This is a genomic window from Mesorhizobium sp. M0496, assembly GCF_040321205.1.
Taxonomy (GTDB): Bacteria; Pseudomonadota; Alphaproteobacteria; order Rhizobiales; family Rhizobiaceae; genus Mesorhizobium.
The window spans coordinates 1-55,336 of sequence record NZ_JAMYRC010000003.1; the positions used below are offsets into that span (position 1 = coordinate 1).

General features: G+C 62.1%; 60 protein-coding genes (1 of these 60 cut by a window edge). 36 read left to right on the forward strand and 24 right to left on the reverse strand.

What is annotated here, in order from left to right:
* Positions 1-891 (forward strand): integrase core domain-containing protein (locus NKI73_RS04840; protein ID WP_352627722.1); only part of this gene is annotated, 891 nt, incomplete at its 5' end.
* Positions 892-1,225: 334 nt separating this feature from the next.
* Positions 1,226-1,708 (forward strand): hypothetical protein, encoded by a 483-nt coding sequence (locus tag NKI73_RS04845; protein WP_352627723.1) that lies wholly within the window; start codon positions 1,226-1,228, stop codon positions 1,706-1,708.
* Position 1,709: 1 nt separating this feature from the next.
* On the opposite strand, the gene NKI73_RS04850 is transcribed toward NKI73_RS04845, so the two are convergent.
* Together NKI73_RS04850 and NKI73_RS04855 are read right to left on the reverse strand one after the other, a co-directional pair.
* A complete protein-coding gene (locus NKI73_RS04850) occupies positions 1,710-3,593 on the reverse strand; it encodes a L,D-transpeptidase family protein (RefSeq protein WP_352627724.1) in 1,884 nt (627 codons plus the stop codon).
* A gap of 209 nt (positions 3,594-3,802) precedes the next feature.
* The gene (locus NKI73_RS04855) at positions 3,803-4,549 is read right to left on the reverse strand and encodes a 3-oxoacyl-ACP reductase family protein (protein WP_352627725.1); all 747 of its coding nucleotides are present in this window, start codon (positions 4,547-4,549) and stop codon (positions 3,803-3,805) included.
* 100 nt (positions 4,550-4,649) lie between these two features.
* Between NKI73_RS04855 and NKI73_RS04860 the strand changes: the two genes are divergently transcribed.
* Both NKI73_RS04860 and NKI73_RS04865 read left to right on the forward strand, forming a co-directional pair.
* Positions 4,650-5,264 carry a TetR/AcrR family transcriptional regulator gene (locus NKI73_RS04860; protein ID WP_352627726.1) on the forward strand — a complete coding sequence of 205 codons (615 nt, stop codon included), beginning with the start codon at positions 4,650-4,652 and terminating at the stop codon, positions 5,262-5,264.
* Positions 5,265-5,319: 55 nt separating this feature from the next.
* On the forward strand, positions 5,320-5,715 hold the full coding sequence (locus NKI73_RS04865; protein ID WP_352627727.1) for a rhodanese-like domain-containing protein: 396 nt from the start codon (positions 5,320-5,322) through the stop codon (positions 5,713-5,715).
* Between the two features lie 13 nt (positions 5,716-5,728).
* Here the strand turns inward: NKI73_RS04865 and NKI73_RS04870 are convergent, their stop codons facing one another.
* Complete coding sequence (locus tag NKI73_RS04870) at positions 5,729-6,637, reverse strand: alpha/beta hydrolase (RefSeq protein WP_352627728.1); 909 nt, start codon at positions 6,635-6,637, stop codon at positions 5,729-5,731.
* 47 nt (positions 6,638-6,684) lie between these two features.
* Here NKI73_RS04870 and NKI73_RS04875 point away from each other — a divergent pair, with 47 nt between their 5' ends.
* Positions 6,685-7,137: a MarR family winged helix-turn-helix transcriptional regulator gene (locus NKI73_RS04875; protein WP_023813960.1), complete on the forward strand. Its 453-nt coding sequence runs from the start codon at positions 6,685-6,687 to the stop codon at positions 7,135-7,137.
* Positions 7,138-7,155: 18 nt separating this feature from the next.
* Here the strand turns inward: NKI73_RS04875 and NKI73_RS04880 are convergent, their stop codons facing one another.
* Both NKI73_RS04880 and NKI73_RS04885 read right to left on the reverse strand, forming a co-directional pair.
* Positions 7,156-7,767 carry a pyridoxamine 5'-phosphate oxidase family protein gene (locus NKI73_RS04880; protein WP_352627729.1) on the reverse strand — a complete coding sequence of 204 codons (612 nt, stop codon included), beginning with the start codon at positions 7,765-7,767 and terminating at the stop codon, positions 7,156-7,158.
* 120 nt (positions 7,768-7,887) lie between these two features.
* A complete protein-coding gene (locus NKI73_RS04885) occupies positions 7,888-8,241 on the reverse strand; it encodes a gamma-butyrobetaine hydroxylase family protein (RefSeq protein ID WP_056587844.1) in 354 nt (117 codons plus the stop codon).
* Between the two features lie 199 nt (positions 8,242-8,440).
* Here NKI73_RS04885 and moaA point away from each other — a divergent pair, with 199 nt between their 5' ends.
* The 11 genes from moaA to NKI73_RS04940 all read left to right on the forward strand — a co-directional run bounded on the left by moaA (position 8,441) and on the right by NKI73_RS04940 (position 16,931).
* Positions 8,441-9,436, forward strand: coding sequence for a GTP 3',8-cyclase MoaA (moaA, locus tag NKI73_RS04890; RefSeq protein WP_352627730.1), 996 nt, complete (start codon positions 8,441-8,443; stop codon positions 9,434-9,436).
* Between the two features lie 56 nt (positions 9,437-9,492).
* Entirely contained in the window at positions 9,493-9,966 is a 474-nt protein-coding gene (locus tag NKI73_RS04895) for a hypothetical protein (protein WP_352627731.1), read from the forward strand.
* Positions 9,967-10,086: 120 nt separating this feature from the next.
* Positions 10,087-10,446 (forward strand): hypothetical protein, encoded by a 360-nt coding sequence (locus NKI73_RS04900; protein ID WP_352627732.1) that lies wholly within the window; start codon positions 10,087-10,089, stop codon positions 10,444-10,446.
* A gap of 121 nt (positions 10,447-10,567) precedes the next feature.
* Positions 10,568-11,488: a DMT family transporter gene (locus NKI73_RS04905; protein WP_352627733.1), complete on the forward strand. Its 921-nt coding sequence runs from the start codon at positions 10,568-10,570 to the stop codon at positions 11,486-11,488.
* Positions 11,489-11,544: 56 nt separating this feature from the next.
* Entirely contained in the window at positions 11,545-12,171 is a 627-nt protein-coding gene (gene mobA, locus NKI73_RS04910) for a molybdenum cofactor guanylyltransferase MobA (protein ID WP_352627734.1), read from the forward strand.
* The gene (mobB, locus tag NKI73_RS04915) at positions 12,168-12,677 is read left to right on the forward strand and encodes a molybdopterin-guanine dinucleotide biosynthesis protein B (protein ID WP_352627735.1); all 510 of its coding nucleotides are present in this window, start codon (positions 12,168-12,170) and stop codon (positions 12,675-12,677) included. The genes mobA and mobB overlap by 4 nt, the downstream gene beginning before the upstream one ends.
* 157 nt (positions 12,678-12,834) lie before the next feature.
* Entirely contained in the window at positions 12,835-13,620 is a 786-nt protein-coding gene (locus NKI73_RS04920) for an ABC transporter substrate-binding protein (protein ID WP_352627736.1), read from the forward strand.
* Between the two features lie 79 nt (positions 13,621-13,699).
* On the forward strand, positions 13,700-14,419 hold the full coding sequence (locus NKI73_RS04925) for an ABC transporter permease (RefSeq protein ID WP_352627737.1): 720 nt from the start codon (positions 13,700-13,702) through the stop codon (positions 14,417-14,419).
* On the forward strand, positions 14,416-15,237 hold the full coding sequence (locus tag NKI73_RS04930; protein WP_352627738.1) for an ABC transporter permease: 822 nt from the start codon (positions 14,416-14,418) through the stop codon (positions 15,235-15,237). Before NKI73_RS04925 ends, NKI73_RS04930 begins: the two co-directional genes overlap by 4 nt.
* A 112-nt stretch (positions 15,238-15,349) precedes the next feature.
* Positions 15,350-16,219, forward strand: a complete 870-nt coding sequence (locus NKI73_RS04935) for an NAD(P)-dependent oxidoreductase (protein WP_352627739.1) — start codon at positions 15,350-15,352, stop codon at positions 16,217-16,219.
* Positions 16,220-16,229: 10 nt separating this feature from the next.
* Positions 16,230-16,931: a DNA alkylation repair protein gene (locus NKI73_RS04940; protein WP_352627740.1), complete on the forward strand. Its 702-nt coding sequence runs from the start codon at positions 16,230-16,232 to the stop codon at positions 16,929-16,931.
* Positions 16,932-16,990: 59 nt separating this feature from the next.
* Here the strand turns inward: NKI73_RS04940 and NKI73_RS04945 are convergent, their stop codons facing one another.
* Positions 16,991-18,346, reverse strand: coding sequence for a DUF7986 domain-containing protein (locus NKI73_RS04945; protein WP_352627741.1), 1,356 nt, complete (start codon positions 18,344-18,346; stop codon positions 16,991-16,993).
* 308 nt (positions 18,347-18,654) lie between these two features.
* Between NKI73_RS04945 and NKI73_RS04950 the strand changes: the two genes are divergently transcribed.
* The gene (locus NKI73_RS04950) at positions 18,655-19,221 is read left to right on the forward strand and encodes a DUF3299 domain-containing protein (RefSeq protein WP_352627742.1); all 567 of its coding nucleotides are present in this window, start codon (positions 18,655-18,657) and stop codon (positions 19,219-19,221) included.
* A gap of 28 nt (positions 19,222-19,249) precedes the next feature.
* Here the strand turns inward: NKI73_RS04950 and NKI73_RS04955 are convergent, their stop codons facing one another.
* From NKI73_RS04955 to NKI73_RS04970, 4 genes are all read right to left on the reverse strand, one after another.
* Positions 19,250-19,741: an Lrp/AsnC family transcriptional regulator gene (locus tag NKI73_RS04955; RefSeq protein WP_006205209.1), complete on the reverse strand. Its 492-nt coding sequence runs from the start codon at positions 19,739-19,741 to the stop codon at positions 19,250-19,252.
* Positions 19,742-19,848: 107 nt separating this feature from the next.
* The gene (locus NKI73_RS04960) at positions 19,849-20,466 is read right to left on the reverse strand and encodes a uracil-DNA glycosylase family protein (protein WP_352627743.1); all 618 of its coding nucleotides are present in this window, start codon (positions 20,464-20,466) and stop codon (positions 19,849-19,851) included.
* A gap of 1 nt (position 20,467) precedes the next feature.
* Positions 20,468-21,079, reverse strand: coding sequence for a glutathione S-transferase (locus tag NKI73_RS04965; protein ID WP_352627744.1), 612 nt, complete (start codon positions 21,077-21,079; stop codon positions 20,468-20,470).
* Positions 21,080-21,122: 43 nt separating this feature from the next.
* Complete coding sequence (locus NKI73_RS04970; protein WP_352627745.1) at positions 21,123-21,743, reverse strand: thermonuclease family protein; 621 nt, start codon at positions 21,741-21,743, stop codon at positions 21,123-21,125.
* Positions 21,744-21,818: 75 nt separating this feature from the next.
* Between NKI73_RS04970 and NKI73_RS04975 the strand changes: the two genes are divergently transcribed.
* Positions 21,819-23,339, forward strand: coding sequence for a sensor histidine kinase (locus NKI73_RS04975; protein WP_352627746.1), 1,521 nt, complete (start codon positions 21,819-21,821; stop codon positions 23,337-23,339).
* Positions 23,340-23,389: 50 nt separating this feature from the next.
* The gene (locus NKI73_RS04980) at positions 23,390-23,920 is read left to right on the forward strand and encodes a GNAT family N-acetyltransferase (protein ID WP_352627747.1); all 531 of its coding nucleotides are present in this window, start codon (positions 23,390-23,392) and stop codon (positions 23,918-23,920) included.
* Between the two features lie 11 nt (positions 23,921-23,931).
* Here NKI73_RS04980 and NKI73_RS04985 read toward each other — a convergent pair whose 3' ends face one another.
* Entirely contained in the window at positions 23,932-24,930 is a 999-nt protein-coding gene (locus NKI73_RS04985; RefSeq protein ID WP_352627932.1) for a nicotinate-nucleotide--dimethylbenzimidazole phosphoribosyltransferase, read from the reverse strand.
* A 197-nt stretch (positions 24,931-25,127) separates the two neighbouring features.
* Between NKI73_RS04985 and NKI73_RS04990 the strand changes: the two genes are divergently transcribed.
* The gene (locus tag NKI73_RS04990) at positions 25,128-25,361 is read left to right on the forward strand and encodes a DUF1289 domain-containing protein (protein WP_352627748.1); all 234 of its coding nucleotides are present in this window, start codon (positions 25,128-25,130) and stop codon (positions 25,359-25,361) included.
* 7 nt (positions 25,362-25,368) lie between these two features.
* Positions 25,369-26,073 carry a TIGR02281 family clan AA aspartic protease gene (locus NKI73_RS04995; RefSeq protein ID WP_352627749.1) on the forward strand — a complete coding sequence of 235 codons (705 nt, stop codon included), beginning with the start codon at positions 25,369-25,371 and terminating at the stop codon, positions 26,071-26,073.
* A 16-nt stretch (positions 26,074-26,089) separates the two neighbouring features.
* On the opposite strand, the gene dusA is transcribed toward NKI73_RS04995, so the two are convergent.
* The 6 genes from dusA to NKI73_RS05025 form a co-directional block, all read right to left on the reverse strand.
* Positions 26,090-27,079: a tRNA dihydrouridine(20/20a) synthase DusA gene (dusA, locus tag NKI73_RS05000; protein WP_352627750.1), complete on the reverse strand. Its 990-nt coding sequence runs from the start codon at positions 27,077-27,079 to the stop codon at positions 26,090-26,092.
* Between the two features lie 181 nt (positions 27,080-27,260).
* Positions 27,261-28,457, reverse strand: coding sequence for a mandelate racemase/muconate lactonizing enzyme family protein (locus tag NKI73_RS05005; protein ID WP_352627751.1), 1,197 nt, complete (start codon positions 28,455-28,457; stop codon positions 27,261-27,263).
* Positions 28,458-28,465: 8 nt separating this feature from the next.
* A complete protein-coding gene (locus NKI73_RS05010) occupies positions 28,466-28,792 on the reverse strand; it encodes an NIPSNAP family protein (protein WP_352627752.1) in 327 nt (108 codons plus the stop codon).
* A gap of 46 nt (positions 28,793-28,838) precedes the next feature.
* The gene (locus tag NKI73_RS05015; protein WP_352627753.1) at positions 28,839-30,197 is read right to left on the reverse strand and encodes a mandelate racemase/muconate lactonizing enzyme family protein; all 1,359 of its coding nucleotides are present in this window, start codon (positions 30,195-30,197) and stop codon (positions 28,839-28,841) included.
* Positions 30,198-30,270: 73 nt separating this feature from the next.
* On the reverse strand, positions 30,271-31,437 hold the full coding sequence (locus tag NKI73_RS05020; protein WP_352627754.1) for a mandelate racemase/muconate lactonizing enzyme family protein: 1,167 nt from the start codon (positions 31,435-31,437) through the stop codon (positions 30,271-30,273).
* A 56-nt stretch (positions 31,438-31,493) separates the two neighbouring features.
* Positions 31,494-32,204 (reverse strand): GntR family transcriptional regulator, encoded by a 711-nt coding sequence (locus NKI73_RS05025; protein ID WP_352627755.1) that lies wholly within the window; start codon positions 32,202-32,204, stop codon positions 31,494-31,496.
* A gap of 210 nt (positions 32,205-32,414) precedes the next feature.
* On the opposite strand from NKI73_RS05025, the gene NKI73_RS05030 reads away from it, so the two are divergent.
* From NKI73_RS05030 to NKI73_RS05060, 7 genes are all read left to right on the forward strand, one after another.
* Positions 32,415-33,893 carry an ABC transporter substrate-binding protein gene (locus NKI73_RS05030; protein WP_352627756.1) on the forward strand — a complete coding sequence of 493 codons (1,479 nt, stop codon included), beginning with the start codon at positions 32,415-32,417 and terminating at the stop codon, positions 33,891-33,893.
* A 77-nt stretch (positions 33,894-33,970) separates the two neighbouring features.
* Positions 33,971-34,930, forward strand: a complete 960-nt coding sequence (locus NKI73_RS05035) for a carbohydrate ABC transporter permease (RefSeq protein ID WP_352627757.1) — start codon at positions 33,971-33,973, stop codon at positions 34,928-34,930.
* Positions 34,927-35,817, forward strand: a complete 891-nt coding sequence (locus NKI73_RS05040) for a carbohydrate ABC transporter permease (RefSeq protein ID WP_352627758.1) — start codon at positions 34,927-34,929, stop codon at positions 35,815-35,817. Before NKI73_RS05035 ends, NKI73_RS05040 begins: the two co-directional genes overlap by 4 nt.
* Positions 35,818-35,827: 10 nt before the next feature.
* Positions 35,828-36,925 carry an ABC transporter ATP-binding protein gene (locus NKI73_RS05045; protein WP_352627759.1) on the forward strand — a complete coding sequence of 366 codons (1,098 nt, stop codon included), beginning with the start codon at positions 35,828-35,830 and terminating at the stop codon, positions 36,923-36,925.
* A 29-nt stretch (positions 36,926-36,954) separates the two neighbouring features.
* Positions 36,955-38,118 carry a mandelate racemase/muconate lactonizing enzyme family protein gene (locus tag NKI73_RS05050; protein ID WP_352627760.1) on the forward strand — a complete coding sequence of 388 codons (1,164 nt, stop codon included), beginning with the start codon at positions 36,955-36,957 and terminating at the stop codon, positions 38,116-38,118.
* A 23-nt stretch (positions 38,119-38,141) separates the two neighbouring features.
* On the forward strand, positions 38,142-38,885 hold the full coding sequence (locus tag NKI73_RS05055; protein WP_352627761.1) for a ribonuclease activity regulator RraA: 744 nt from the start codon (positions 38,142-38,144) through the stop codon (positions 38,883-38,885).
* 71 nt (positions 38,886-38,956) lie between these two features.
* On the forward strand, positions 38,957-39,310 hold the full coding sequence (locus tag NKI73_RS05060; protein WP_352627762.1) for a YybH family protein: 354 nt from the start codon (positions 38,957-38,959) through the stop codon (positions 39,308-39,310).
* Positions 39,311-39,421: 111 nt separating this feature from the next.
* Here NKI73_RS05060 and NKI73_RS05065 read toward each other — a convergent pair whose 3' ends face one another.
* On the reverse strand, positions 39,422-39,724 hold the full coding sequence (locus NKI73_RS05065; protein ID WP_352627763.1) for a DUF982 domain-containing protein: 303 nt from the start codon (positions 39,722-39,724) through the stop codon (positions 39,422-39,424).
* Between the two features lie 332 nt (positions 39,725-40,056).
* Between NKI73_RS05065 and NKI73_RS05070 the strand changes: the two genes are divergently transcribed.
* Positions 40,057-41,514, forward strand: coding sequence for an NCS1 family nucleobase:cation symporter-1 (locus NKI73_RS05070; protein ID WP_352627764.1), 1,458 nt, complete (start codon positions 40,057-40,059; stop codon positions 41,512-41,514).
* A 68-nt stretch (positions 41,515-41,582) separates the two neighbouring features.
* Here NKI73_RS05070 and NKI73_RS05075 read toward each other — a convergent pair whose 3' ends face one another.
* From NKI73_RS05075 to tpiA, 5 genes are all read right to left on the reverse strand, one after another.
* Positions 41,583-42,128, reverse strand: a complete 546-nt coding sequence (locus NKI73_RS05075; protein ID WP_352627933.1) for a DUF1697 domain-containing protein — start codon at positions 42,126-42,128, stop codon at positions 41,583-41,585.
* A gap of 19 nt (positions 42,129-42,147) precedes the next feature.
* Positions 42,148-43,785 (reverse strand): CTP synthase, encoded by a 1,638-nt coding sequence (gene pyrG / locus NKI73_RS05080; protein WP_352627765.1) that lies wholly within the window; start codon positions 43,783-43,785, stop codon positions 42,148-42,150.
* A gap of 216 nt (positions 43,786-44,001) precedes the next feature.
* Positions 44,002-45,123, reverse strand: a complete 1,122-nt coding sequence (locus NKI73_RS05085; protein WP_352627766.1) for a L,D-transpeptidase — start codon at positions 45,121-45,123, stop codon at positions 44,002-44,004.
* A 211-nt stretch (positions 45,124-45,334) separates the two neighbouring features.
* Complete coding sequence (secG, locus tag NKI73_RS05090; RefSeq protein WP_352627767.1) at positions 45,335-45,802, reverse strand: preprotein translocase subunit SecG; 468 nt, start codon at positions 45,800-45,802, stop codon at positions 45,335-45,337.
* A 170-nt stretch (positions 45,803-45,972) separates the two neighbouring features.
* A complete protein-coding gene (tpiA, locus tag NKI73_RS05095) occupies positions 45,973-46,740 on the reverse strand; it encodes a triose-phosphate isomerase (protein ID WP_352627768.1) in 768 nt (255 codons plus the stop codon).
* A gap of 144 nt (positions 46,741-46,884) precedes the next feature.
* On the opposite strand from tpiA, the gene NKI73_RS05100 reads away from it, so the two are divergent.
* From NKI73_RS05100 to NKI73_RS05120, 5 genes are read left to right on the forward strand one after another with little or no spacing between them, the layout of a single operon-like run.
* Complete coding sequence (locus NKI73_RS05100) at positions 46,885-48,777, forward strand: SurA N-terminal domain-containing protein (RefSeq protein ID WP_352627769.1); 1,893 nt, start codon at positions 46,885-46,887, stop codon at positions 48,775-48,777.
* A complete protein-coding gene (trpD, locus tag NKI73_RS05105; RefSeq protein ID WP_352627770.1) occupies positions 48,774-49,784 on the forward strand; it encodes an anthranilate phosphoribosyltransferase in 1,011 nt (336 codons plus the stop codon). The genes NKI73_RS05100 and trpD overlap by 4 nt, the downstream gene beginning before the upstream one ends.
* Before the next feature lie 3 nt (positions 49,785-49,787).
* Positions 49,788-50,600, forward strand: coding sequence for an indole-3-glycerol phosphate synthase TrpC (gene trpC, locus NKI73_RS05110; protein ID WP_352627771.1), 813 nt, complete (start codon positions 49,788-49,790; stop codon positions 50,598-50,600).
* Positions 50,601-50,602: 2 nt separating this feature from the next.
* Positions 50,603-51,085, forward strand: a complete 483-nt coding sequence (gene moaC, locus NKI73_RS05115) for a cyclic pyranopterin monophosphate synthase MoaC (protein WP_352627772.1) — start codon at positions 50,603-50,605, stop codon at positions 51,083-51,085.
* A complete protein-coding gene (locus tag NKI73_RS05120; RefSeq protein ID WP_352627773.1) occupies positions 51,085-52,290 on the forward strand; it encodes a molybdopterin molybdotransferase MoeA in 1,206 nt (401 codons plus the stop codon). The genes moaC and NKI73_RS05120 overlap by 1 nt, the downstream gene beginning before the upstream one ends.
* A 46-nt stretch (positions 52,291-52,336) precedes the next feature.
* Here NKI73_RS05120 and NKI73_RS05125 read toward each other — a convergent pair whose 3' ends face one another.
* The gene (locus tag NKI73_RS05125; protein ID WP_352627774.1) at positions 52,337-53,167 is read right to left on the reverse strand and encodes a hormone-sensitive lipase; all 831 of its coding nucleotides are present in this window, start codon (positions 53,165-53,167) and stop codon (positions 52,337-52,339) included.
* Positions 53,168-53,482: 315 nt separating this feature from the next.
* On the opposite strand from NKI73_RS05125, the gene NKI73_RS05130 reads away from it, so the two are divergent.
* The gene (locus NKI73_RS05130; RefSeq protein WP_352627775.1) at positions 53,483-55,108 is read left to right on the forward strand and encodes an AMP-binding protein; all 1,626 of its coding nucleotides are present in this window, start codon (positions 53,483-53,485) and stop codon (positions 55,106-55,108) included.
* A protein-coding gene (kynA, locus tag NKI73_RS05135) for a tryptophan 2,3-dioxygenase (protein ID WP_027036649.1) crosses the window boundary here: on the forward strand, positions 55,105-55,336 show its 5' end (the start). The gene runs 605 nt beyond the window's last position; the window shows 232 of its 837 coding nt (coding positions 1-232); it begins with the start codon at positions 55,105-55,107; its stop codon lies beyond the right edge, outside the window. The genes NKI73_RS05130 and kynA overlap by 4 nt, the downstream gene beginning before the upstream one ends.

Consider the following 55,336-nt stretch of genomic DNA (forward strand, 5'->3'; position numbering starts at 1 on the left):
CCCTGCGGCGGCTGGCCAGCGGTCTCGACGGCTGGTGAGATACTGAAGCGGCATGGACTTGTGGGGCGCAGGCGCAAACGCTGGAAGGCGGCAGGCAATGGCCCATGGCCGGAAGCTTCGGAGCCGAACGCGGTGTGGACCGGGGACCACAAGGGCTGGTTCCGGACCCGCGACGGGTGGCGCTGCGAACCGCTGACGGTGATGGATGTGTCGAGCCGCTACCTGTTGGGGCTCGAGGCAACGAGTTCGACGGCGGATGAGGAGGCTTGGCCGGTGTTTGAGCGGTTGTTTGAGGAGAACGGCCTGCCCGATCGCTTCAGAAGCGACAATGGCTCACCATTTGCGTCGACCGGCGTCACCGGGCTGGCGCCGCTTGCGGCGCGCTTCATCAAGCTCGGCATCGCCCTTGAGCGCATCCAACCGGGCAAGCCGCAGCAAAACGGGCGCCATGAGCGTTTCCACCTGACCATGCTGCCGATGGCCAAGGCACCGGAGGCCGACAGGGCGGCTCAAGCCCAGGCGTTCGAGGCCTTCCGGCGCAGCTACAATGAGGAGCGCCCGCACGAGGCGCTTGGCATGGACACCCCAGCACAGCATTACCGTCCCTCGACCCGCCCCATGCCCAAGACGACCCCCGAGCCGGATTATCCGGCCGAGGCGGCAGTGCGCAGCGTGCGCCAGAACGGCGCCGTCAAATGGCAGGGCGCCGAGATCTACGTCTCGGCCACGCTGGCAGGCGAGCCGATTGCCATCGAAGAAACCGAGAACGGCGAATGGGCGATGCGCTTCTATGCCCATCCGCTCGGCTTCATCGACCACAAGCACAAGAAACTGGTTCGCCGCAGCGCAGCGCCAACCCAACCGCTTGGCGCTGCGACGAACCTATCATAAGGGGGAAAACTGTTACCTATGTATCCGGTTCAAAGTGTTACCCATCTATCGGCTGGACACCGGCAGGACAATGAGGGGCGGCGCCGACCTCGACAAATTGGCGCTCCCCGCTATGAGTTGGAAAGGTCGCTGGCTTGAGGCGATTGCCTTCCCCTTGCGTCGGTCTCGCTTTGATGGCTGACTACAGCGCCAGAGCATTTCACCTTTCACGGAAACGGCGAACCGTTCTAACTCTTTGTTTTGACGCAATTCCCAAGGGAAAGCGCTATGCGCTTTTCCCGGGAAAGCTGCTTCACACCTTTTCTGGAATTGCTCCTAGGCGCCGCATTGGGGGATGGGCATGGCGACGGCGAAACATGTACTAAAGCGCATATTGATGATGCTTGCCGGCTACTTCGTGTCGGTGCTGGTTGGCCTGATCGCCATCGCGGCGATCTATGCCGCGCTCAGTTCCTTGCCCAACGCGCCCGACTATTTCGACGTCATGGGCGTCTCGCCGATCGCGGTCCTGCTGGTGCCGCCACTCGGCATGTTCGTTTATTTCCTGACGATCGTCGTGACCGCGCTGCAGACGCTCATCTTCGCGCTGATCGCCGAGTTCTTCTCGCTGCGCAATGTCCTGCTGCACATGCTCTTCGGCGCCGCTGCCGCGGTTGGCGGTTTCGCCCTGATCTGGCCGAGTGCGCCGGAGGACATGGACCCGCAGCGCTGGGTCGACATCGGCATCATCGCCGCCGCCGGCCTTGTCGCCGGGTTGCTCTATTGGCTGATCGCCGGGCGGGACGCCGGTTTCCGGCGGCCGCTGCTGGAGCGTTAAATCAACTCGACGGCGAACGCACCGCCTCGGTGGCGTCCAGGGCCTGCTTGAGCCGCGAGTCGCGGTCGTAGACGTCGCCGAAATATTCGACCTTGCCGGACAGGTCAGGCCACGCGGTGAAGTAAGCGACGTACACTGGGATCGTGCGTGTCACGTTCTCGGTCGCGTGGCCGTGCTTCAGCTTCTCGGCGATATAGTCTACCGAGGTACCAAGCACCGCCGCCGCCATGCCGCGCGGATCCTGCAGCCGCACGCAGCCATGGCTGAGCGCGCGCATGTCGCGCTCGAAGAAGGATTTCTGGGGCGTGTCGTGCATGTAGATCGCGTGCTTGTTGGGGAACAGGATCTTCAGCTCGCCCAGCGCATTGGCCTCGCTCGGCTGCTGGCGCACGCTGTAGGGGATGTTCGAGCCATAGGCGCCCCAGTTGACGGCCGACGAAGGAATGCGCTTGCCGCGCGAATCCGTCACCTCGTAGCCGGCCCGGTCGAGATAGCCAGGATCGTTGCGCAATCTCGGCAGCATTTCGTTGACGATGATCGACTGCGGCACGCCCCAATAGGGGTGGAAATCGACCTGCTTGATCTGGTCGTAGAAGAAGGTGGTCTGGTTGGTGGTCCTGCCGACGACGACACGCGTCTTCAGCTTTTCCTCGCCATTGTCGATATAGCTCGCGGTGAAGGCCGGCTGATTGATGAAGACACGCGGGCTGCCGAGATCGGAAGGCAGCCAGCGCAGTTCCTCCAGCGCCACTTCCACCTTCAGCAGCTTGTCGGCCTTGGAAGTTCCAGCCAGCGACGACACGGTGCGCGGACCGATGACGCCATCGCCCTTCATGCCGGCCTTTTGCTGCACGGCCTTGATGACCGGAATCAGTTCCGGATCATAGACTTCGCTGGTCGCCAGCCTGGACAGGATCTCGCCATAGGCGCCGCCCATCTCGTCATCGAGATTGCGCGCGATCAGGGTCAGCAGCTTCGGCAGTTCGGGGCTGATTTCGCCCGGCTTCAGCAACAGCTTGGGGTCGACGACGATTTCGTTCTCGGCGCTGGCCTGCAGGGATTCCAGTTCGACGCGCAGTGCCTGGTATTCCGCATTCTGCGGGTGCCGCGATTCAAGATAGGTGCGCACTTGTTGGGTATGGGCCAGCGTTTTCAACACGCCTTGCAAGTCGAGCGGCTTGGCCGGGAAATCATAGTAGCCGGTCATGCGGTTGGGCTCGACGCGGCCGTTCTGGGCGTCATGGGCATAGCGCAGCACGCGCGCCGACAGCGCCATCTCGAAACGGACGAGTTCTTTCAGTTGTGCATTGGCGTCGGCCGTCGATGTGCCGGCAGCGGGCACTTCGACCGTATAGTCGGCGGGCTCAAGACCGTAGCTCGCGGCCTCGCCGAGCACGCGCACCGCATCCTGCGCACGGCTGTTCAGGCTGGTTCCTGTCACCCAGATGAATTCCGGATTGGCCGAGTAATAGGCGATCAGCGCCTTGGCGATGTCGGGCTCGGCATAGAGTTCATAGTCACCCAAGCTGGCAATGGCATCACGGAAGGCGGCGCCCGTGGCTGACGGAACGAAGGCGGCGTCCTGTGGGGTTGCCGGCTGCGGTGCTGCCGTCAGCGCCGAGAAGTCGATACGGATCAGCCGATCGGCCTTGTAGGTGTAATAGGATGGGCTGCTGATTTTGACACCACTGCCGCCCGGCACGTTCGGCTTTGGCTTGTGCTTCGGTGGCGGGGGCGGGAATTCACCTTGCGGAGCCTGCCTGACGCCGCCCCCGAAAAGCATGTCGAAAAGCCCCTGCGCGCCTGCCTGCGGCACACCGAAGGCCAACGTTGCCGTGATCGCCATAAGCGGCATCACGGTTGCCCTGTTTCCGAGGAATTTCATGGATCACCCGCTCCGGCCGCAACCGGTTCCCGTTCCGCACGTCAGACCGTCTCGCTCACCGCATGGCGGATGTAAGGCGCGACTATACTGATTCATACCGATTTCGTTAAGCTTTCATAAATTTTGGAACGTCTGTTGCAGAACAGTTTCACAACATCGTGACGGCTGGAGCGGAGGTGCTTGCGCTCCAGCCGGGAATCCGTTGCGGATCAGGCGTTGGCGCCGCCATCGATGGTCAACGCGGCGCCGGTGACGAAACGGCCTTCCGGGCCCGCCAGCCAGGAAACCATGCCGGCAATGTCCTCGGCCTTGCCGAATCGCGGCGTCGCCATCTTCCGGCGCTGGTGTTCGGCGTGCGGGCCGTCGGCCGGGTTCATGTCGGTGTCGGTCGAACCGGGGTGAACGACATTGGCGGTGATGCCGCGTGGGCCAAGGTCGCGCGCCAGCGCCTTGGTCAGACCGACCAGCGCTGCCTTGCTGGCCGAGTAGGCTGTGAGGCTGCTGTCAGTCGCCCGCTCGGCAAGATTGCTGCCGATCGAGATGATGCTGCCGCCCTCGCCCATATGCGCGGCTGCTGCCTTGGACGCGATGAACGGAGCCCTGAGATTGACCTCCATCGTTTCATCGAAATCGGCGAGCGACAGCGTGTCGATCGGTGCGGTGCGCCAGATACCGGCGCTGTTGACCAGGATGTCCAGCCGGCCGAATGCGGTCACGGCTTCATCGACGGCCTTGTCTATGGCCACGGCATCGCGATTGTCGGCCTTTATCGCGATGGCGCGGCCACCCTCGGCCTCTATCTCGGCGACAACAACGCGGGCCTGCTCCTCGCCATGCACATAGGTCAGCGCGACGCTGGCGCCGTCGGCCGCGAGCCGCCGCGCAATCGCCGCACCGATGCCGCGACTGCCGCCGGTGACGAGCGCGGCCTTGCCGCCCAGTTGGTTGGATGACATCGATTTCTCCTTTTTTGTAATGATCGATACATAAATATCTGTCAGCCTTGCCCGCCTGCGTCAACTGAATTATGTATCGATCAACACAGAAAAGAGCACGATGTCGGAACGAGGCCGTCCCCGCACCTTCGATCGAACCTCGGCATTGCGCTGCGCGATGGAGGTTTTTTGGGCCCGTGGCTACGAAGGCGCATCGATGAGCGAGCTGACCGCCGCCATGGGCATCAACTCGCCAAGCCTCTATGCCGCTTTCGGCAGCAAGGAGGCGCTATTCCTTGAGGCGACTGACCTCTATTCGCGCACCGAGGGTGCCGATATCTGGCTGGCGCTGGAGGAGGCGCCGTCCGCGCGGCTGGCGATCGAACAGTTTCTGTGCCGGACGGCGAAAGCCTATGCACAGACCGATCGTCCGCAGGGCTGCCTGATCGCGCTCGGCGCGCTGCATCAGGACTCGAGCCGCGGCGCCATCTGCGATGATCTGCGCCGTCGCCGCGCCGAAAACCATACCGCTCTGCAGAAGCGTCTCGAGCGCGGCGTTGCCGAAGGCGAGCTGCCGGCGGACTTCGACTGCCATGCTGCCGCGACCTTCTTCGCCACGGTTCAGCACGGCATGTCGATCCAGGCGCGAGACGGTGCATCGCACGATGCGCTGCTGGAGACCGTGGCCGGGGCCATGGCTGCCTGGAAGACAATGGCCGGCACCGACGCGGCGTGACAAACGCCGGCTGGTGTGCTCGAAATCCGCCAGCAACGCCGGGAGGGACGAGAGCGTGAAAAAGGGTTATCGCGAACTGCTGGACGAGGCGAACGCCGAGATCGAGGTGGTTTCGCCGGAGGAAGCAGCCGGGCTGCTCGATGACGAAGACACCATCTTCGTTGATCTGCGCGACCCTCGCGAGGTGGAACGCGACGGCAAGATTCCCGGCGCCAAACATGTCACGCGCGGCATGCTGGAATTCTGGATCGATCCCGAAAGCCCCTACCACAAGCCGTTCTTCGCCTCGGGAAAGAGCTTTGTCTTTTTCTGCGCCGGCGGCTGGCGCTCGGCGCTGGCCACCAAGACAGCACAGGACATGGGGCTTTCGCCGGTCAAGCACATCCTTGGCGGCTACACCGCCTGGAAGGCTGCCGGACTGCCGGTCGAACCCGGCGAAAAGAAGAAATAATCTCGACCGCCGTTCAGTGCAGCAGCAATGGCTCGCGATGCGTCACGAAGCCGACGGCGCGTTCGACCACACCCTTGTCCGCGAGAATGCGGCGGTGGCCCAGCCCGTCGGCCCAGTAGAGCCGCACATGGCCGCCGGCGCCGGCATAGCGCCTTGCATGATCAGCCGAAACTTCGCGATCGTCCGGTGCGTGGATGACCAGGGTCGGCACCGGCGCATGGGCAAGCTGGCGGTCGCCGGTGAACTCGTGCAGCGGCCGGCCGGAAAGATGTTCGACTCGGTCCGCCATGGCGGCTTGCGAGCGCGGTCCGACATTGAGCATGCGGCTGAAGTCGGCAAAGATCGCCGGCAGGGAACTTGGCGCTGCGATCAGAACTAGGCGTCCGGCTGCCAGCGGCGGGATGTTCTTGACCGAACCGGCGATGGCATTGGCGGCGACGGCGCCGCCGAAAGAATGGCCGACCGCTGCGACGAACGGGCCGAACCACTCGCCGGCAACCCGCACCGCATCAACGGCATTGACCATGTTCAGGCGCCGGCCCTGCGACTGGCCGTGGCCAGGCAGGTCAAGCGAAACGACCCTGTAGCCGGCGGCGCGATAGCCTTCGATCAACGCGCGCATATATTCGGTGCGTGAGCGCCAGCCATGGACGACCAGCACCGTGCCTATGGCTACCCTGCCCGGCTCCGGCCGGAACTCGTGCACCATGACGCAGCCGGTTGCGGTCTTCAGCCGGTGATGGCGCGCCTCAGTCATGAACTCGGCAGCGCGATCGATAGCGCGGCGTTCGCCATCGCTGAGCGCCTTGACGCTCGGCGTGCGGCAGAACAATTCGAACGCCGCGCGTCCGGTGAGCCGCGGCGCGACATGCTCGGCCGCACTAAACACGCCCCGGATGACCTTCAGCCAGAATGATGCCATAGTGAGAATCCATCCATACGTTCAAGCATGAACATAATAGTTCAAAGATGAACAATAAACAAGAGCTACCTTGGGACAACCCGCGTTTTCGCAACTGGGTCGCGGTGGCGCGCGCCTGCCATGTGCTGGAGCGCACGCTGGCGGTGAAGCTGGCGCCGCTCGACCTGAAGCCGGCGCAGCTCGACGTGCTGATGAACCTCTATCGCCACCCTGGCATGTCGCAGCACGACCTTGCCCGCAAGCTGCTCGTTGGCCGCTCCAACATCACCATGCTGTTGCCGCAGCTGGAGGCGCGCGGCCTGTTGCGCCGCGAAGGCGACGAGAAGGACAAGCGCATCTTGCGTCTCGCCCTGACCGAAGCCGGCGAGGCGCTGCTGATGCAGGCGCTGAAAGTGCATATGGCGCTGATCGAGAAGGCGATGAGCCAGTCGACGCCGGAGCAGTGCGACATGATCGGCGAGCAGATGCGCAAGATTTATGATGTGCTGAAAGAGGCGTAACGGCCCTTTCAGCCGAACCTACCACATCGACTTCTTCGCCCGCTCCGGCCATTCCTTGTCGTAGGCTTCGCCGTCGATGTTCTTGCGGCTGGTGATTTCCAGGATCTGTCCGGGCGTCGGCAACGACTTCGGGTCGACATGCCTCGCCGGATTCCAGAGTTCGGAGCGGACGATGGCGCGGGCGCATTGGAAATAGACCGTATCGATATCGATAACGGTCACCGAGCGTGCCGCCTTGCCGTCCACCATGAATGACGCGCACAGCGCTGTATCCGTGGTGATATGAGCGCGGCCATTGACGCGCAGCGTCGTGCCGGAGCCCGGCACCAGGAACAGCAGGCCGACGCGTGGGTCGCGGATGATGTTTCGAAGCGAATCGGCACGGTTGTTGCCGCGCCGGTCCGGCATCATCAGGGTTTTCGGATCGTGGATGCGCACGAAACCGGCGAGATCGCCGCGCGGCGAGCAATCAAGCCCCTCCGGCCCGCTGGTCGCCAGCGCGACGAAGGGCGAGGCTTCGATGAAAGCGGCATACTCTGGAATGACGTGGTCGAGTTCCTTGACCAGGGAGGCCTCGCCTGGAACGCCATAGAGTGCCTCGAGCTGCTCGACCGTGGTGATGACGGACATCTTCTTCGTCTCCAAACCTTCGCCGGCGCTACTCCACATCGATGACGTTTTGACGACAGCGACGGGAGCATGATGCCGAAAAGTGTGAGCGGTTTTCGGACGACATCATGCTCTTTGCCTCTAGCGGTCCCGGCTCAAGCCCTTTTCCGCAAGCTCGGCCAGATAGGCGTCCCAGCGTGCATCCTTCTCGTGGCCGAGTGTGTGCAGGTAGTTCCAGGTGAAGATGCCTGTGTCGTGGAAATCATCGAAGGTGATGCGCACGGCATAGTTGCCGACCGGTTCGATCTTCAGGATCGCCACATTGCGCTTGCCGGGAACCGTCACCCGCTGTTCGGGCGAATGGCCCTGCACCTCGGCCGATGGCGAGGCGACGCGCAACAACTCCGCCGGCAGTTCGAAGGGCTGATGATCGGGGAATGTGACGGACAGCAGTTTGCGGTCCTTCGAGACCCTGAGTTCTTTCGGTGCGGTCATGCTGTGCGATCCGTATTATCCACCCCTTCCCTACGCCGCTTCGTCAAACGGGAAAAGGTCTGATAAAACCGACCGACATGCTATGTCGGCGCAGGGATGTTACCAAAGATCGACAGCCGCTATCTTGAATGAACGGCTGGATCGTATCACATAGCGGTATATAACGAAGCCGTTCACGGCCACGGAAAGCGCTTGAAGCATGGACATGATCGATCCTTTCGGCCGCACGATCAGTTATCTCCGGGTGTCGGTCACCGACCGCTGCGATTTCCGCTGCACCTATTGCATGGCCGAGGACATGGCCTTCCTGCCGAAGAAGGACCTGCTGTCGCTGGAAGAACTCGACCGGCTCTGCAGCGTCTTCATCGAAAAGGGCGTCAGGAAATTGCGGCTGACCGGCGGTGAGCCGCTGGTGCGCAAGAACATCATGCATCTGGTGCGCCAGCTGTCGCGGCATCTCGAGAGTGGCGCGCTGGAAGAACTGACGCTGACCACCAACGGCTCGCAACTGTCGCGCTTTGCCGCCGAACTCGCCGATTGCGGCGTCAAGCGCATCAACGTCTCGCTCGATACGCTCGACGCCGACAAGTTCCACAAGATCACCCGCTGGGGCCATCTCGACAAGGTCATGCAAGGCATCGATGCCGCGCAGGCGGCCGGGCTGAAGGTCAAGCTCAACGCGGTGGCGCTGAAGGATTTCAACGACGCCGAGTTGCCCGGGATGATGCGCTGGGCGCATGGCCGCGGCATGGACCTGACGGTCATCGAAACCATGCCGATGGGCGAGATCGATGCCGACCGCACGGACCAATACCTGCCGCTGTCACTGCTGCGTGCTTCGCTGGAGCGCCAGTTCACGCTGACCGACATCCCCTTCAAGACGGGCGGCCCGGCCCGCTACGTCCATGTCGCCGAGACTGGCGGCCGCCTCGGCTTCATCACGCCGATGACGCATAATTTCTGCGAAAGCTGCAACCGCGTCCGGCTGACCTGCACCGGCACGCTCTATATGTGCCTCGGTCAGGAAGACGCCGCCGACCTGCGCGCGCCCTTGCGGGCCTCCGAAGGCAACGAACTGGTCGCCGAGGCCATCGACGAAGCGATCGGCCGCAAGCCGAAAGGTCATGACTTCATCATCGACCGCCGCACCAGCCGCCCATCGGTGTCGCGCCATATGAGTGTGACTGGCGGCTGATCTTTTCGTGAAATTCGTGCAAGATCGCCCCGAGGTCATTTGCTTCGAGGCGCGATATGCAACGGCGTTCTTCATTCCTGGCGTTTGTTACAGCAATTGCGGCGACCAGTGCGGTCGCCGCGCCGTTCACCTATGTGAACGAGCGCTTCGGCACGGTCTGCACCTTTCCAGATGATGTCTTCACCGATCGCCAGCCTGAACCGGACAATGGCGACGGACAGGTATGGCTGACCGCCGATGGCGCCAGCCTGATCTGCTCGGGCATCCTCAACATCGACGACGAGACGCCGAAGGGTTTTGTGGCTGCCGAGAAAGCCAGCGGTGAAGCCGGCTACAAGATCACCTACAGCAAGGCCGGCAAGGACTGGGCGGTGCTGTCGGGCTTGAAGGACGGAAAGGTCTTCTACGAGCGGCGCCTGTTCGGCGGGGATGGCGTCATCCGCACGGTGAGGGTCGACTATCCGCCAACCCTCAAGTCGAAATACGACCCGCTGGTCGGCGCCATCGCCGGCAGTCTCAAGGGGCCATGACGGTTTCGGACCACACCCCAGAAAAAGTCTTGTTCGCGAACCGCAGCCGGATTTACGGTCAGCTTGTTCCAGCCTAGCCTTCCCCTGGAAGCGGCTCTTCGCTCACAGGGGGAATACATCATGCGCAAACTCGTTCTTTCTCTTGCATTGCTTGGTCTCGCTTCCGTGCCCGCGGCCGCCCAGTCGATCGGCGGCGCCTACACGGTCGCCGGCACCAACTTCGACGGCTCCGCCTATGGCGGCGAGGCAACCATCACACTGACCAGCGGAACGACCTGCACCATCCACTGGGAGACCGGCGGCTCATCTTCCGACGGTATCTGCATGCGCAACGATGACGCCTTCTCCGCCGGCTATGTCATGGAAAAGGATATCGGCCTTGTCGTCTGCAAGGTGATGGACGACGGCTCGCTGCACGGCCTGTGGACCATCGCCGGCAAGGAAGGCAATGGCACCGAGGTGCTGACGCCGAAGAAGTAAGTTCTGCCGTCATTGCAGGCACTCTTCCGGGCCACAAACAAGGCTGTGGCCCAGCCCTTTGCTATTGCTGTTTCATGCCCGGCTGTTACAGGCTTGCTGCAAAGCATAACCGGTAGTCGCCTTGCCCCTGTCTCCAAATCTACGCGGCGCGTTGTTCATGGTGGTGGCGATGGCCGGCTTCACCCTCAACGACGCCATCACCAAATACTCGTCGCAATCGATGAACATGGCGCAAGTCATGTTGATCCGTGGTGCGTTCGCTTCGCTTTTCGTCGGCTTGCTCGCCTGGCAGCGCGGCGCGCTCGCCCGCCCGGGCTCGATGCTGCAGCCGCTGGTGGCCATGCGCGTGATCAGCGAGGCCGGCGCGACGGTGAGTTTTCTCGTCGCCCTCGCCCATTTGCCGATCGCCAATGTTTCGGCGGTGCTGCAGGCGCTGCCGCTGGCGGTGACGATGGGGGCAGCTCTTGTCTTCGGCGAGGCTGTCGGCTGGCGACGCTGGCTGGCCATCGCCATCGGATTTGCTGGCGTGCTGATCATAGTGCGGCCTGGCTTCGAAGGGTTCAGCATCTACTCGCTGTCGGCACTGGCCAGCGTCGCTTGTTGTGCGGTGCGCGATCTCGCCACCAAGCGGATTCCCAAGGCCATTCCGACATTGCTGGTGTCGGCCGCGACCGCGCTTGCCATGACCATTGTCGGTGCGGCGCTGTTGTCGCCGATGGGGGGCTGGACACCGATGACAGGCAACAGCACAGCCTTGTTGGCCCTGGCTGCTGTCCTGGTGCTCATCGGCTACCAGTTCATCATCATGGCGATGCGCTCGGGCGACATCTCCTTCATCGCGCCGTTCCGCTACACGGCCCTGATCTGGTCGATCCTGCTTGGCCTGTTCATCTTCGCCGATATTCCCGACCTGCCGATGATCGTCGGCGCCACGATCATCATCGGCTCCGGCCTCTATGCGCTTTACCGCGAGCGAGTGGTCGGCAGGCGAAAGATCGTCGCCGAAAGCACCGGACCAACCATGGTGCCGGATGGAATCTAGCCTGTTCATTTGAAGGTTCTTGTGATTTTCGGCGGCAGGCGTACAGGCTCGATGGCATGAAGCGAGATGTTGCGGGGATCATTCTGGCCGGCGGCCAGTCGAGACGGATGGGCGGTGGCGACAAGACCCTGTTGCCGCTTGGCAGCGGTCGCGTGCTCGACCAGGTCATCTCGCGCTTTGGCCCGCAGATTGGGGCTCTCGCGCTTAGCGCCAACGGCGATCCGGCGCGGTTCTCGCGCTTTGGGCTGCCGGTGCTTGCCGACACGGTGACCGGCTTTGCCGGGCCGCTTGCCGGTATCCTGACCGGCCTCGAATGGGCCGCGGCCAACACGACTTGCAAGGCGATCGTCACCGCTGCCGGCGACACGCCCTTCCTGCCGCTGGATCTTGTCGAGCGACTGGCGGCCGCCACCGACCGACATCCCGGTTCGATTGCCGTTGCTTGTTCGGCCGGCAAGCGGCACCCGACCTTCGCGCTCTGGCCAACGGATTGTCGCGACGCCCTGCGGCACTTTCTGGTCGATGAGGATATCAGGCGGGTTTCGGCTTTCATCGACCGGCACGGCTTTGTCGAAGTGGAATTCCCGGTTCTGCAGTCGGCGAGGGTCGACCCTTTCTTCAACATCAACGAGCCTGACGATCTTGCCTCCGCCGAACAGCTGTTGCAGAGCATGAAGCCATGAACAGACGCGTCTTCGGCATCACCGGGTGGAAGAATTCCGGAAAGACGACTTTGACCGAAAAGCTGGTCGCCGAACTTGTCCGGCGCGGCTGGAAAGTGTCGACGGTGAAACATGCCCATCATGCTTTCGACATCGACAAACCAGGCGCCGACAGCTTCCGCCATCGGCAGGCCGGCGCCACGGAAGTCGCGATCGTGTCGGGAACCCGCTGGGCGCTGATGCATGAGCTGCGCGGTGAAGATGAGCCGACGCTGGAGGTGATTCTATCACGGCTCGCGCCTTGCGATCTTGTGCTGGTCGAAGGCTACAAGCGCGAGGCTCACCGCAAGATCGAAACCCGCCGGCTGGACGCGAAGGACCGCACGCCGCTTTCGGCAGGTGATCCCAACGTCGTTGCTGTCGCCGCCGATTTCACAGCTGAAGGCGAGCGCCTGCCGGTGTTCGATCTCGACGATGCAAAGTCGATAGCCGACTTCATCGAGCGCACCACTGGGCTCGTTGCTTGAGCGCTGACGCAGCGGCAGAATAGCCTTGCCCATTTTTGTGGTTTTGCAGTTGCTTTTTTCTTTGAAAGAGTGGGAGTATCGCGCCAGCGGGCGGTCAAAAGCACCGCCCCACAGAGCCGTTTGGAACGACGGCCGGGACCATAAAGAGAGGACTATCATGCGTATTGCACTGCGTATCGCGCTCGCCGCTTCGGCCGCGCTGCTGACGCTCGGCGTAGCCCAGGCCCAGGAAAAGACCCTGCGGATCGGCACCGAAGGCGCCTACCCGCCATTCAACAACCTCACCGCCGACGGTAAGCTCGTCGGCTTCGACATCGACATCGCCAACGCGCTTTGTGATGAGATGAAGGTCAAGTGCACCTTCGTCGCCCAGGATTGGGACGGCATCATTCCCGCCCTTCAGGCCGGCAAGTTCGACGCCATCGTCGCCTCGATGTCGATCACACCCGAGCGGAAAGAGAAGGTCGACTTCTCGAACAAATACTACAACACGCCATCGGCGCTCGCAGTGCCGAAGGACAGCACGCTGAAGGGCGTGACCAAGGAAGATCTCGCCGGCAAGACCATCGGCGTCGCCACCACCACGACGCATTTCAACTATGCCTCGAAGACCTACACCGACAGCACCGTCAAGGGTTATCCGAGCAGCCCCGAGGAGCAGGCAGATCTCGCCAATGGTCGTCTCGACGCCATCCAGGACGATATCGTCGTGCTGCAGCAGTGGCTGGATTCGCCCGATGGCGCCTGCTGCAAGATTCTCGGCCAGCCGTCGCCGCAGCCGGTCGAGACATTCGGGCCGGGCGCCGGCATTGCCGTACGCAAGGGCGAGACTGACCTCGTCAACAAGCTCAATGCGGCCATCGACGCCATCCGCGCCAATGGAAAATACAAGGAAATCAACGACAAGTACTTCAAGTTCGACGTCTACGGCGCCGAGTCCTGATAAATTGGGTCAAGACGGCGGGGAATTTCCCCGCCGTCTTTCATTCGTCTCGGGAGCGCCGTGGAGATAAGACCTGTCAATGCCAGCCCAAAGCATATGGACACTTCTCAGTTGGGGACCCGATGGCTGGCTTGATGATATCGCCTATGGCGCACTGATCACCATTGCGCTCGCGCTTGCCACGCTGCCCATCGGACTGACGATCGGCTTTTTCATTGCACTCGCCAAGCAGTCCGAAGAGCCTTCGCTGCGCCTTGCCGCCAACATTTACACCACGGTGTTTCGCGGCCTGCCGGAGCTGGTGACGCTTTTCCTGTTCTTCTTCGGCATGCCGATCCTGCTGCAGCATCTCGTCAGGTATTTCCGGCCGGACGCCACCATCGACGTCAACAGCTTCGTTGCCGGCATGATCGTGCTTGCACTGATCTTCTCGTCCTATGCCAGCGAGGTTTTCCTGTCGGCCTTCCGCGCCATTCCCAAAGGCCAGTATGAGGGCGGCTACGCCATCGGTCTTTCGAATTGGCTGACCATGCGCAAGGTGATCGTGCCGCAGCTGCTGCGCATCGCGTTTCCCGGACTGGAGAACTGCTGGCTCAGCCTGCTCAAGGACACGTCCCTGGTGTCGGTCGTCGGTCTCGCGGAGACGCTGCGTAACGCCAGCATTGCCGCCCGCGTCACCAAGCACGCTTTCCTGTTCTTCGGCGTCGCCTCCTTGGTCTTTCTTGGCCTGGCCGTCGTGTCGTCCTTCGCCACCAGCGCCATTCTGCGCTCGCTTGGCCGGCGGGAGGCGCAGCGATGAGCGCCACAGCCGCCATGGTCGAACGGCCCCCGCCACGGGCGCGCGGCTGGCCGCGCAGGCGTATTGTCGGTTATGCGCTGGTTTGCTTGTGGATCGCTTTCGGCCTCGGCATCGTCAGCTATCTCTTCCTAGCCTGGAATCCCGATTTCTTCGCCAGATATGCGCCGGCCTATTTGCGAGGGCTTGGGGTAACGCTCTCGCTGGTTTCCATATCGATGGTGCTCGGCGCGATCCTGTCGGTGCCTGTCGCTTACGGGCGCATGTCCAGCAACCGGATCCTGTCCGCCCTCGCCTATTGCTACGTCTATTTCTTCCGCGGCACACCGCTCTTGGTTCAAACCTATCTGGTCTACTATGGATTGGGCTCGTTCCGGGTCGAACTCCAGTCGGTCGGCCTCTGGGTTTTTTTCAAGGACGCGTTCAATTGCGGCGTCTTTGCCTTTGCGCTCAACACCGCCGCCTATCAGGCCGAAATTCTGCGCGGCGCCATCGAGAGCGTGCCTCGTGGGCAATGGGAGGGGGCGGCTTCGCTTGGCCTGCACAAATTGCAGACGTTGCGCAAGATCATCCTGCCCCAAGCGTTGATCGTTGCCTTGCGGCCCTATGGCAACGAATTGATCCTGATGGTCAAGGCGTCCGCCATCGTCGCCATCATCACGGTCTATGATCTGATGGGCAATGCGAAGCTCGCCTTCGCCAACTCGTTCGACATTCAGGCCTATATCTGGGTCGCTCTCGTCTATCTGGTGATGGTCGAGATCCTGCGCCATGGCGTTGAATGGATCGAACGCCGGATCACCGTTCACCTGAAACGCTGACCATTTTCAATTCGGCTGCACCAGTCGATCCGGCCATACGCGTCTTGACGAATTGAGCGCAGAGCCTAGAGCTTTCGCAGCAAATTCCGTTTCCATTCTGAAGGGCAGGCTCATGGCATCTGTTGCATTTCTCGGTCTTGGCGTGATGGGCTATCCGATGGCCGGGCATTTGAGGAACAAGGGTGGCCACGACGTCACCGTCTACAACCGCACCAAGGCCAAGGCCGAGCACTGGGTTGGCCAGCATGGCGGCAGCCTTGCGGCGACGCCGGCGCAGGCCGCCGAAGGCAAGGATTTTGTCTTTTCCTGCGTCGGCAACGACGACGATTTGCGTTCGGTGACGACGGGTCCCGAAGGCGCCTTCAAATCGATGAAGAAGGGTTCGGTCTTCATCGACAACACCACCGCCTCGGCCGAGGTCGCACGCGAATTGGCGGCGGCGGCGCAAGCCGGCGGCTTTTCGTTTCTCGACGCGCCGGTCTCCGGTGGCCAGGCCGGCGCCGAGAACGGCGTACTGACCGTCATGGTCGGTGGCGAGCAGGACGCTTTCGACAGGGCCAGGCCTGTCATCGACGCTTTTGCTCGCATGGTCGGTCTGATGGGATCGACCGGTGCTGGTCAGCTCACCAAGATGATCAACCAGATCACCATCGCTGGCCTCGTCCAGGGCCTGGCCGAAGGCATCCATTTCGGCAAGCAGGCCGGGCTCGACATCGAGAAGGTGATCGAGGTCATCTCGAAAGGCGCGGCCGGTTCCTGGCAGATGGAGAACCGCCACAAGACGATGAATGCCGGCAAGTATGATTTCGGCTTCGCCGTCGACTGGATGCGCAAGGACCTTGGCATCTGCCTGGCTGAAGCCGACCGCAACGGCGCCAGATTGCCGGTGACAGCACTTGTCGACCAGTTCTACAAGGATGTGCAGGCAATGGGCGGCAAACGCTGGGACACGTCCTCGCTGCTGGCGCGTCTGGAGAAATAGGTTTCTGGCGGTGGCAGAACTCTCGCCTCAATCCAGTGCCGCAGAGATTGTCGCACATCTGCGCGTCATCGGCTCGGAGGAGAACCGCGTCGGCATGTTGCGCTACGGCATCAAGATCGAGCGCGCACTTGGCATTTCGCACGGCGTGCAGCGGCAGATCGCCAGGAAGATCAAACGCAACCACGAGCGCGCCTTCGATCTGTGGGAGACGGGTATCGTGGAGGCGCAGTTCATCGCTTCCGTCACGGCTGATCCGAAACGATTTTCTGCTGCAGATGCAAGAAGATGGGCGGCGTCTTTTGATTCCTGGGATATCGTCGACGGCGTCTCCGACCTCTTCGTCGACACCGACGCCTGGAAGGAACTGATCGAGGAGTTCGCGGCGGACGAACGCGAGTTCGTTCGACGCACGGCCTTTGCCATGATGGCCTGGTCTGTCGTTCACCGGAAGAAAGAACCGGAGACAAGCTTCCTCGACTTCCTGCCGATCATCGAAGCGCATGCCACCGACAGCCGCAATTTCGTGAAGAAAGCCGTGAACTGGGCGCTTCGATCGATCGGCAAACGATCGATGGCTATGCATGGCGCCGCGCTTGCCGTCGCCGAACGACTGGCGCAGTCGACCGATAGGACCGCGCGCTGGATCGGCAAGGACGCTGTCAACGAACTTTCCAATGCCAAGACGCTCGAGCGGATCGCCAAGAAAGGCTGACGCGTGGCGCGATCGACTCGCGCCAACGGTGCATCGATGGATGAGCACATAGCAGCGCACTATTGACGCAGGTCCTGAAGGCCGAGCTCTTTCCAAATCCATTCAAAACTATAGGTGGCCATCGGATTGACAGGGTCTGGTTGTTTGGCTGTCTGGTTTTCGAGATACTTCAGCCAATCGGCGACCTTCAGGCGGCCGGCCGGGGTTTTGGCGGCCTGACGCGGTGTTTTGTTCCCCAACATTGCGACGGGCTGATCAAGAGTTTCCAGATAATGCCGATCCAAGAACTCGTGAACACCCTGTTCGGCGATTTCAGGTGGCGCACTCGATGACGGCGTTTCGACATGCTTGCCAGATCGTTCGGCCAACATCTGCTCGACAGTGCGGATTTCAGTGAGGGGGGTCCGCGCTAGATCGCCGAGGGCTTGGCGAACCAAGGCCGTCCCTCTTGCAGCTCGCTCTGCGGAATTGGTGGACAGATGGAGGAAGGGCCCCTTCAGTTCGGCATTGCCCAGCACACACGAACCGCTATCCGCCGTGGTGTCGATTGTAGGCGCCTTCGCCGCTTTTGGCTTGTCTCTGCCTTGTGGTGTCTCTTCCAGCCAGTTCCAGAAGTTCGCGTTTTCCTGTGACATGCCCCGAATGGTGTTCAATCGAGAAGCAATCTCTTCCGGCGCCACGCCCGATGCCAAGGGAAAGCGGACATCATGGAATACGATGTCGTCGCCATCGCTATTTCGCAGCGTCGGCCTCTCCATCATCCTATTGAGGGTGTCAAACAACCATGACAGTGTGAACATGGATGCCGCCGCCTGCAGCTCTTCATTCCTCAACGCGGGCAGCTTCTTTGCATTTCTTTTCCCGAACGCGCCGCGCAGTCCGTCGAACAGTGCTTCCGTAGCCTGCGGCGTGAACGGCAAGACACCGCCCGCAAGGACGTTTTTGCCCATGACCGGCACGACCCGTGCAGCGATCTTATCCCACTGTTTCAACATCTTCGTGGCGGTGCCCTCGCTAACGTTGATAGGTTCACCTCCGCGGATAAGGTCACGCGCCGCAAGTGATTGTCCAGGCACGACGTTGCTTACTTCATACAGGCTCATGACGGAGGTCCGTAACGCCATCATATAAGCTTTGGATTGTGCATTTTCCTTCCAGCCTCTACGCTTGACATAGTCATCGACGATGTTGCCGGGTTCACCCTCGAAGTCCAGGCTCAGAAAGTCCTCGAAGGCGCAGCCCCAAACGGTCATCGCCCAAACCTCGCCGAGGATTTCGGTGAGGTCTTCGAAATCCATGTCGTAGGCTTCGAGAACTGGGCCGAAATGATCGTCAAGCACCTCTTCGAAACATTCGCGCCATTGCTCACGGGTAAGGAATTTCATCAGCCCCTTGAGATCATCGCTGGCTGGCATGATACTTCTCCATGTTCTGGCGAGGTCCGTGGACACGGACGCGGCCGGTTTGCATCCTATGGCCGATCGATTTTCTGCTCCACAGTCGCGACCGGGCAAGCCATTTTCGGCTCTTTCCCAAGCATTTATTCGTGTCCAGTTTCACGCGAGGTCGCTGACAAGCGCGCTACCCCACAACGGCGATCGAATTGCGCGCAAGAGCGAAAGTGTGGATTGATGGCACAGCCGGATCTGGCATCTGCAAATATGCGCTCGAATCACGACGGTTTGACTCGATCCGGGCAGCAGCTTGGCGAAGAATGGAGCCCATGAACAATCGCCTCAAATCAGTTGCGGTCCTGGCTGCGGCATTTGCTGTTTCCATCGGTGATGCCTCGGCGGAGACCGCGCACATATTCTGGAAGGATCTGCGCCCCGCTGCGCAAGCGGCCGCTGAAAACGTCGGGTTGCCGATGATCGCCGCAAAATTGCCGGATCACGGCGAGACGCTATCCCTCGATCTGCAGGACAAAAGCATTCAGTTGGCCGGCTACGCATTGCCCGTCGATCGCGACGGCGACCTTGTCTATCAGTTCCTGCTGGTGCCGTGGACGGGTGCGTGCAGCCACATGCCGACGCCGCCGCCCAACCAAATCGTTCTGGTCACGCCTTCTCGCCCCTACAAGATGTCGGAGGCCTATCAGCCGGTCGCTGTCACCGGCGCGATGAAGCCGGACATGGAGAAGAGCCAGCTGTTCATCCTCGATGGCGTCAGCGTCATCCAGTCGGGATACAGCGTCCGCAAGGCAGAGGTGATGGCCGTCGACAGCGTGCCGGACGCCGTCACGCTGCCAGTAAACTCGCCCTGGAGTTTCCTCAACAAAAAGAAGAACTAAGCGGGACAACCTTGCGCGATGATCAAGCTCAAGCTGCGTTGGCGCCCGACTCCTTGTCCAGCACCATGTAGTCAAGCGGGATTTCGGTGGTGTACTTGATCTGCTCCATGGCGAATGACGACGACACGTCGCGAATCTCGATCTTGGCGATCAGTCGCTTGTAGAAGGCGTCATAGGCGGCAATGTCGGGCACCACGACGCGCAGGAGATAATCGACGTCGCCGCTCATGCGGTAGAACTCGACCACCTCGGGAAACTCCTGGATGACTTCCGAGAAGCGCCTCAGCCACTCATGGCTATGCGAATTGGTGCGGATCGACACGAAGACGGTGACGCGCACATTGACCTTTTCATGGTCGAGAATGGCGACGCGCCGCTTGATGACGCCCTCCTCCTCGAGCTTCTGGATGCGCCGCCAGCAAGGCGTCGTCGACAGCCCGACTTTCTTGGCGACGTCGGCGACCGCGAGTGTCGCGTCCTCCTGCAAAAGGCGGAGAATTTTTCTATCAAGGCGGTCCATTTTTGTCCCTCGGGGAATAGATTGGCTATAGTCCCCCTTATTTCGACCTTTCACAAGAAAGAAATTCTGCCAATTGATGGAAAAGCGAGTGATTTCTTGCTGAAAGATCAACCGAGGCGATAGCGGATTTCCGATCTCAGGAATGGCAGCAAATCCATTTCAAACCATGGATTCTTCTTCAGCCAGCCGCTGTTGCGCCACGACGGATGCGGCAGCGGCAGCACCTTGCGGCCAACGGAATTCTCCCAGATGGCGCGCCAATCCATCACCGTTTCCGTCAACGAGGGCCGGCGCGCGGCACCCATGTGCCAGGACTGCGCATAGCTGCCAATCGTCAGCACCAGATCGATCCGTGGCATTAGAGCCATCAAAGGCGTGCGCCAGGCCGGCGCGCATTCGCGCCTCGGCGGCAGGTCTCCACCCTTGGCGTCCTGACCGGGAAAGCAAAAGCCCATCGGCACGATAGCGAATTTTTCGATGTCGTAGAATTCGTCGCTCGTCACGCCCAGCCAGCTGCGCAGGCGGTCGCCGGAGGCATCGGTGAACGGCATACCCGACAGATGCACCTTGGTCCCCGGCGCCTGGCTGGCGATCAGGATACGGGCGCTGGACGATGGCCGCAGCACCGGCCGCGGTTCATGCGGCAATGGCTTGCCGACGGGGTTTTCCACGCAGATGCGGCAAGCGCGAACCGTGGCGGTGAAGCTGTCGAGTTCGGCGGTCATGTCAGGCTGATGCGCTCGGTCGGCTGGAGACGGCCTGGTGCCAGCGCAACACATTTGCGCATTCATCCGGCACCTTGATGCGTGCCGGCTTCATGAAGTCGACGGCGATCAGGCCGGTGATGTCGGCGATCGAATAGCTGTCGCCGGCGATAAACTCCCGGCTGCCCAGTTCGCCGTCCAGCAGCCTGAGGAACTGCACAGCCTTCGGCTTGTTGGCCTCGCCCCATTCGGGGATCTGCGGGATTTCCCATTCCTTCATGGCCGGATGGATGTGGCGAAACGCCTGCGTGACGCAGCTGAGCAAGTTGAACTCCATTCGTCGCTGCCACATCTCGACCTGCGCCTTGCCGAGTGCGCCACGGCCGAACAGGGCTGGTTCGGGATGCAGTTCCTCGAAATAGCGGCAGATGGCGACGGATTCGGTGATGATGGTGCCGTCGTCCAGCTCCAGCACCGGCAGGCGTTGCAAAGGATTGCGAGAGCTGATCGCCTGTTGCCTGTGCTCGAGAGCACCCATGTCGACGGCTACCTGCGGAACCGTGATGCCTTTTTCGGCGAGGAAAACGCGGACCCGTCGTGGATTGGGCGCCCGGCCACCGTCGAAGAGCTTCATCTCCATCCTCCCATTCGTTCGCGGTCCAATTACACGATGCGGATCACCAGAAGCGAAAAATCTCGCGCGCGGCATCGCCGATCGACGCCAGTGTGCCATGTTTTCTCTCGACGACTTCGCCGTGGTGGCTGTCGCGCCATTCCTGCGGCTGGTCGAACGTACCTGCCCAGATACCGGTTTTTCCCGCATGGGCAGTGGCTTCCTCGTTCTCGAAGTCGCCATAGGCAACCGCCCATCCCGCTTCGACCTGCGCCCGATTGAGATCCTTGCCGCCGGCGGTGCAATTGCCGAGAAGCCGGCCATAGCGGTCACGCTGCCAGCCGGTACAGGAGACGGGCTGGCCGCCGATCAGGCGCACCAGCGACTGGCGCGCAAGCGTGCCGCAGGGATAATCGGCGCCGTTCCTGCGGCAGGTCTGCGTATATTCCGGAGCATCGATGCCGCGCAAGCGGATGCGCTCGGCACCAAGCGTGATCGAATCGCCGTCGTTGATGATTGCCACGCCTTGCGTCTTGCGTGTCTCCACCCGGTCGAGGCGGGCCGCCAGCAGGATCAGCAACCCGAGAATGATGACGGTAAGTCCGTAATCCACCAGCCTGCGCCACAGACTTCTGGGTGGCGCGACGTATCGCCGGCGCGGCCTCGGCGACCAGGATCGGCTCATATGGCAAACGGTTGGTTAATCATTCGAACGTAGCTTAACACTTGGAAACCGCTGCTCGCATAAATTGAAGTTTTGATGCCCTTGCAACGCTCGAACACAGCGGACAAGTTCATTGTGGACCGCAGGAAACCTCATCGCAACAACGATGTGGCGCGCGCGGTGCGCAAGACGCGTGACCGTCTTTCGCAGCAGGCCGGCAATCCCGATTTCGATCGCGAATTGCTGAAGCTCCATGCCCGCGCAATGACAAGCGGCGCCATCGCCATCCCGCTTCTCATCCTGGTGATCGCGGCTGCCGGCCGGCTAGCCGGCGTCGGCAACGAGGTCGGGCTCTGGGCGCTGTTCACGCTGACCTGCTACACCATCGTCGCCTTCATGGCGCGGCGCATCGAGCGAACGGAAGCTTCCGAGCTTAACCCTTTGCAAACACGACGGGAATTCCTGATCGGACACTTCCTTTGCGGCCTCGGCTGGGCTTGGTTCGTCTGGCTTGGCTGCGGCGCCTGCGAGGTCGACCAATTCCAGTTGGTCAAGGCGGTGGTGCTGCTGTTCGCCATGGCGGCGACCGCGGTGATGACTTCGTCCCTGCGCGGAGCGCTGTTGGCGACGTTTGCAGCTCCCGCGGCGCTCTACGCCTATGTTGGGTTCAAGCTATGGATGCCGGTTGAGGCGATCATGGCCGGGCTGCTTGTCGTGTCGCTGCCCTTCTTCGCCTATGTAGCCCGCCATCTCAACCGCTCGTCCCTCATGATGCTGTCGTTCCGCTCCGAAAAGGATGCGTTGGTCGCCGAACTGGAGACGGCGAAATCGATGTCGGACGAGGCGCGGCGCCGGGCGGAAGATGCCAATCTGGCGAAGTCGCGGTTCCTCGCCTCGATGAGCCACGAACTGCGCACGCCGCTCAACGCCATTCTCGGTTTTTCCGAGGTGATGTCGAACGAGGTGCTCGGGCCGATGAGCAATCCCACCTACCGCGACTACGCCCACGACGTGCACGAATCTGGCCAGCATCTTCTCGACCTGATCAACGAGATCCTCGACCTGTCGCGCATCGAGGCCGGCCGCTACCAGCTCAATGAAGAGCCGGTTATGCTGCTGAGCATCGTCGAGGATTGCTGTCACATGATGGAGCTGAGGGCGCGCAACAAGGATATCCGCGTCGTCCAGGATTTCGAGCATCAATTACCGCGCATGTTCGCCGATGAGCGGGCGGTGCGGCAGATCACGCTCAACCTTCTGTCGAATGCCATCAAGTTCACCGCCACCGGAGGCGAAATCCGTGTCCGCGTCGGCTGGACGGCGGGGGGCGGACAGTACATTTCGATCAAGGACAATGGACCGGGCATACCGGAAGACGAGATCCCTATCGTGCTTTCCGCCTTCGGCCAGGGCTCGATCGCCATCAAGAGCGCCGAGCAAGGCACCGGACTTGGCCTGCCGATCGTGCAAGGGCTGCTCGCCATGCATGGCGGCGAGTTCGAACTTCATTCCAAGCTGCGCGAAGGGACAGAGGCGATCGCCATCTTCCCGCTGAGCCGGGTGATGGAGGAACTGCCCGCGCTGCCGACCGCGGCGGTAGCAGCTCGGCGGCGATAAGCGCCCCGTCGACCTGGGTCGATGGTCAATAAGAAGGACGGCACTCCACAATGGCGGCAGATGACTGGCATGCCGGTGGTGTCGAGATCAACTCAGAGCGCCTTCGCTTAAAGCCGTTTACAGCCGACGATGCCGAAGACCTCTTTGTCGCCATCACTCCCGCCATCACCCGTTTCATGCAGTGGGAACCACCTCAATCACTTGCGGCCTTTGCCGAGGTATGGCGATCCTGGCTGGCGCCAATCCATGACGGTTCGGACTTGCACTTTGTTGTGCGTGCATTGGCAGACGATCGCTGCCTGGGGCTTGTCGGCCTTCATGCGGCGAAGACCGTGTGTCCCGAGCTCGGGATCTGGATTAGAGAAGACGCTCAAGGAAACGGCATTGGTAGGGAGGCAATTGCTGCTGTTGCTGAGTGGGCCGCCGAGACACTCGAACCGGACTGCTTCGAATATCCGGTTGCCGAAAGGAACGTGGCCAGTAGAAGAATAGCGGAACGCCTCGGCGGCGTCATAATCGGCAGCCGCTCCAACCCAAAATATACCGCTGTCGTCTACCGCATTCCCAATCTCCGGCGCTGATCGTCAAGACTCTAGCCGCGCACCGCAGCAGCCATGCCCGAACTGGTCAGCGCGGCGGCTTTGACCAGACCCGCGGCAAGGGCCGCCCCTGCCCCTTCGCCATGGCTGATGCCCAAATCAAGCAATGGGCGCAGGGCGAGGCGTTCGGCGGTGCGGGCGTGTGCGGGCTCTGGCGACAGGCTGGCGAGCAGGCAATGGTCGAGCGCGGCGGGGTTGGCGGCATGCAGCACCGCTGCGGCGGCCGTTGCGGCGAGCCCGTCGAGCAGCACTGGGATCTTCTGCATCCGCGCGGCAAGGATGGCGCCAGCAATCGCCGCGAACTCACGGCCACCGACCCGGCGCAGCGCCTCGAGCGGGTCGCCGAGGTGGCCGGCGTGAAAGGCCAGCGCCGCATCGACCACGTCTGCCTTGCGTGCCTGCATCGCCGCATCGGCGCCCGACCCAGTGCCGACCCAGTCGACGCCCCTGCCCCCGAACAGCGCCGCAAACAGGGCTGCAGCAACGGTGGAGTTGCCGACGCCGAGATCGCCGAGGCACAGCAGATCGGTACCACCAGCGATCGCTTCCATGCCGAAGGCCATGGTGGCGGCACAGCCGCGCTCGTCGAATGCGGCATGACAGGTGATGTCGGCGGTCGGAATGTGCAGGGCAAGATCGAAAACCTTCAGCCCGAGATCGTTGGCAATGCAGATCTGGTTGATCGCAGCACCTCCGGCCGCGCAAAGCTCGACCGCATTGGCGGTCGCCGCTACCGGCCGTGGCGAAATGCCGTGCCTGACAACACCGTGATTACCGGCAAAGACCGCCATCAGCGGTCTTGTCACTGCGGGAGGAGCTCGCCCGCTCCAAGCGGCCAGCCACGCGGCGATGTCCTCGATGCGGCCAAGCGAATTGCCTGATTTGTCGGCCTTGGCAAACAGCGTGCGCACACGGGCCTCGGCTGTCGTGTCGGCCGCCGGCAGATTGGCCAGCAGGTTGCGAAAATCGTCAAAAGGCAGCGCGCTGGTCATCTCGTTGGCTATCATTCCCTGGAGTAGGTGAGCGGCATAGCCGCCTTGCGTCGTGGGCACAACCTCTTGGATCATGGTCCTGCATTTGGCGCAAAGCTGGCCGCGAACGGCGCAATCGCGAGGGCTTGCATTGGCTTTGCCGTTGCACCATGTGGAGATGGAACAAGGGGTTCCGGCTGGAAACCCAAGAGAAAGTCATGACGGCCATCGAATCCCCGTGCATCCTGGTCTGTTCGATCGACATGAAAACCGGCTTCTGTTTCGGGTGCGGTCGCACGCGCGAGGAAATCGGTACATGGATCGGAATGACGCCGGAAACGCGCCGCAGCGTCATGGCCGAATTGCCGGCTCGGCTGGAAACGGTCGAACGCCGGCCGCGCCGGGAAACGCGTCGCACCCGCATGGCGCGCGAACGCGACGCGCTTTCGTGAGGCGCAGATGAGCCGGTTGTTCTGGATATTGATGGCCGCGATCGGGGTGGGAGCAGTCCTGCTCATGCTCAACGATTCCGCCGGCAGCACGCTCGGCGTCGAGAACTACGATTTCAGCCGGCTGATCTGGCTCGGCGCCTTCGGCGCCCTCATCGGCGCCGGTCTGCTTCGCTCGGGCCGCCCTCTGGGCGCCATGGCTCGCAACCTCGGCGCCTGGGCGGCCATCGTGCTCGCGCTGATCGCCGGCTATCAATATCGCTATGAGCTGCAGGATGTCGCCAGCCGCGTGACCGCGGGCCTTGTTCCCGGCAGCCCGCTTGCGCTCGGCGTCGAAGACGGTCACGCCACGGTGACGCTCGACAAGGCGGACAACGGCCACTTCGAAGCGCGCATCCTGATCAACGGCAACCCGGTCCGAGCCGTGGTGGATACCGGCGCGACCAGCACCGTGCTGACGTCCGAAGACGCGCAAGCCGCCGGATTCAATCCAGCGGCGCTCAACTACACCATACCGGTTTCGACCGCCAACGGCGTGGCGCGCGCCGCGGCCGTGAAAACCGATCAGCTGGCTATCGGCGGTATCGTCCGCAGGAACATGCCGGTGATGATCGCTGCACCCGGCATGCTCAGCCAGAGCCTGCTCGGCATGAACTTCATCGGCTCGCTCTCGGGTTTCGACGTGCGCGGCGACCGCATGATCCTCAGAGACTGAACTCCGGCTCCTAGACTCAGGCCGCTTCGGCCGCCACTCCACTGAACTCGACTGCAGCGAAAGCCGTCTTCAGCACGTCTGGTCCGGCGCCGGGCCGGGTCGCGTCGGTGGACAGGATCTGGCGGTAGCGGCGCGCGCCGGGCAAGCCATGGAACAGGCCGACCATATGACGGGTGACATGGCCAAGCCGCCCGCCCTGCTCGATATGGCGTGCCGCATAGTCCGCCATGACATCGATCAGCGCGGCGAAATCGAACGCTTCGGACTTGGCGCCGTAGAAGGCGGCATCGACGCCGGCCAGAATGCCGGGCGTATGATAGGCGGCGCGGCCAAGCATGGCGCCGTCGACATGATCGAGATGCGCCCGCGCCTCCTCAACGGACTGAATGCCGCCGTTGATACCAATGAATTCATTGTGTTTTTTGGCCTTGAGCCGATAGACCCTGTCATAGTCGAGCGGCGGGATGTCGCGGTTTTCCTTGGGACTGAGCCCTTCGAGCCACGCTTTGCGCGCATGCACCCAAAGCGCGTCGGCGCCGGCATCGAAAACACCATCCGCCAGCGCATCGAGGGCCGGCTCCGGATCCTGCTCGTCGACGCCGATGCGGCATTTGACGGTGACAGGGATATTCACCGCCGCTTTCATCGCCGCGACGCAGCCGGCGACGAGGTCAGGCACCTTCATCAGGCAGGCGCCGAACGTACCCGACTGAACACGGTCCGATGGACAGCCGACATTGAGGTTGATCTCGTCGTAGCCAAAGGCCTCGCCGACGCGCGCCGCTTCGGCAAGCTTTTGCGGATCGGAGCCGCCGAGCTGCAGGGCAACCGGATGTTCCGCCACATCGAAGCCAAGCAGCCGCTCGCGCGCACCATGGATGACGGCGTCGGCCACCACCATTTCGGTGTAGAGCAGCGCATGGCTCGTCAACTGGCGATGGAAGAACCGGCAATGCCGGTCCGTCCAGTCCATCATGGGGGCTATGGCAAGTTTGTTGTCTATCATCTCAATTTCATTGTCTTTTTTGATCTCAGTCGACCCAATACCCAATTGGAAAGACTGACCAATTTGGCAAAAGGCTCCCGTCCAAACGAGGCCCAATTTACGATTACGCCACCGCGACGGAAAGCCAGTTGGCTATATCGAAATTCTCACTGCACACATAGTGCACACGAAGACAGTTTATTCAGTCGAAGAAACCGGCATCCTCTTCCCTGAGATACTTCTTCGCGCCTGCGGCATCGATGTCGAGGCCCAATCCTGGAGCTTCGAGCAAGTCGATCATCGAATCCTTCACGATCCGCGTCGGCAGGCCAATAACGATATCCTCCCACCAAGGGTCGGAAGCGCTGGGATATTCGAAGGCGATGTAATTGGCGGGCAAGGTTGCGCAGACATTGATCAGTGCGCCGAGGCCCAGCAGCCCATTCGCTGTGCCGTGCGGCGCCATCATGATCGAGTGCATGTAGGCATGCTCGGCCACCCATTTGAGCTCGGCGATGCCGCCGATATCGGCGGGGTCTGGACCGATGATGCGGACCGCCTGTGTTTCGATCAGTTCCTTGAAGTTATGACGCAGGTAGATCTGCTCTCCCGTGTGGATGGGGGTGGACGTGGATGTCGTGAGTTCGCGGTAAGCCTGCGGATTGACCCATGGCACGTAGTCGCCCGTCAGCATGTCCTCGAGCCACATCAAATTGTATTTCTCGACTGCCTGCGCGAAGCGGATCGCGTCCGGCAGAAACCAGCCAGGGCCGCAATCCAGGGCCAGGGAGACTTGGTCGCCGAGCACCTCCTTCATGGCGATGACGCATTCGATCATATGCGCCATGCCGCGCTCGCTGATCTGCCCTTGGTCCATCGCCCCGTGATAGGTCGGCGGCTGGCGAACGCCGTAGTGGAAGTCGGGCACGCTCGTCTTCATGTTGGAGTGGAAGCTGATGCCCTGCTTCACCATGAAGAAGTTTTCGGGCCGATCCATCATCCATTTGACATCGGCCGCGTAGTCCTCGGGCTTGTCGCCGGTTCTCTTTTTACGGATGGAGCCGTTGTAGACCCGCACCTTGTCGCGCACCTTGCCGCCGAGCAGCTTGTAGACGGGAACGCCGGCCGCCTTGCCGGCGATGTCCCAGAGCGCGTGCTCGATGGCGCTGACGGCGGCGCCATAGGGCTTGAACGAGCCGCGCTGCCGGATCTTCAGCATGCAGCGTTCGACGTCGGTCGGGTCCTCGCCGATCAGAGCGTCGCGGAAATGCAGGACCCAGGGTTTGAGGTAAGGCTTGGTGTACTCCGCCTCGCCCAGGCCATGAAGGCCTTCGTCGGTCACGATGCGGACGATGGGATGTTTGCCGATGACGGCGCACCGGAGATCGGTGATCTTCATGATGTCCTCTATTTCACCGACGAGAAGGCGGTTGGCGCGAGAAACTGGCTGGAAATATTGGCCAGGATCGGGCCATCACGCTCGGACTCGTCGCGGACCTTGAGCCATGCCGGATCGGTGGTGAAGGCCTTCCATTTCACTTCGCGCTCGGCAAGGGATTCCCAGGCGACGAAATAGGTCAGTCGATTGCTGCTTTCGCCGACCACCGTGGTGAAGAACCCGGCCTGGCGGATGCCGTGCTTATCCCACAGCGCCAAGGTATGGTCGTTGAAACGCTTGAGCAGCGCCGGCAGCCGGCCCGGCAGGCAGTCGTAAATTCGAAGTTCGTACATCATGGTCGATCCTTCTGTTCACCTCTCCCTCGGAGGGAGAGGTGTAGAGTCAGCTCCAGGTGCGGTCCCAGGAATATTCATCGTCCCAGTGATCGGTCGGCTGCCAGATGCCGGTGACGCCGGGCTGCAGGTGCTGGCTGATCACTTCGTCGACGACGTCGTCGATGCCGAGACCGGGCTTGTCCGGCACCATGATGAAGCCGTCCTTGACCAGCGGCTTGGGCAGACCGGTGACGATATCGTCCCACCAGTCCACTTCCACGCTGTGATATTCGAGCGCCATGAAGTTCTCCGTGGCCACCGCGACATGCGCGGCGGCCATCGCGGCGATCGGGCTTTCCGCCATGTGGATGGCCATGGCAACGCCATGGTCTTGCGCCGCGTCGCCGATCTTCTTGGTCTCGAGGATGCCGCCAGCGGTAAGCAAATCCGGGTGGATGACCGAGATGCCTGAGTTAAGCAGCGGCTCGAAGCCTTCCTTGAGGTAGATATCCTCGCCCGTGCAGATCGGCACCGACGTTGCCTGCTGCAACTGCCGATACTGCTCGGTGTACTGCCAGGGGATCACATCCTCGAGCCAGGCTGGTGCGTATTTCTCGATCCGTCGTGCGAGACGGATGCCGTCCTGGAGCGAGATGTGGCCGACATGGTCGATGGCGAGCGGGATCTCGTAGCCGATCACCTCGCGAACCTCGTGGATATATTGATCGAGCAGGTCGATGCCCTTTTCGGTGAAGTGAAGGCCGGTGAAGGGATGCGGCACGTTCTGCGCGTCATAGGCGGCATTGCGCGCCCGGCGTTCGTCCAGCGTGCGCGCACGGCCGCGGCTTGCATGGGTGCGGAAACCGTCGAGCACACCGGCCGGCGCGACCACCGCGCCTGGGATGTGGGAGATCTGCGCCAGCCCGAGGTCCATCTTGAGGAAGGTGAAACCGAGATCCATCCGCGCCTTGAGCCGCTTGCCGGTCTCGGTGCCGCTGGGCTTCTCCGCATCGGTGTCGCAATAGACCCGCACCTTGTCGCGGAACCGCCCCCCGAGCATCTGGTAGATCGGCACGCCATAGGCCTTGCCGGCGAGGTCCCAAAGCGCGATCTCGACTGCCGAGACACCGCCACCCTGCCGCCCATGGCCGCCAAATTGCTTGATGCGGCGGAACAGTCGGTCGATGTCACAGGGATTCTCGCCCAGCAACCGGCTCTTGAGCATCAGCGCATAGGTTGCGCTGGCGCCATCGCGCACTTCGCCCAAGCCGACAATGCCCTGGTTGGTGTAGATCTTGATAAGCGCCGAGGTGAAGGGCGCGCCGACGATCTCGGCGACGCGCAGGTCGGTGATGCGCAGGTCGGACGGTTTGGAGTTGATGTTCACCCGGTTGAGCGCCTCGTCGGCTCGACCTGTTTTCGGCATGGCTTATCCTCTTTCTTCCTCTTTCTGGTCGGCGGGCTTGGTGCGGCACAGGCTGGGCCGGCACAGAGCATTGCTAGCCCAGCTCTATCTCGTGGGCCTGCAGATAGTCGCGGTTCATCTCGACACCGAGACCAGGCTTCGACGTCAGCTTGAGGCTGCCGTTCGAAACGTCGAGCGGTCTGTCGATGAGATGATCGTATTTGCCCAGGTTCCACTCCGACGTTTCGAGCTTGTAGAAATTTGGAACGGTCATCATCACCTGCGCTCCCGCAACCACGTTGACCGGTCCCGCGGCGTCATGCGGCGAGACCGGGATGTAGTAGGCTTCGCACAGGGCGGAGATCTTCTTGAGTTCGGTAATGCCGCCGGTCCAGGTAACGTCAGGCATAATGTAGTCAGCGAGCTTGTTCTCGAGCACCGGCACGAAATCCCACTTCGTGTGGCCGCGCTCACCCCATGAGATAGCGGCACCGACCTTCTCACGCACCTGCTTGAGGGCGTTGAGGCTCTCAGGCGGGCAAGGCTCCTCGAACCAGTCGATCTGGCCGGCTTCCTCGAGACTGCGACAGAGGCGAATGGCGGTGGGGACATCGAAGCGGCCGTGCGCATCGATGAGGATGTCGACATCGGGCCCCGCCGTTTCGCGGATCAAAGCGGTGAGTTCGGCGGCTTCGCGCTCGTCCTTTCGAGTCATGCTGCCATCAAGGTAGCCGTCCCGCTGTTCGCGGGACGAGCCGTCCGCCATGCGGCCCTGATGGGGGAACGGATCAAACTTGAGCGCAGTGTGGCCGGACTCAACGATGTCCCGAATTTCGCGGACCACAGCCTCCTTGCTGGTGAATTTGGACTGGTTGGGGTGAGTGTAGAGCACGATCTCATCGCGGACGGGTCCGCCCAACAACTCGTAAATCGGCTTGCCGAGTACTTTGCCCCGGATGTCCCAGAGGGCAATGTCGATGGCGCTCACGCATTCGACGGCGGCGCCGCGGCTTCCCATGTAGGTGAAGCTGCGGAAAATCTTGTGCCAGAGGTGCTCGATGCGGGCCGGATCCTCGCCGGTCACAGCGATACCGATCTGTCGCAGGATCGTGCACAGGGCCCGATTGGCGAGCCTTGTGGTGGTGGTGATCTCTCCCCAGCCGCTCACCCCTTCGTCGGTTGTCACCTCGACGAACAGGAACTCTCCCCAATAGGATGCAGCGGACTTGATCAGCCACGGCCGAACGCTTGTGATTTTCATCTCGACTACCTTTGCCTGAAATCAGCGGGGGCAACCTGGGTCCTGGACCGGATCTCCTATCCGGCCCGAGCGGCATTGCGCGCACGCATCTGTTCGAGAACGTGCCGGCCGGAACCCTCGACATGGCGGGAAATGAGTTCACCCGCCTCGTCGGCATTTCCCGCTTTTATATGCGCGATGAGTTCACGGTGCTCACGCAGGATGGCAGCCCGCCGCGCGAGCGTGAAATTGAAACGTCGGCTCACGGCTCGCAACACTTCGCGATGCTTCCACCAAAGCTCGGCGGCATGGCGGTTATAGTGGCGCTGGTACATCACGGTGTGGAAGGCGGTATCCAGTTCACTGTGCCGGAGTGTGTCGGCGAAATTGTTCTCCTCGATCAGGCCCTGGATACGTTCGAGTTCGGCAATATCCTCGCTGGTCGCCATGCTCACGAACCATCGCGTCAGGGCTGGCTCGATCAGAACACCGATCTCATAGATGTCGCGGACAAAATCCTGATCTATGGGGCGGACGCGCGCGCCGCGGTTGGCCACGAAGGTGACGAAGCCTTCCCCACGCAGCAGCTGCAGCGCCTCGCGCACCGGGTTGGTCGAGGTGCCGTGACGCCGGGCGAGATCGGTGACCACAAGCCGCTCGTTGGCGGCGAGCCGTCCCTCGATGATGTCTTCCCGGATCAGTTCATAAAGCGAGGCGCCCTCGCTTGAGGCACCAATGGGGTCAATCCCCATGGGTGGCTCTGCTTTGAAATCGCTTGTTTCGGCCAAAGCCGGCTCCCCTAAAGTCAATACACACTTTGTTCGATATCACGCACGATTTACACAAACAATGTACGATTTATCGCGTTGACAGCAAATCTGCGATCTGAAAACGTATAAAACGATCAAGAGGATACATAGAGGACATCCCGCGATCAAATGAACAAGGACCGCTTGCCTCGACGCTGAGCGGCATGGGAGAGAACCTGGAGGATACCTATGACGAGGATTACACTCGGCGGTGCCGTCCTGCGCGGCACTGTCTCCACTGCATTAATGGTATCGCTGATGTCTGCGTCGGCGCTGGGCGCGCCGCCGGTCGATTTAAGCAAGTGGTCGCCGGACTATGTGCGCTCCATCGCAGGCACACAGGATTTCGACACGGCGGCCGATTGCGCCAAGATCACCCCGCTCGACTACAAGGGGCGACTTACTTTCTGGTATCAGGGCGTGTTCGAGGGCGACCCCGACCTCCTGCGCCAATACTACAAGGATTTCTTCGAGACCTTCCGCAAGACCTATCCGAACATCCAGCTCGAGGATCAAGCTCTCACCTATAACGATCTTCTCGACAAGTTCCGCACGGCGCTCCTGGGCAATGCCGCGCCGATGGCGGTCCGACTGCAAATCCTCGGTGGCACCGAGTTCGCTTCGAAGGGCTATCTGCAGCCGCTCAAACCCGAGGATGTGGGGTATTCGACCGAGGACTTCTGGCCCGGCGCCATGAAGGCCGTGACCTGGGAGGGCGTGACCTACGGCATCCCGACCAACAACGAGACGATGGCGTTCATCTGGAACGCCGACATTTTCAAGCGTGCGGGCCTCGATCCGGACAAGGCTCCGGCAACCTGGGACGATGTCGTCAAGTATTCCAAGCAGATCCACGACAAGCTCGGCATCGCGGGTTACGGTCTCGTGGCTCGCAAGAACGCCGGCAACACGCCGTATCGCTTCATGCCGCAGCTGTGGGCCTATGGCGGCGGCGTTTTCGACGAAGCGGCGGCGAACCCGACTTATGACAAGGTCGAACTCGACAGCCCGCAAAGCAAGGCGGCGCTGCAAGCCTCGTACGACATGTATGTTCGCGACAAGTCGGTTCCGGTGTCGGCGCTCACCAACCAGCAGGCCGACAATCAGCCCCTGTTCGTCGCCGGCCAGCTCGGCATGATGATCTCGCACCCGTCCGACTACAACGTTATGCTCGACCTGCAGAAGAAGGCGACGGGCACCGACAAGGACAAGGCGCAGACCGTCATCGACAACATGCGCTACGGCCTCATTCCGAGTGGCCCCGACGGCAAACGCGCCGTCGTGTTCGGCGGCTCGAACATTCACATCCTGAAGCCTGAATACGTCGAAGGCGGCAAGGTGGACGAGCCGGCCGCAAAGGCTATCATCTGCATGTGGACCAGCCCCGAATGGTCGCTGAAGATGGCGTATGCCGGCTCGAATCCGGGCAACCTCAACGGCTTCAAGACCAAATGGATGAAAGAACGTCTGGACAACATCAAGTTCCTCGATGTCACGACCTCGATGCTGCCATACGGCATCCCGTTCCCCGCGCTGCCGCAGTCCCCCGAGATCATGAACATCATTGTCCCGGATATGCTGCAGAATGCCCTGACCGGAGCGATGACCGTCGACCAGGCGGCGGACGACGCGGCCAAGAAGGTGAAGGACCTGATGGGCGGACTCTAGTCCGCGCCTGAGCTGCCATCTGACCGGCTGCGCCGCTCGTGCAGCCGGTTCGTTCCGAAGAATAAGGGCACGCCACAGTGACGATCGTGACCGGCAAGACCGAGGCTCGCCGAAGATTGCAACCCGGTAGGTCCGGCGTGCTGCGGAAGATATGGAAGCATCGAGCGGACTACGCGTACGTGCTCCCCGCGATCGCCGTGATGCTCATCGTCATCGCCTATCCGATCTACTACACGGTCGAGTTGTCGTTCTTCAAGACGCCGCCTGGCCTGCAGCTGCGCGACAAGAGTTTCATCGGCTTCGACAACTACACGACCATCCTCACCAGCGAGGTGTTCTGGAAGGTCACCTGGAACACTTTGATCTGGACACTGGGATCCACTCTTATTTCCTTTGTCCTGGGGTTTGGCGCCGCGCTGGCGCTTCACCGCGACTTTGTCGGCCGCGGCGTCTTGCGCGCTATCCTGATCATTCCCTGGGTCATCAGCGCGGTTGCCGCCTCCTATATCTGGAAGTGGATCTACCATTCGGACTTCGGGATCATCGGCGCGGTGCTGGTCGGCCTCGGATTGGCCGACCGGCCGCCGAATTTCATCGACAACGTCTCTACGGTGCTGCCCTCACTGATCGTCGTCAATATCTGGCGCGAGTTTCCGTTTGCCATGATCATGATGATGGCCGGCCTGCAGACAGTCCCCGAGCAGTTGCTGCGCGCCGCGGAAGTCGACGGGGCCAATGCATGGCAGCGCTTCTGGCACGTCACTTTCCCGCACTTGCGCAACGTCTCGACGGTGACCATCCTGCTGCTCGCTGTCGCCAACTTCAATTCCTTCATCATCCCGTGGATCATGACCGGTGGCGGGCCGTCGAACGCATCGCATATCTGGATCACGCACATTTATGAACTCGCTTTCGGCCGGCAGCGCTGGGGCGTTGCATCGGCCTATTCGGTGCTCCTGTTCCTCATGCTGATGACGCTGGGCTATTTCTACGTCCGTGCGTTAAGCGGCAACGAGCGGAAAGAAGGGAGCTCATGAGCACGATTGCCGAGACAGCCCCTCGAGGCCGGACCCGTCGCCGTATGCGCGTCGACGGATGGCGGTGGGCCGGGCGCATCTTCCTCGTGTTCATGCTGCTTTACACCGCCTTGCCGATGATCTGGATGCTGATCACCTCGATCAAGTCAGGGTTCGCGGCGACGCAATTCCCGCCGCAATGGTGGCCGGACGAGCCTACCCTCGCCAGCTACCAGAAGCTGCTCGATCCGCAAAACAGCGTCGGCCAGGACTTCTTGCGCTTCTTCTGGAACAGCGTTTTCGTCTCGACCATGACGACAATCCTCTCGGTAATCGTGGCTGTCCCGGCGGCCTATGCGTTTTCGCGTTTCAGTTTTCCGGGCCGGAACTTCCTGTTCTTCGCCGTGCTGCTGCGCAACATGTTCCCGGCGGTGATTTTTCTCGTGCCGCTCTTCATCCTGATGCGGGCGATCGGGCTGGTGAACACGCACGGTTCCCTGGTTCTCACCTATCTCACCTTCGGCCTGCCGCTGGCGATCTGGCTGCTGAAGGGTTTCTACGACAACATCCCGGTGCAGCTCGAGCAGGCGGCACGCATCGATGGAGCGACGCGCTTCCAGGCCTTCATCCTGATCGTGATGCCTCTCTCGACGCCGGGAATCATCGCCACCGCGATCTATTCCTTCATCGGCGCCTGGAACGAGTACATCTACGCCTACACCTTCCTCTCCAAGAACGATCAATTGACCCTGCCGGTCGGCATCCAGCGTTTCTTCTCGGAAAATACCACGGACTTTCCAGGCCTGATGGCGGCCAGCTTCATGATGAGCGTGCCCGTCGTGGTGCTGTTCCTCGTCCTGCAACGATACTTCGTACGCGCCCTTACAGAAGGCGCGGTCAAGCACTAGGGAGTTGCCGATGGCCCACGTGGCCCTCAAAGATCTCGTCAAGACCTACGGCGGCTTCAAGGCTGTCAACGACGTTTCGCTGACGGTCAATGACGGCGAGTTCGTCGCGCTCGTCGGCCCTTCAGGTTGCGGCAAGACAACCACGCTCAATCTCGTCGCGGGGCTGATCCCGATCACATCGGGCGACATCGTCATCGGGGAACGAGTGGTCAACGATCTCGACCCCAAGGACCGGGACATCGCAATGGTGTTCCAGAACTACGCCCTCTATCCGCAAAAGTCGGTCTACAAGAACCTGGCGTTCCCGCTGCAGATGCGCAAACTGCCCCGGGACGAGATCGACAAGAAGGTCAAGGAAGCTGCGCGAGTGCTCGACATGACGCACCTGCTCGAGCGCAAGCCGCGCGAACTTTCGGGCGGGCAGCAGCAGCGTGTGGCTCTCGGCCGTGCCCTCGTCCGCGACCCCGCTGTGTTCCTGATGGACGAGCCGCTCTCCAACCTCGATGCCAAACTGCGCGTGCAGATGCGGTCGGAGATCAAGCGCTTCCACCAAGACCTCAAGGCAACGATCATCTACGTGACGCACGACCAGCTTGAAGCGGTGACCATGGCCGACAAGATGGCGGTGATGAACGGCGGCCTGCTGCAGCAGTACGATTCACCGGCGCAGGTCTTTGCCCATCCGGTGAACATGTTTGTTGCCAGCTTCATCGGCAGCCCGGCAATGAGCCTCATTCCGCTGGAGGCATCCACGGCAAACGGCAACACCGTTCTGACTGGCGCGGAGGGCTGGAGTCTTGAGCTCTCGCCGCGCAACGCCCAGAAGGTTGCAAGAGCAACGACCAGGAAAGTCGTGCTGGGCGCACGTCACTCGACGATCAAGCTCCTCAAGAGCGCGGTGCCAGGCAGCGTCCCGGCCAAGGCCTACACGGTGGAGCCGACCGGAGACGTCACCTTCGTGCAGGCGCTCCTGTCCGGCGCCATCGTCAACGTCAGCGTGCCGCCGAACATTGCCATCGCCCCCGACGAGCGGATCTGGCTCGAGTTCGACCAGGAGCGGATGCATCTGTTCGACGGCGAAACTGAAATGGCCCTCAAGGCCGACTGAGAAGATGGGGTCGTTTGGGATGGGGCCGGATGACTACGAGGCTTAAGATCACCGCGATCAAGCCCTATCCAGTGTGGATAGGAACGCGCAACCAGATGCTCGTCAAGGTCGAGACCGACCAGGGCATCTTCGGCTGGGGCGAGAGCGGCTTGAGCGGTCGCGAGAAAGCCGTGGCCGGTGCGGTCGAGCATTACCGCGAGTTTCTTATCGGACGCGACCCGATGCAGATTGGCCGGATCTGGCAGGAGGTTTATCGCAGCCAGTACTTCGAAGGCGGGCGGGTTCTGCAAGCGGCGATTTCCGCCATCGACATCGCCCTGCACGACATCAAGGGCAAAGCGCTGGGGGTTCCGGTTTATGAGCTGCTAGGCGGCAAGCAGCGCGACCGCATCCCTACCTTCGCCTCGACCGGAGATGAGGCCGAGGGCGATGTTGCCATCGAGCGAGCCAGCGAACTGCGCGCGCAGGGATGGCAGGCGATCCGCTTCTTCCCCGTCGGGCAAAACAGCGGGGACATCTTCGAGCCGCGCGAATCGATCGGCGCCACCGCGCGTATGCTGAACAAGGCGCGCGAGGCGCTGGGCGACGAGGTCGTCCTCGGCCTCGACTATCATCATCGGCTGTCGGTGGCAGAGGCGGCGAGCTTCTGCAACAAGCTCGGCCGCGGCGTGCTTGATTTCCTCGAGGAGCCGATACGGGACGAGACACCGGAGGCCTACGAATCCCTGCGCACGATGACCGACATCCCCTTTGCCATCGGTGAGGAATTCGCCAGCAAGTGGCAGTTCCTGCCCTACATCGAGCGCGGTATCCACCAGTTCAACCGGCTCGATGTTTGCAATGTCGGCGGGCTTACCGAGGCGATGAAAGTCGCTGGCTGGAGCGAGGCCCACTATGTGGATCTGATGCCGCACAATCCCCTTGGTCCGGTGTGCACTGCCGCCACCGTGCATCTGGCGTCCGCGGTACCCAACTTCGCGTGGCTCGAGACCAGGGAGCCCGAAAAAAAGCTGGGCTTCGACAATTCCGACTTCTTCCCCGTGCAACCACGGCTCGACGGCCCCTATTATCCGGTCGGCGATCTGCCGGGGCTCGGCGTCGAGGTCAACGAAGCGGCGGTCCAGTCGGAGAGTTTCCGTTTCTGGGAAGCGCCTCACCTCAAGCGCCGCGACGGTTCTGTCACCAACTGGTAGTTCCATTTCAACCGGAGTCCATAATGACGCACACCTCCAACATCACGCGGCCGCCCAAAGACCTGATTGATGCGCTAAGGGAGATCGGCGCCGCGACGGTTGCCGGCACGCTTGGGCATATGGGCTTCCGCAATCCGCACATGGTCGGTCCGGTGGCGCAGAACCACGGGAAGTCGATCGTCGGGCCGGCGCTGACGCTGCAGTTCATGCCGCAGCGGCCGGACCTGTTCACCGAGGGCGAATATGCCGATCCGGAGACGCAACTGCACCGGCACGTGCTCTATCATGCGCAGGCGGGCGATGTGGTCGTGGTCGACGCGCGCGGCGACATGAGTTCGGGCGTCTTCGGCGATATGATGTCGACGTATTTCAAGGGCAGAGGTGGCGCCGGCATCGTCATCGATGGATGCATGCGCGACCGGCCCAATGTTGAAAAGCTCGATCTGCCCCTATGGCTGCGCGGCTGGACGCCCAACTACCATGTACAAACCAGCATCTATCCGAACGCCGTCAACGTTCCGATTGCCTGCGGTGGTGTCACGGTGATCCCCGGCGACATCATCGTCGCCGACGACGACGGGGTGGTGGTGCTTCCCGTCGCAATGGCCACGAAGGTAATCGAAGAATCGCAGAAGCATCACGATTGGGAGGAGTTCTCGCGAATGAGGCTCCTGGAGGGTGCGCCACTGCAGCGCTACTATCCGCTGCATGATGATGCCCGCGGCGAATATGAGGAGTGGCGCAAAACCAATCGCCTGGTGGATTGACTTGGAATCACCCGGGCACGGGCGCCTGTTTGCGGCAGGATTTTCGTTCGCGGATCAGCGGAGGTCGGTGCATGAACGCCGAGACAAAGCCCGTCTACGACCCCCAGCAACTGGAGCCGTTGCTGATTTCGCGGCAGCATGCAGGCGACGTCGACGGCATGACCGCCCTGTTCGAACCGGATGCGGTGGTCGACTGTGGTGGCGGACGCTTGCTGCGCGGCAGGGAGGCCATTCGCGGCTACTATCTTGAAATCGCCGCGTCGGGACGAAAGTTCGCCGTGGGCGAGCAGCAGCCGGCGCTCATTTGCGGCGATCTTGCCCTCACATCGACCCGTCTTCCCGGCGGTGACGTCACCAGCGAAGTTGCCCGGCGGCAAAGCGATGGCAGCTGGCTTTGGGTGATCGACCGCTATTCCGTCACCTGAGGCGTTTGACCCGGCCGAACTGTGGATGTCCGTCATTTCCGGAGCGCATCGCAAAACAAGACCGCGCCGCAACAGCGCGAGATCTTGCAAAACAGTCAAGGCAACAGGCGTCTATCGCCGCAGCGCGTGCACGCTTGCCGTGCTTTCGCCGGGCACCGGCAACGCCATGTCATCATCGAGAAGACGCGTGATGCGGGCAAAGCCAGTGAACGCTTTCCTTGCTTCCTCGGCCGACATCTGGCCCGACAAGGCGGCCGAGCAACAATTCAGCGCGCACTGATAAACCGGACCGCGCCGTCCCGTCGGCCATTTCCGCAAGAACATCATGGCTTCGGCAACACTATCGATTTCTTCCACAGGGTGTCCTTCCCCGCGCGAAATCCGCACGGGCGAAAAGAAATGCAACTGATCCATCGTTTCCTCCCGGTCGACCGCAATGCGCTCGATCGAACCCCACCAAACTCCCGAATGGGCGTTTGGTTCCAGAAAAAAGAAGATTCGGCATAAGAAAGCTTGGGGGCCAAGAAACGGTCAGCCTTCGGCCCTGGTTTCTCGCGACAAAATCGACGGAATTCGAATCACCGTTGCAGGCGGCCCACCATCGCGCCCGTCGATAATCGCAGTTCTCATTGAATATCTTTAAGGCCAAAGCCGGCAAATAGGTTGCTTGTCGGTTCCCCCGCGTCAGGCTTAACCTGCGCGGCCAACGCGCGAAAGTGCGTGGTCATCAAGGGGAGGACATTGCAATGACAATACAGGGTGCTTCACCTGATCTGTACAACGAGGATCTGGCTCCGGCCAAAGTTCGAAACTGGGGACCATTCTCGATCTTCAACGTCTGGACGTCGGACGTTCACAGCCTCTGGGGTTACTACCTGGCTGCCAGCCTGTTTCTGTTCTGCGGCGGTTTCGTCAACTTCATCATCGCCATCGGCATCGGCTCGCTGGTCATCTACGCGCTGATGAACATGGTCGGCTATGCCGGCGTGAAGACCGGCGTGCCCTACCCCGTGCTTGCCCGCGCCTCTTTCGGCATCTGGGGCGCCAACATACCGGCGCTGGTGCGCGCGGTGGTCGCCTGCTTCTGGTATGGCGCACAGACTGCCGCCGCCTCCGGCGCGATCGTGGCGCTTTTGATCCGCTCGCAATGGTTTGCCGATTTCAACGCCAACACGCATTTCCTCGGCCATACCGGCCTGGAGGTGATCTGCTTCGTGGTCATCTGGGCGCTGCAACTGCTGATCATCCAGAACGGCATGGAAACGGTGCGCCGCTTCCAGGATTGGGCAGGACCGGCGGTCTGGGTGATGATGTTGATCCTGGCGATCTATCTCTGCGTCAAATCCGGGAGATTTGCCTTCACCAGCGACATCCCGATGGACGTGCTGCTGGACAAGACCAAGGACGCGGGCGTGCCGGGCACGCCGGGATCGTGGACGTCGCTGTTTGCGGTGGCGGCGATCTGGGTCACCTACTTTTCCGCGCTTTATCTCAATTTCTGCGATTTCGCCCGCTACGCGCCGGACAAGGCATCGCTGCGCAAGGGCAACATCTGGGGCTTGCCGATCAACCTCATCCTGTTTTCGCTGGTCGCCGGTGTCACCACCATTGCCGCCTTTGACGTCTATGGCGAAGTGCTGCTGCATCCCGACCAGATCTCGGCGAAATTCGACAGCTGGTTCCTGGCAGCGCTCGCAGCCTTGACCTTTGCCGTGGCAACCCTCGGGATCAACGTTGTGGCAAATTTCGTCTCGCCGGCCTTCGACTTCTCCAACGTCTTTCCCAGGCAGATCGACTTCAAAAAGGGCGGCTATATCGCAGCCGTCATCGCGCTCGTGCTCTATCCCTTCGCACCGTGGGAAGGCAGTGCCGCTTCCTTCGTCAACGTCATCGGCGCGACGATGGGGCCGATCTTCGGCGTGATGATGGTCGACTACTATCTGATCCGGAAGGGTGAGGTCGACGTCGAGGCGCTCTATCGCGAGGACGGCGAGTTCCGCTTCCAGGGCGGTTGGCATGTCAACGCCTTCATCGCCGCCGGCATCGGCGCCATCTTCTCGTCGATCCTGCCGAACTTCACCAACTGGCTGCCATCCTGGTGGGGCGTCTATGGCTGGTTCTTCGGCGTGGCGATCGCCGGCATCATCTACTATGTGCTGCGCACCGCCGCTTTGGGCGCAGGCGCCAAGACCGCAAAGGCTTGAAAATGAGGCAGTAGGCAGTAGGTGCTAGGGAGTAGAGAACCGCTTCACTACTGCCTACTGCCTACTGCCTACTGCCTACTGTCCACCATCTCGGCCAGTTTGCGCACCGTGTTCCAGTTGCGCGAGGTGCCGACACCCAGGCGCTTGTGGCTGGTCGCCGTCAGAAGCCGGGAACTGGGTGTGGCACGCGAGAAGACAATCCAGATATCGCCGCCGACGGCCTGCATCTTTTCGTCCTTGCCGACATAGGATTTGAGCGCCGTGATAGCGTCGTCGGGCACGGGCTGGCGCATCACCCGCACCGCCACCTGGTCGCCTGCCTCGGCGGATTCGTCGGGGAACGGATTGCCGGCGGCAAGCGTCAGCCAGTCCTCGGCACAACGCACGATGATGTCGACATGGCGGCCGAAGGTTTTTTCGAAGGCAACTTCCAGCCGTTGTTCCAGATCGGCGACGTTCGTTGCCGGCGCCTCGAAGACCAAGTTGCCGGTCGCCACCAGCGTGCGCGGGTTCTTCAGCCCGAGCACTTCGGCCATCGCCTTGAGGTCGGCCATGACGACCCGTCGCCCCTCACCCAGGGTGATGCTGTAGAGCAGCGAGACATAAGTCCGCATCATCCGCCGGCCTGTGCAACTACACCAGCCGGCTCTGTTCCACCGCCGCCTCGATGAAACTGGCGAACAGCGGATGCGGGTCGAGCGGCCGGCTTTTCAGTTCCGGGTGATACTGCACCCCGATGAACCACGGATGATCGGGGTACTCGACCGTTTCCGGCAGCACGCCGTCGGGCGACATACCGGCGAAGACCAGGCCGCAATCCTCGAGCCGCTCCTTGTAGTCGACATTGACCTCGTAGCGGTGGCGGTGGCGCTCGGAAATCTGCGTGTCGCCATAGATCTCGGCAATCTTGGACCCTTTGGCGAGCTCAGCCTGATAGGCACCGAGCCGCATCGTACCGCCGAGGTCGCCGGTCTCGCGGCGCTTCTCCAGCATGTTGCCCTTCAGCCATTCGGTCATCAGGCCGACGACCGGCTCCTTGGTCGGGCCAAACTCGCTCGACGATGCATCTTCGACGCCGGCCAGCGACCGCGCCGCTTCGATGCAGGCCATCTGCATGCCGAAGCAGATGCCGAAATACGGCACTTTTCGCTCACGCGCAAACTTCGCCGCCAGGATCTTCCCTTCCGCGCCGCGTTCGCCAAAGCCACCGGGAACCAGGATGCCATGCACCTTTTCCAGCCAGGGCGTCGGGTCCTCCTTTTCGAAGATCTCCGATTCGATCCAGTCGAGCTTGACCTTGACGTGGTTGGCCAGGCCGCCATGCGACAGAGCCTCGATCAGCGATTTGTACGCATCCTTGAGGCCGGTATATTTGCCGACCACGGCGATGGTGACCTCGCCTTCCGGATTGTGGATGCGGTTGGACACCGCCTGCCAGGGCTCCATGCGCGGCTTCGGCGCCGGATCGATGCCGAAAGCGGCCAGCACTTCCGAATCGAGCCCTTCCTTGTGGTAGGCCATCGGCACATCGTAGATATGCGGCACGTCGAGCGCCTGGATCACGGCACTTTCGCGCACGTTGCAGAACAGCGACAATTTTCTGCGCTCTTCCTTGGGAATGGCGCGGTCGGCGCGGACCAGCAGGATGTCGGGCGCGATGCCGATGCCGCGCAGTTCCTTGACCGAATGCTGGGTCGGCTTGGTCTTCAGCTCGCCGGCCGTCGGGATGTAGGGCATCAGCGTCAGATGGACGTAGACGGCGTTGTTGCGCGGCAGGTCGTTGCCGAGCTGGCGAATGGCCTCCAGGAACGGCATCGCCTCGATGTCGCCGACCGTACCGCCGATCTCGCACAGCACGAAATCATAGTCGTCATTGCCGTTGAGGACGAAATTCTTGATCTCGTCGGTGACGTGCGGAATGACCTGCACGGTGGCGCCTAGATAATCGCCGCGCCGCTCGCGCTCGATGATGTTCTTATAGATGCGGCCGGTGGTGATGTTGTCCTGCTGATTGGCGGAGCGGCCTGTGAAGCGCTCGTAATGGCCAAGATCAAGATCGGTTTCCGCACCGTCGTCAGTAACGAAAACCTCGCCATGCTGATACGGCGACATCGTGCCCGGATCGACATTGAGGTAGGGATCGAGTTTTTTGATGCGTGCGCGATAGCCTCGCGCCTGCAGGAGAGCCCCAAGGGCCGCTGCGGCTATGCCTTTTCCAAGTGAGGAAACCACGCCGCCTGTGATGAATACATATCGCGCCATGGGAGTCATCGCTTAACGCGGCCGGATTGATTCCGCCAGAGAAAAAACCGCCGCGAAGGTTTTTTCCCAAGAAGGCGCTCGGACCATGATCCCGAAAAGTGAGATCCGGTTTTCGGATAAGATCGTGGTCAAACAAGCCCGGCCCGTTCGATAGGGACCGGATCAGGCCTAGGGAAAAACAAAAGGGCCGGCTGAGCCGGCCCTTTCGGCAGGATGACGAAAACGTCAGATGATGACGACTTTGGTGCCTACCCTGACGCGGCTGTAGAGGTCCATGACGTGTTCGTTGATCATGCGGAAGCAGCCATTCGAGGCGCTGGTTCCGATCGACTGCGGCGCGATGGTGCCGTGGATGCGCAGATGCGTGTCCTTCTTGCCGTCATAGAGGTAGATGGCGCGGGCGCCGAGCGGGTTCTGGCCACCGCCGGGCATGCCGTCCTTGTACTGGCCATAATGCTTCGGCTCGCGTTTCTGCATGTCCAGCGTCGGGATCCAGCGCGGCCATTCCTGCTTATCGCCGACCGCTACCGTGCCCTTGAACTGCAGGCCTTCGCGGCCGACCGCAATGGCGTAGCGGCGAGCAGTCGAAGACGATTCGACGAGGTAGAGGCGCCGCGCGCTGGTGTCGATGACGATGGTGCCGGCGTCATAGCCGCTGAATTCCACGTCTTGCGGCACGAATTCAGGCTTCACCTTGAATTGCTTCTTGGCTTCCTTCTTGGCGAGAACCTGATCGAGAGCTCGCGTCTCGGGAAGATAGCTCATCGACGAGCCGGATGAGGTGCCGCCGAAAAGACCGGCGAACAGACCACCGCCGCTCGGCTGTTTCTGGCCGATGACCTCGCTGCGCAGCTCGCCATTGTTGCCGGTCAAGGCGACATTCATGGCTTCGGCCGGAAGCGGCTCGGCCGATTGGATCGGCTCGATTGGCTCGATTGGCTCGACGATCTTGGCAACCTGCTTCTTGGCCGGCTTGGCGTCGGCCACTTCGGTTGCCGCGCTCTTGCCCTTCTTGGCGAGGAACGCCTGCCGTTCAGTGTCGGCCTTGGCCTTGGCTGCCGCGCGCATCGCCAGTTTCCTGGCTTCGAGCGCCTTTGCTTTGGCTGCTTCCTTGTCGGCAACGATCTTGGCCTCGATCTTCTTGATCTGGGCGAGGTCGTCCGGTGTAGGGTTTTTCTTCTTCTTCAGAAGCTTCAATTGCGACGCATCACTCTTGACGGCGACATTGATGGCGCCGGTTTTCTCAACTGAAGGTGCGGCCATATTTGCCGGCGCGCCGGCGAAGGCTGGAGAACTCATGCCGATTGCGGCGCAAAGTCCCAGGAAAATGAAGCTGCGAAGCTGCATGGCGAAGATCCGATCGTTCTATGCTTGTTGCCCACGGCGTCGCCCAGCGCCCCCCAAGGGCGCCGGAAATGCCGCGCGCAATCTATAGTCGAATTAGCGCGGACGCCTCAAGCGGGAGGCCGCGCCTCACCCGGTTGAATCTTCGTGATTGTGCTGCATTTGCCGCGACTGTGTTCAAACGACCACATATCGCGGCTACAGGCGCCGGTGACTACTGGTTCGGGACCTGCGGGGTCGCCGGTGCGGCAGGAGTGGTGCCGCTGGTCGCCGGCGGCGTCGAACCGGCAGGTGCCGGCGTCGGGGCGGTCGCCGGAGCCGCGGCGTCGTTGCCGGACGGCGGCGTCGGCGTGGCGTTGCCTGCGGGCGCCGGGGTGGTCGTGCCGGGCAATTGGTTGAGCACGCCCTTGCCGGCACCATCCGATGTCGCCGGCACGCGGTCGAGGATGTCGATCGGCTTCTCGCCGTAGCGGGCGACGATCGACAGTGTCAGGGACGTTGCGAAAAAGGCCGCTGCCAGGATCGCCGTCGCACGCGTCAGCGCATTGGCAGCGCCGCGCGCGGTCATGAAGCCGGATCCGCCACCGATGCCAAGGCCGCCGCCTTCGGAACGCTGCAGCAGCACCACGCCGACAAGGGCGAGCACGACCATGAGATGGATGACGATCAGTACGGTTTCCATAGTTTATCCTGGCAAGGCCTTGCCCGGCCGCGGACACGACCGGTGAATTGGAGGCGGCTCAATACAATGCTTTGATGGCATTTCCAAGCCCGTGGCCGGAATATGGGAAGCAACGCCTTCTTTGCAACGATTTCCAGCGCCGGGAGCCCCGTCCAGCGTGGCGAATATCTTCAACCGATATTGCGATAAGCCTCGGCGATGGCGAGAAAATCCGCCGCCTTCAGGCTGGCGCCGCCGACCAGCGCGCCGTCGACATTCCTGACGCCGAGCAGTTCGACCGCGTTGGAGGGCTTGACCGAGCCGCCATAGAGAATGCGCACCTTCGCCGCGACGCTGCCGAGCTTTTCCGACAGCTTTTCGCGGATATGTGCGTGTGCTTCGGCAACATCGGCCGCGGTTGGCGTCAGGCCGGTGCCGATCGCCCATACCGGCTCATAGGCAATGATGGTGTTGGACGGGGTGGCGCTTGGCGGCACCGAGCCGTCGACCTGCCGCGACAGTACGTCGAGCGTGGCGCCCGCTTCACGCTGCTGCTGCGTCTCGCCAATGCAAATGATGGCCACAAGCCCGGCACGCCAGGCGGCGGAAGCCTTGGCCTGGACCGTCGCGTCATCCTCGCCGCGCTGCTCGCGGCATTCTGAATGGCCGACGATCACATGGCTGGCGCCGGCATCCCTAAGCATTTCCGCCGAGATGCAACCGGTATAGGCGCCGCTCTCCTTGGTGTGGCAATCCTCACCGCCGGCATGCACCGGCGTGCGCGACAGGATCTCCGCGGCGTGGGCAAGCAGGGTTGCGGGAACGCAAACCAGCGCTTCGGTCTCCGCATCGAGTCCACTCATGAAACCGTTGCCGATCATCCTGAGCTCGTTGAGCGAGGCGCTGGTGCCGTTCATTTTCCAGTTGCCGGCGACGAGCGGGCGAATTCCTGGTGTCATGGGTTTGCTTCTCCGGGCGACATCGGGGTCTGGCCCTCACTACCAAAATCAGGCCACAAAGCAATCGACAGTGGACCGGAAGGGCGCTATTGCGCTTGTTTCAGACTCGGCGCATGCGAAAATGCGCATAAATCGGAAGTAAAAATGCTTGGTATATTGAGAAGCGCGGCAGGCACCTGGGTCGCGAAAGGGCTGTTGGTGCTGCTGGTGCTCAGCTTTTTGGTCTGGGGCGTTTCCGGACGGCTGATGGGCGGTCTCGCCGGCCATGATTCGGTCATAACCGCTGGTGGCACCAAGGTGTCGATCAACGAATACCGTCTCGCCTATGATCGCCAGCTCGCCGTCATGTCGCAGCAGTTCGGCCAGCGTCTCAGCCACGAACAGGCAAAGGCACTCGGTGTCGACAACCAGGTGCTGGCGCAGCTCGTCTCGGGTGCCGTTCTCGACGAACAGGCACGCAAACTGGGCCTCGGACTTTCCAAGGACCGGCTGGCCGAGCTGACGCGCGAAGACCCGGCCTTCAAGGGCCCGGGCGGCCAGTTCGACCGCAGAACGTTCGAATACATGCTGCAGCAGATTGGCATGCGGCCGGCGGATTATCTGAAGAACCGTGCCCAGGTGGCGGTGCGCCAGCAGATCGTCGAGGCGGTCTCGGATGGCCTCAAGGCTCCGGACACTTTCTTCAAGGCGGTTGCGCTCTATCGCGGCGAAGACCGCACCATCGACTATTTGACGCTGCCCAAGGCACTGGTCGAGCCGATCGCGCCGCCGTCCGACAGCGTGCTTTCGACCTATTTCGAGGCCAACAAGAAGACATACGCGGCGCCCGAATACCGCAAATTCTCCTATGTCCGCCTTGAACCGGTCGACATCATGGATACGACCGCCGTCACCGACAGCCAGGTCAGCGACGACTACAACAAGAACAAGGCGCGCTACACCACGCCGGAACTGCGCACCATCGAGCAGCTTGTTTTCAAGACGCCGGATGCGGCCAAGGCCGCGCTCGATTCGCTCAAGGCAGGCGCAACCTTCGACAAGCTCGTCACGGCGGAAGGCAAAACCCCGGCCGATACGCTGCTCGGCACGCTGTCCAAGGACAAGATCGCCGACAAGGCTGTCGCCGATGCGGCCTTCGCCCTCAATGCCAATGAAGTCAGCCAGGTCGTGCAGGGTGCCTTTGGCCCGGTGCTGCTGCGCGTCACCGAGATCAAGCCAGAGGTGGTGAAGCCGCTGACCGAAGTGTCCGATCAGATCCGCAAGGACCTGGCGCTGGGCGAGGCAAGCCGCATCCTGCTGGACGTGCGTGACAATTACGAAGACGCCCGCGCCGCCGGCAGTTCGCTGGCCGACGCCGCCACCAAGCTGAAGCTGAAGATCGTCACCATCGACGCCATCGACCGTAGCGGCCTGAGGCCCGACGCCAGCATCGTTAAGGACCTGCCGCAATCACCGGAGTTGATCAAGGCTGTCTTCGACGCGGAACCCAACACCGAAAACGATGCCTTGACCACGGCGGACAACGGCTTCGTTTTCTATGAGGTGGCCTCCATTACGCCGGCTCGTGACCGGACGCTGGACGAGGTTCGTCAGAAAGTCGTCGCCGACTGGACGGCGGCGGAGACGACCAAGCGGCTTGCGGCCAAGGCTGACGAGCTCGAAAAGCGCCTCAAGGCCGGCGCCACGCTCGACGTCATCGCCGGCGAACTGAAGCTGGAAAAGCAGACCAAGCGCGGCGTCAAGCGCGAGGCCGACGATGTCGATTTCGGCAAGGAAGGCGCGGCAGCGATGTTCGGCGTCGGCGAAGGCGGCACCGGCCTGATCCCCTCGCCCACCGGCGACGGACAGATCCTGTACAAGGTCGCCGAAGTGTTCGAGCCCGCCGGAGCCGATGCCAGTTCGGTGCCGGACGATGCGCAGAAATCCTTCACCTCCGGCATGTCTGACGACCTGCTCGACCAACTGGTGGCGCAGCTGCAGACGCAATACGACGTTCGCATCGACCAGGCCGCCGTTGCCCAAGCCTCGACAAGATGAGCGCGCTGAAAACCCATATCGCCAAGGTCGCGACCGGAAGCGCGCTTTCCTTCGAGGAAGCGCGCGAGGCCTTCGACATCATCATGTCGGGTGACGCAACTCCCGGCCAGATCGGCGGCTTCCTGATGGCGCTGCGCGTACGCGGCGAGACGGTGAGCGAGATTTCCGGCGCCGTCGCCACCATGCGCGCCAAGATGCTGCGCGTCGACGCGCCGGACGGCGCCATCGATATCGTCGGCACGGGCGGCGACAATTCCCACAGCGTCAACATTTCGACGGCGTCGGCTTTCGTCATTGCCGGCAGCGGTGTGCCGGTCGCCAAACACGGCAATCGCGGCCTGTCATCGCTGACAGGGGCGGCCGACGTGCTGGTTGCACTCGGCGTCAAGATCGACATATCGCCCGAGTTTATCGGTCGTTGCATCCACGAGGCGGGCGTCGGCTTCATGTTCGCGCCCGCGCACCATCCGGCGATGAAGCATGTCGGTCCGACCCGCGTCGAACTCGGCACTCGCACCATCTTCAACCTGCTCGGGCCCCTCTCCAACCCGGCCGGCGTCAAGCGGCAGATGGTCGGTGTGTTCCTGCCGGAATGGATCCTGCCGGTGGCCGAGACGCTGAAGGCGCTGGGCGCCGAGCATGCCTGGGTTGCCCATGGCGACGGCTATGACGAGATCACCACCACCGGCGAGACACAGGTCGCCGAACTGATCGGCGGCGAGATACGCAGCTTCACCCTGACCCCTGAAGCGGTTGGGTTGGCGCGCCACAGCAAGGATGAATTGCGCGGCGGCGACGCGGACTACAACGCCAAGGCATTGCGCGATATGCTGGGCGGGGCTGCCGGTGCCTATCGCGACACAGTGCTGATGAATGCCGGTGCCGGGCTGGTGGTGGCCGGCAAGGCGACGACGCTTGGCGACGGCATCGTGACGGCGGCGCAAGCCATCGACAGCGGCCGGGCGCTGCAGGTGCTCGACAGGCTGGTCGAGATTTCGAACGGATAGAACGTGTCTGACATTCTTCGCAAGATCGAGGCCTATAAGCGCGACGAGATCGCTGCCGCAAAGGCACGCGTGCCGCTCGCCGAGATCAAGGCGCGAGCGAAGGACGCGGACGCACCGCGCGGCTTTCTTGCCGCACTCGAAGCGAAGCGCAAATCCGGCGCCTTCGCGCTGATCGCCGAGATCAAGAAGGCGAGCCCCTCCAAGGGCCTGATCCGCGCCGACTTCGACCCTCCGGCATTGGCGCAGGCCTATGCCAGGGGCGGTGCTGCCTGTCTTTCGGTACTGACCGATGCGCCGTCTTTCCAGGGCGCGCCCGAATTTCTCACCAGGGCGCGAGCCGCCGTCACCCTGCCCGCGCTGCGCAAGGACTTCTTGTTCGACCCGTATCAGGTCTACGAAGCCCGCGCCTGGGGCGCGGATGCCATCCTGATCATCATGGCCAGCGTCGACGACGCCTTGGCCAGCGACCTCGAATCGACGGCGTTCGAACTCGGCATGGATGCGCTGATCGAAGTGCATGACGAGGCCGAGACGCAGCGCGCGCTAAAGCTGTCGTCGCGGCTGATCGGCATCAACAACCGCAATCTGCGCACATTCGAGACCAGCCTCGACACCTCTGTGCGGCTGGCGACGATGGTGCCGGCCGACCGCTTGCTGATCAGCGAGAGCGGCATCTTCTCGCATGACGATTGCCTCAGGCTGCAAAAGAGCGATATCGGCACCTTTCTGGTCGGCGAGAGCCTGATGCGGCAACGGGACGTCACCACGGCGACCCGCCTGCTGCTGACAGGCAAGGCTTTGGCCGAGGCGATCTGACGATGACATCAGGCCTCACCCATCTCGGCGCGCAGGGCGAGGCCAACATGGTCGATGTCGGCGACAAGGCGGAGACGACACGCACGGCGATCGCCGAAGGCTTTGTCGCGATGCGGCCCGAGACCTTGAAAATGATCCTCGCCGGCAACGCCAAGAAGGGCGACGTGCTCGGCACCGCGCGCATCGCCGGCATCATGGCGGCGAAGAAGACGCATGACCTGATCCCGCTCTGCCATCCGCTGCTTCTGACCAAGGTTTCCGTCGACATCGAGCCGGACCATGCTCTGCCCGGCCTGAAGGTCACGGCACTGGCGCGCGTCACCGGCAAGACAGGCGTGGAGATGGAAGCGCTGACCGCCGCTTCGGTCGCCTGCCTGACCATCTACGATATGGCCAAGGCGGTGGACCGCGCCATGGTCATCTCCGGCATTCGACTGGTCGAAAAGACCGGCGGCAAGTCGGGCGCGTACAAGGCTGGCGCCTGATGGCGCTGGTTCCAATCGCCGACGCGCTCGAGCGCCTGCTCGAGGGTGCGGCACCTTTGGCCGGCGAAAGCGTTCCCCTGTTCGAGGCTGTGGATCGCGTGCTGGCGGAACCGCTTGTTGCGTTGCGTACCCAGCCGCCCTTCAACGCTTCCGCCATGGATGGCTACGCAGTCCGCGCTGTCGATGTGACTTCGGTGCCGTCGAGACTTTCGGTGATCGGCATGGCACCGGCCGGGCGTGGCTTTGATGGCACGGTCGGCCAGGCCCAGGCCGTGCGCATCTTCACCGGCGCGCCGTTGCCTGAAGGCGCCGACACCATCGTCATCCAGGAAAATGTCCGGGATCTCGGCGGCGGCGACATCGAAGTGATCGAACCGACGGCGGAATGGCGTAACATCCGCCGCATCGGCCTCGACTTTTCGAAAGGCGATGTTCTGCTGGAAATAGGCCGCGTGCTCGACCCGGCGGCGCTGTCGCTCGCGGCATCGGCGAACCACCCACGGGTCAGCGTGGTAAAACGGCCGCTGGTCGCCATCATCGCCACCGGCGATGAATTGTTGCCGCCCGGCAGCGAACTTGGGCCGGACCAGATCATCTCATCCAATGCCTATGGCGTTGCCGCGACAGCACAATCGGTCGGCGCCCGCGCGCTCGATCTCGGCATAGCCGCCGACCGCAAGGACGCGATTGCTGCCTTGGTGAAAAAGGCGGTCACTGCCGGCGCGGATGTCATAGTCACGCTGGGTGGTGCCTCGGTTGGTGATCACGACCTGATCCATGACGTGCTGACCGGCGAAGGCATGACGCTCGGCTTCTGGAAGATCGCCATGCGCCCCGGCAAGCCGCTGATGTTCGGCCGCCTCGGCGACATCAGATGCATCGGCCTGCCCGGCAACCCAGTGGCAAGCCTGGTCTGCTCGCAGCTGTTCCTGAAGCCGCTGCTGGCGCGGCTCGGTGGCCGCGATCATCGCCCGGACATTCGTCCGGCGCGATTGCGCGCCGCAATGCCGGCCAATGATCTGCGCCAGGACTATGTGCGTGCCGTGGTCAGGGAAGATGACGGCGCGCTGGTGGCGACGCCGTTCGGCATCCAGGATTCCTCGATGCTGAGAATGCTGGCCGACGCCAATGGACTGATCGTGCGGGCGCCGTTTGCCCCCGCTGCGGCCGCAGGCGAAGCTTGCAGCGTTCTGATGCTGCGCTGAAGAAGTTCTGGCAAGCCTTTAATAAAGCTGTGAAAATTTAAATTGGTTACTCCGAGATCAAGGCCCGTGTCAGCGGATGCGCCGGATCGGCAAGCCCGTTGACGATGTCGAAATGATGCCGGTCGGGCTCGACGACGGTGCTGGTCGCCGCGCCGAGGCCGGTCCAAATGTTGGCAAGCAGCGCGTTCTGGCGAAGAAACTCGGCGCGCTCGCCACCACCGGCCCAGCAGGTGATGCGGGCGCCGTCCATGGGTCGCAGCAGCGCCGGACTTTCAGCCAGCGCCTCCTCTTCGTCGATTGCCAGTGCCTTGTTCATCCCGGTGCGCATGAGCGGACGCAGGTCGTGGAGGCCTGAAATCGAAACGACATGGCGTATGCGCCGCGCCACATCGGCCGCCAGAGGCGTTGATATCGTCACCATTCGAGTGGCGAGATGGCCGCCGGCCGAATGTCCGGTCAGCATCAGCGGCCCGTCGATCATTGCCGCTGCCTTGCCGATAGCCGCGCCGATTTCCCCGACTATACCGGCAATGCGTATGTCCGGGCACAGCGTGTAGGACGGCATCGCCACGGCAAAGCCGCTGCTGACCGCGCCATTGGCGAGGTGCGACCACAAACTCTTGTCGGTCTCCAGCCAGTAACCGCCATGGATGACCACCACCAGCCCCTTGGGCGCGGCAGTGGGAAGGAAAAGATCAAGCCGATTGCGCCGCCCGTCACCATAGGCGATGTCGAACTGTGCCCGGCCCTCCACCGAGAGCGCATCACGAAATGCTTGCGCCGGCTCAGCCCACGCGGCCGGCCAGCGGTCGCTACCGGCGATGTTCGCGCCATTGGCATAGGCATCGTCCCAATCGACAACGTGACGTTCGAACATCTGCGCCCTCCACCAAAACGGCATCGCTTCTGAGCTAGCAATGGCCAGCGCAATGCCGTGCGTCAATGCTTCAGAGCCAAAACATTTTAGGCTTGAAACAAATTTCGACTGGTGCGATCCTGCCATGACGAACAGCCGACAAAATGGGAGGTCCGCTGTGCTGCCCCAAACCTGCAGACATCAGCCCTTTCGAGTGGCGACGTCTGAGCAAGGTGCGACTGGCAGAAGCCTCCTCGGGAAAAGTAGGACACCTTCTCCACCACACCGGCCAGACGCCTCGCGCACTGGCCAGGCAGCAGACGGGATAGCGGCGACATGCTTGGGCCTTCAGCGCATATCGACACATTCACACGCGATCACCTGCCGCCTCCGGAGCAATGGCCGGATTTCCTGCTCGACGGCTTTCACTATCCCGAACGTCTCAATGCCGGCGTCGAACTGACCGACAGGCTGGTCGAGAAGGGCCTCGGTGACCACACCGCGCTGATCGGCAATGGCCGCCGCCGCACCTACAAGGAACTGTCCGACTGGACGAACAGGCTGGCCCACGCGCTGGTCGAGAATTACGGCGTCAAGCCGGGCAACCGGGTGTTGATCCGCTCCGCCAACAACCCCGCCATGGTCGCCTGCTGGCTGGCCGCCACCAAGGTCGGCGCCGTGGTTGTCAACACCATGCCGATGCTGCGCGCCGGCGAGCTTGCCAAGATCGTCGACAAGGCGGAAATCACCGTCGCGCTCTGCGATACCAGGCTGATGGATGAGATGACCGCCTGCGTCAAGGGCAGCGCGTTCCTCAAACAGGTCATCGGCTTCGACGGCACCGCCAACCATGATGCCGAACTCGACCGTGCCGCTCTCGACAAGTCGGTTACCTTCACCGCCGTCGACACCGGCCGCGACGATGTCGCGCTTCTCGGCTTCACCTCGGGCACGACAGGCGTGCCGAAGGCGACGATGCATTTCCACCGTGATCTCCTGATCATCGCCGACGCCTACGCCCGCGAAATCCTCCAGGTAACGCCGGACGACATCTTCGTCGGCTCGCCGCCGCTGGCCTTCACCTTCGGCCTTGGCGGGCTCGCCATTTTCCCGCTGCGCTTCGGTGCCGCGGCGACGCTGCTGGAACAGGCGACGCCGCCCAACATGATCCACATCATCGAGACCTATAAGGCGACCGTCTCCTTCACCGCGCCGACCGCCTACCGCGCCATGCTGAAGGCCATGGATGAAGGGGCCGACCTGTCATCGCTGCGCGTCGCCGTTTCGGCCGGCGAGACCTTGCCCGCTCCGGTTTTCGAGGAGTGGACGCAAAAAACCGGCAAGCCGATTCTCGACGGCATCGGCGCCACCGAAATGCTGCACATCTTCATCTCCAACCGTTTTGGCGACATGAAGCCCGCGTCGACCGGCAAGCCGGTGGGCGGTTACGAGGCGCGCATCGTCGATGATGAGATGCGGGAGGTGCCGCGCGGCGCGACCGGCAGGCTGGCGGTGCGCGGGCCGACCGGCTGCCGCTACATGGCCGATGACAGGCAGAAGGAATACGTCCGCGACGGCTGGAACCTCACCGGCGACACTTTCACCCAGGACGAAGACGGCTTCTTTCATTTCGCCGCGCGCTCCGACGACATGATCGTCAGCGCCGGCTACAACATCGCCGGGCCTGAGGTCGAGGCGGCACTGCTGTCGCATCCGGACGTCGCCGAATGCGCGGTGATCGGCGCGGACGATGCCGGGCGCGGCCAGATCGTCGAGGCGCATGTCGTGCTGGTGCAGGGCGTCGCGCCTGACGCGTTGACCACCAAGCGCCTGCAGGACCATGTCAAGGCAACGATCGCACCCTATAAATACCCGCGATCGGTGAAATTCATCGCCGCCCTGCCCAAGACCCAGACCGGCAAGATCCAGCGCTTCCGGCTGCGCACGGAGAAAATCAATTGAGCGAGCCCTACGATCCGGCGTCCGAAGGCGCACAGATGTCGTTCAAGGAGCGCATGTCCTACAGCGACTATCTGCACCTGGAGAAAGTGCTGGAGGCCCAGACGCCGCTGTCGTCGGCGCATGACGAGATGCTGTTCATCATCCAGCACCAGACCTCTGAACTCTGGATGAAGCTCGCTCTGCACGAGATCGGCGCGGCGATCCGTTCCATCCGCGCCGATCGGCTCG

Bases quoted from the DNA above. Each gene is read 5' to 3' on its own strand.
- NKI73_RS04845 (WP_352627723.1), top strand. From the start codon at position 1,226: ATGGGCATGGCGACGGCGAAACATGTACTAAAGCGCATATTGATGATG.
- NKI73_RS04850 (WP_352627724.1), bottom strand. From the start codon at position 3,593: ATGAAATTCCTCGGAAACAGGGCAACCGTGATGCCGCTTATGGCGATC.
- NKI73_RS04855 (WP_352627725.1), bottom strand. From the start codon at position 4,549: ATGTCATCCAACCAACTGGGCGGCAAGGCCGCGCTCGTCACCGGCGGC.
- NKI73_RS04860 (WP_352627726.1), top strand. From the start codon at position 4,650: ATGTCGGAACGAGGCCGTCCCCGCACCTTCGATCGAACCTCGGCATTG.
- NKI73_RS04870 (WP_352627728.1), bottom strand. From the start codon at position 6,637: ATGGCATCATTCTGGCTGAAGGTCATCCGGGGCGTGTTTAGTGCGGCC.
- NKI73_RS04875 (WP_023813960.1), top strand. From the start codon at position 6,685: ATGAACAATAAACAAGAGCTACCTTGGGACAACCCGCGTTTTCGCAAC.
- NKI73_RS04880 (WP_352627729.1), bottom strand. From the start codon at position 7,767: ATGTCCGTCATCACCACGGTCGAGCAGCTCGAGGCACTCTATGGCGTT.
- NKI73_RS04885 (WP_056587844.1), bottom strand. From the start codon at position 8,241: ATGACCGCACCGAAAGAACTCAGGGTCTCGAAGGACCGCAAACTGCTG.
- moaA (WP_352627730.1), top strand. From the start codon at position 8,441: ATGGACATGATCGATCCTTTCGGCCGCACGATCAGTTATCTCCGGGTG.
- NKI73_RS04895 (WP_352627731.1), top strand. From the start codon at position 9,493: ATGCAACGGCGTTCTTCATTCCTGGCGTTTGTTACAGCAATTGCGGCG.
- NKI73_RS04900 (WP_352627732.1), top strand. From the start codon at position 10,087: ATGCGCAAACTCGTTCTTTCTCTTGCATTGCTTGGTCTCGCTTCCGTG.
- mobA (WP_352627734.1), top strand. From the start codon at position 11,545: ATGAAGCGAGATGTTGCGGGGATCATTCTGGCCGGCGGCCAGTCGAGA.
- mobB (WP_352627735.1), top strand. From the start codon at position 12,168: ATGAACAGACGCGTCTTCGGCATCACCGGGTGGAAGAATTCCGGAAAG.
- NKI73_RS04920 (WP_352627736.1), top strand. From the start codon at position 12,835: ATGCGTATTGCACTGCGTATCGCGCTCGCCGCTTCGGCCGCGCTGCTG.
- NKI73_RS04925 (WP_352627737.1), top strand. From the start codon at position 13,700: ATGCCAGCCCAAAGCATATGGACACTTCTCAGTTGGGGACCCGATGGC.
- NKI73_RS04930 (WP_352627738.1), top strand. From the start codon at position 14,416: ATGAGCGCCACAGCCGCCATGGTCGAACGGCCCCCGCCACGGGCGCGC.
- NKI73_RS04935 (WP_352627739.1), top strand. From the start codon at position 15,350: ATGGCATCTGTTGCATTTCTCGGTCTTGGCGTGATGGGCTATCCGATG.
- NKI73_RS04945 (WP_352627741.1), bottom strand. From the start codon at position 18,346: ATGCCAGCCAGCGATGATCTCAAGGGGCTGATGAAATTCCTTACCCGT.
- NKI73_RS04950 (WP_352627742.1), top strand. From the start codon at position 18,655: ATGAACAATCGCCTCAAATCAGTTGCGGTCCTGGCTGCGGCATTTGCT.
- NKI73_RS04955 (WP_006205209.1), bottom strand. From the start codon at position 19,741: ATGGACCGCCTTGATAGAAAAATTCTCCGCCTTTTGCAGGAGGACGCG.
- NKI73_RS04960 (WP_352627743.1), bottom strand. From the start codon at position 20,466: ATGACCGCCGAACTCGACAGCTTCACCGCCACGGTTCGCGCTTGCCGC.
- NKI73_RS04965 (WP_352627744.1), bottom strand. From the start codon at position 21,079: ATGAAGCTCTTCGACGGTGGCCGGGCGCCCAATCCACGACGGGTCCGC.
- NKI73_RS04970 (WP_352627745.1), bottom strand. From the start codon at position 21,743: ATGAGCCGATCCTGGTCGCCGAGGCCGCGCCGGCGATACGTCGCGCCA.
- NKI73_RS04975 (WP_352627746.1), top strand. From the start codon at position 21,819: ATGCCCTTGCAACGCTCGAACACAGCGGACAAGTTCATTGTGGACCGC.
- NKI73_RS04980 (WP_352627747.1), top strand. From the start codon at position 23,390: ATGGCGGCAGATGACTGGCATGCCGGTGGTGTCGAGATCAACTCAGAG.
- NKI73_RS04985 (WP_352627932.1), bottom strand. From the start codon at position 24,930: ATGACCAGCGCGCTGCCTTTTGACGATTTTCGCAACCTGCTGGCCAAT.
- NKI73_RS04990 (WP_352627748.1), top strand. From the start codon at position 25,128: ATGACGGCCATCGAATCCCCGTGCATCCTGGTCTGTTCGATCGACATG.
- NKI73_RS04995 (WP_352627749.1), top strand. From the start codon at position 25,369: ATGAGCCGGTTGTTCTGGATATTGATGGCCGCGATCGGGGTGGGAGCA.
- dusA (WP_352627750.1), bottom strand. From the start codon at position 27,079: ATGATAGACAACAAACTTGCCATAGCCCCCATGATGGACTGGACGGAC.
- NKI73_RS05005 (WP_352627751.1), bottom strand. From the start codon at position 28,457: ATGAAGATCACCGATCTCCGGTGCGCCGTCATCGGCAAACATCCCATC.
- NKI73_RS05010 (WP_352627752.1), bottom strand. From the start codon at position 28,792: ATGATGTACGAACTTCGAATTTACGACTGCCTGCCGGGCCGGCTGCCG.
- NKI73_RS05015 (WP_352627753.1), bottom strand. From the start codon at position 30,197: ATGCCGAAAACAGGTCGAGCCGACGAGGCGCTCAACCGGGTGAACATC.
- NKI73_RS05020 (WP_352627754.1), bottom strand. From the start codon at position 31,437: ATGAAAATCACAAGCGTTCGGCCGTGGCTGATCAAGTCCGCTGCATCC.
- NKI73_RS05030 (WP_352627756.1), top strand. From the start codon at position 32,415: ATGACGAGGATTACACTCGGCGGTGCCGTCCTGCGCGGCACTGTCTCC.
- NKI73_RS05040 (WP_352627758.1), top strand. From the start codon at position 34,927: ATGAGCACGATTGCCGAGACAGCCCCTCGAGGCCGGACCCGTCGCCGT.
- NKI73_RS05045 (WP_352627759.1), top strand. From the start codon at position 35,828: ATGGCCCACGTGGCCCTCAAAGATCTCGTCAAGACCTACGGCGGCTTC.
- NKI73_RS05050 (WP_352627760.1), top strand. From the start codon at position 36,955: ATGACTACGAGGCTTAAGATCACCGCGATCAAGCCCTATCCAGTGTGG.
- NKI73_RS05055 (WP_352627761.1), top strand. From the start codon at position 38,142: ATGACGCACACCTCCAACATCACGCGGCCGCCCAAAGACCTGATTGAT.
- NKI73_RS05060 (WP_352627762.1), top strand. From the start codon at position 38,957: ATGAACGCCGAGACAAAGCCCGTCTACGACCCCCAGCAACTGGAGCCG.
- NKI73_RS05065 (WP_352627763.1), bottom strand. From the start codon at position 39,724: ATGGATCAGTTGCATTTCTTTTCGCCCGTGCGGATTTCGCGCGGGGAA.
- NKI73_RS05070 (WP_352627764.1), top strand. From the start codon at position 40,057: ATGACAATACAGGGTGCTTCACCTGATCTGTACAACGAGGATCTGGCT.
- NKI73_RS05075 (WP_352627933.1), bottom strand. From the start codon at position 42,128: ATGCGGACTTATGTCTCGCTGCTCTACAGCATCACCCTGGGTGAGGGG.
- pyrG (WP_352627765.1), bottom strand. From the start codon at position 43,785: ATGACTCCCATGGCGCGATATGTATTCATCACAGGCGGCGTGGTTTCC.
- NKI73_RS05085 (WP_352627766.1), bottom strand. From the start codon at position 45,123: ATGCAGCTTCGCAGCTTCATTTTCCTGGGACTTTGCGCCGCAATCGGC.
- secG (WP_352627767.1), bottom strand. From the start codon at position 45,802: ATGGAAACCGTACTGATCGTCATCCATCTCATGGTCGTGCTCGCCCTT.
- tpiA (WP_352627768.1), bottom strand. From the start codon at position 46,740: ATGACACCAGGAATTCGCCCGCTCGTCGCCGGCAACTGGAAAATGAAC.
- NKI73_RS05100 (WP_352627769.1), top strand. From the start codon at position 46,885: ATGCTTGGTATATTGAGAAGCGCGGCAGGCACCTGGGTCGCGAAAGGG.
- trpD (WP_352627770.1), top strand. From the start codon at position 48,774: ATGAGCGCGCTGAAAACCCATATCGCCAAGGTCGCGACCGGAAGCGCG.
- moaC (WP_352627772.1), top strand. From the start codon at position 50,603: ATGACATCAGGCCTCACCCATCTCGGCGCGCAGGGCGAGGCCAACATG.
- NKI73_RS05120 (WP_352627773.1), top strand. From the start codon at position 51,085: ATGGCGCTGGTTCCAATCGCCGACGCGCTCGAGCGCCTGCTCGAGGGT.
- NKI73_RS05125 (WP_352627774.1), bottom strand. From the start codon at position 53,167: ATGTTCGAACGTCACGTTGTCGATTGGGACGATGCCTATGCCAATGGC.
- NKI73_RS05130 (WP_352627775.1), top strand. From the start codon at position 53,483: ATGCTTGGGCCTTCAGCGCATATCGACACATTCACACGCGATCACCTG.